Raw genomic sequence first — 54,847 nt, forward strand, 5'->3', positions numbered from 1 at the left:
CGTGCGCGAGGAAGTGGCACCGCTCGACGTGCTGTTCCCGGGCTGCGAGTACCTGCCCCTCGACGACGAGCGACGCGCGATCGTCGACCCGCTCAAGCAGCGGGTGCGCGACGAGGGCTTGTGGGCCCCGCATCTGGGCCCGGAGCTCGGCGGGCAGGGTTTCGGCGCGGTGAAGCTGACCCTGCTCAACGAGATCCTTGGCCGCACGGACTGGGGGCCGATCGTCTTCGGCACCCAGGCGCCCGACACCGGCAACGCCGAGATCATCGCCCGGTTCGGCACCCCGGAGCAGAAGGAGCGCTACCTGGCGCCCCTGCTGGCCGGTGAGATCTTCTCCTGTTTCTCCATGACGGAGCCGCAGGGGGGCGCCGACCCGCGGGTGTTCACCACCCGGGCGCGACGCGAGGGCGACGAGTGGGTGATCGACGGCCGCAAGTACTGGTCGTCCAACGCCGCGGTGGCCTCGTTCCTCATCATCGTCGCGATCACCAATCCCGACGTCCCCGTGCACCACGGTGCGTCGACGTTCCTCGTCCCGCGCGACACCCCGGGCGTGGTGATCGAGGACAGCCACCACGTGTTCGGCGCGCACCACCACGAGCCGGGCCACTCCCTCGTCCGCTACGAGGGGGTGCGGGTGCCGGCGGACGCGCTGCTCGGCCACGAGGGGCGCGGCTTCGAGGTGGCCCAGTCCCGGCTGGCCGGCGGCCGGCTGCACCACGCCATGCGCGCCATCGGCGTCGCCCAGCGGGCCATCGACATGATGGGACAGCGGGCCCGCAGCCGGTTCACCCAGGGCAGCTCGCTGGCCGACAAGCAGTTCGTGCAGGGGTTCATCGCCGACTCCTACACCGAGCTGATGCCGTTCCGGCTCGCCGTGCTGCACGCCGCCTGGCTCATCGACACCCAGGGGGAGCACGCCGCCCGTACCGACATCGCGGCCCTGAAGGTGCTCACCCCGAAGGTCATCCAGTCCATCGTGCTGCGGGCGATCCAGGTCCACGGCGGGCTCGGCATCACCGAGCAGCTCCCCCTCGTCGACATGTTCACCACGGGACTCGCCCTCGGCCTCGCCGACGGGCCCACCGAGGCGCACAAGGTCAACCTCGCCCGCCAGCTCCTGCGGCACTACGAGGCCGACGACCCGGCGTGGCCCGAGGAGTTCCTCGGCCGTCGCCTCGCTGCGGCCCGGGAGAAGTACGGCGATCTCGTCGCCACCGTCCCGTCGGTGCCCGCCGGGCCGCCGGTGGTGCAGCCAGGGGTGTGACGGCGCCCGCGGGGCTCAGGCCTCGAGCACCGCGGTGATGAACCCGCCGATGGTGGTGACGACGTCGGCGTCGTCGACCGGCAGGTGCTGGGCGTGGCAGTGGTACCAGGTGCGGTCCATCATCGACTGCACCGCCAGGCCCAGCGCCTCGGGTGCGTCGGTGGGGGTGCGCTGGCGACCCCGCAGGTGCACCCCGAGCAGCCAGGCCACCCGCATCTGCATCTTGTTGCTCGCCGCGCCGACGCTCTCGTCGGCCGGGCCGGACTGCGCCGAGAGAATGAACGCGCCGTGCTGGTCCATGAACGCGAAGTACTTCCACACCCAGGCCACGACGTCGGCCTGGGTGCAGGGCCGCGGGATGGTCTCCCACTCGGCGATGACCTGGAGGAGTTCCTGAAAGGTGGCCTGGCCCAGGGTGTCGAAGATTTCCCGCTTGTCGCGGAAGTAGGTGTAGAAGCCGGCGCGGGAGATGCCGCAGGCGTCGGTGATGTTGTTGATGCGGGTGCCGGCGTACCCGCGTTCCAGGAAGAGCTTCTTGGAGGCGTCGAGGATCGCGTTGCGGGTGCGCGCCGCGCGCCAGCCCAACCGGCCGGCCGCGGTCTCGACGCCGGCCGGCTCGACCTGCGGGATCCGGGGATCGCCGTCGGGGGCCGTGCCCTCGTCGACGATCTCCGCGGAGGTTGAGTCGCCCATGGTCGATCCAGTGTATGGAGTGCCGGCCGCGCAACTGTGACGGACGCGTCAGAGGTTGCTCACACACGCGGGTCGCCCCCACACGCGGGTCGCCCCCACACGCGGGTTGCTCACACACGCGGGTCGCCCCCACACGCGGGTCGCCCCCACACGCGGGCTGGTAAGGCACGCGCTCGGGCGCGCCTGGCCGGCGATCAGCGAGTCCGGTGCTCCCGTATCATCCACCCGGAGCGCCGCAGCGCCGCCGAACCGTCGGTGCCGTCGTGCGTTGGCCGACGCGGGCACCCGGTCGGGACGAGCGCGAAGGGGTGTGTCGGCGGGATGGGCCCCAGTGGCTGAGACGTCGCTGCGGCTTGCCGCCGACGACCCGGACCGCGCCGAGCGGGAGCGTCGGGCGATCATCCGCGCCGCGCACCGGCTGATCGGCCGGGAGGGGCGCGCGACGACGCCGCTGGAGGACATCCTGCGCGGCGCCGGGGTGAACAGGCGCACCTTCTACCGGCACTTCCCGTCCAAGGACGCGCTGATCCTGACCATGCAGCGGGAGGCCGCCGCCGGGGTGCGCGACAGCCTGCGCGCGGTGGTGCGCCAGGCCGGCGACGCCCGGGCCGCCGTCGTGGCATGGATCGAGGAGCTGCTCGCGATCGGCTGGGACGAACGCGCCAGCCGGGACGGGCGGACGTTCATGACCCCGGAGGTCGGTCTCGTCGTCGGCATCGCCGAGGCCCTGGAGGACATCTACGCCGAGCACCGGGGCATCCTCGCGGAGGTCCTCGCCGCCGGGCGCACCGACGGCAGCCTGCCCGCCGCGGAGCCGGAGTGGGACGCCCTCGCGATCCACGCCGTCGTCGTGCGCTACCTGGAGATGCGGGCGCGCGGGCGGCTGGACCGGCCCTTCGCCGCGGTGGTGGACGACGTCGTACGCAGGTTCCTCCCGGCGGCGCCCGGGACGCGGGGCTGACCGGCACGCAGGGCTGATCACCCCCAGGTCACGGGCCCGCCCCAAACGATGGTCACCTTGGACGGGTATCGTCACCATCCCGGTCGGTACCAGCCGGGAGTCGACCCGTGCCGAGCGCGGGCGTCGGCTGTAGGGGAAGGTAACGATGACACCGGGTCCTCTTCTCTACGCGCTCTACACCCGGCGGCTGCGCCGGCAGGTCATGGCCGGCCCGCTGCCGGCCCACGTCGGGCTGGTCATGGACGGCAACCGCCGCTGGGCCCGCGAGATGGGCCTGGCCAACCCCAGCCTGGGCCACCGCTACGGCGCCGAGCATGCCGAGGACGTGCTGTCCTGGTGCGAGGCCGTCGGCATCCGCCACGTCACCGTGTTCGTCTGCTCGACCGAGAACCTGCAGCGCCGCGGCGACGCCGAGGTCGCCTTCCTCATGCAGGTCATCGAGCAGGTGGTCAGTGACCGGCTCGCCCGGCCCGACGCCCGCTGGCAGGTCCACCTCGCGGGCATGCTCGACGCGCTGCCCGACAGCACCGCGCGAGTGCTCAAGGACGCGGTCGAGACGACCCGTGCCTGCACGACCGGCTTCCACGTCACCCTCGCCGTCGGCTACGGCGGGCGGCAGGAGGTCATCGAGGCGCTGCGTGAGCACCTGTACGAACGCGCCGAGGCCGGTGACTCCCTCGCCGACGCCGCCGCCTCGCTGACCATGGACGACATCGCCCGCCACCTCTACACCGCCGGGCAGCCCGACCCGGACCTGGTGATCCGGACCTCCGGCGAGCAGCGGATGTCGAACTTCCTGCTCTGGCAGAGCGCCTACTCGGAGCTGTACTTCTGCGAGGCCTACTGGCCCGCGTTCCGCGAGATCGACTTCCTGCGCGCCCTGCGCAGCTTCGCCGCCCGCGGGCGCCGGCACGGCGCCTGAGCCGACCGGCCGTGCCGGCGGTCGGCCGCGGCGAGCCGGGTATGGCAGAAACTGCCAGACGCTGCTAGCGTCACCATCCTTCGCGAACCGAAGGAGTGCAGCCATGAGTCCTGTACCCCGTCCGGATCCGGTCGTCATCGAGGCGGCAATCTCCCCGCTGCGCGACGGGCGACAGCTTCAGACCACCGAGGAACTCATCGCCCAGGCTCGGGAGTCCCTGGCCGCCGGGGCCGGCATCATCCACCATCACCACAACTTCCGCCTGGCCCGCGACGAGGCCGTCGCCCAGGTCCTGCGCATTCAGCGCGAGGTGCTCGACACCTACCCGGACGCCTTCCTCTACAACGACTACCTGCGCGGCGAGAAGGTCATGGCGGAGAAGAACGCCCATCTCCAGCCGCTGGCCGACGCCGGCCTGCTCACCATGGCGGCGCTGGACCCGGGGCTGACGCAGTTCGCCGTGCTCGACGACGACGGCCTGCCGTCGCGCCACCGGCAGGCCGGGGCCGACTACGCGTCCGCGCACGAGGTCGTCGCGTTCGCCCGCCGCACCGGCGCCGCGCTGAGCATCGGCATCTACGACCCGAGCAACCTGCGCTGGACCCTCGCCTACGCGGCCAGGGGCATGTTCCCGGCCGGCTCCGTCATCAAGCTGTACTTCGGCGGCCGGTACCTGATCAACGGCGCGCCCACCGCCGGGTTCGGACTGCCCCCCACCCGGCAGTCCCTCGACATGTACCTGTCGATGATGGACGGATGCGCACTGCCGTGGGTCGTCAGCATCCAGGGCGGCGTGCTGCTCGACTCCGAGCTGGCCCGCTACGCCCTGGAACGCGGCGGTCATCTCCGGGTCGGCATCGAGGACATGGCCGCCCTCAACGCCATGACCAACCGCGAGACTGTCGAGGCCGCGACCGCGCTCGCCGCCGACGTCGGTCGTCCCGTGGCGACCGGCGCCGCGGCGAAGGCCGTCCTGCGGGGCGAGCGGGCCGTGGCGGCCTGACCGCCCGGCCGCCCAGTGCTCTCAGCGCGGTCGCGGGTCGGGGGCGGTGAACAGGGTGGGCCCCAGCATCGCCAGGGCGGCGGCGAACAACTCGGCGGGCGCCTCGCCGCCGCCCGCCTCGCCGCCGCCCGCCTCGCCGCCGCCCGCCTCGCCATCGCCCGCCTCGCCATCGCCCGCCTCGCCGTACTCCACCGTCGACAGCCGCGCGGCGGCCGAGACCACCGCACCGGCCAGCGCGGCCTGGTGGGAGCGCGGGTCGATGCCCAGCCGCGCCGCGATGGCACCCGCCCACAACCGCTCGCTGTCGGCCATGATCTGAAACCACTGGGCCCGGAAGCCCTCCGACTCCCGCAGAATCCGGTACAGCTTCCGAAGCTGTTCCACGTGGGTGGCCGCCCAGGAACCGGCCCAGACGCGCACCAGCGAGGTCGGTAGCGGTTCGTCGGGCGGCCGCCCGGCCAGCTCGGCGGCGATCCGCTCGGCTCCCGCTGCCAGGAAGGGCCGCACGACGTCCTCCTTGCGCGGGAAGTAACGGTAGAAGGAACGCTCCGAGACGCCCGCGTGCGAGGCGAGCTCGCGGATGGTGAAGGCGTTCGTGCCGCGCTCGATGAAGAGCTCGACGATGGCCCGGGAGGCGGCCAGCATCGCCTGTTCCTTCGCCTCGACCACCTCACGGGCCGTTCGGGCCGGCATCCGCGCATCGGCGCTGGTGTGTTGCCGGCTCATCCGCCCACCTCATCGTCGTCGTCGTAGTTCGGGGTCGTCGTCGTTCGGGGTCGTCCTCGCCCGATGCGCGGCGACGCTGCCTGGTAGGCAGCGACGGTAACAAGCCGCGCCGCAGGCCAGGACGGGCCGCGGCCCGCGGCGGCGGACTGTGCGACGTTCGAGCCGTTGACAGGCCTCCGGGGCCCGTGGCTGTCTCTGCCAGGCTTCGCGGTGAGAGGGCTTCCGCCTTCAGCCGGGAGGTGAATCGCCGTGTATTCGGGTGGAATTACAGCCGTGCCCCGGTCGGTTCATGTCGCCCGTCTGTACCCGGATTCGGGTCAGGCAGGGAAACTGGACGGGCAGGGAAACTGGACGGGCAGGGTCATGCGGCGCGGGGGTGGTGGAATCTGCTGCACGCATGGCACACGACGTGCCGGGAGCATCGCCGTCCCATGCTCGCCATGGCCGAGGTCGATCGGCAGATGAGGGAAGCGCGGAGGAATCCACCGGAAGGCTTCGCGTGGCTTTCCGCGCTGCCCGTGCAGGCAGGCCAGCAGGTGTTGAAGCGGCATCAGACCGCGTGGAAACGCTGCTATGCGGGGTTGGCCCGTCCGCCGCGTTCAGGTCCCGGCGCCGTACACGTCGCAGCGCTGCCACGTCTGCGGGGTCGTCGACCGGGTGTCCCGCCCCGACCAGGAAACATTCCTGTGCACGTCGTGTGGCTGGTCGGGGAACGCGGATACCACCAACGCAAGTCCGAACATCAGGGCGGCTGGACTGTCGTCCATGGACGTGGAGATCTCCGGGTTGCCGGGGACGGTGAAGCGTCAACCACCCGGGAAGGTGGCATGACCGCCACCGGGAATCCCCCTCGTGCACGAGGAGGAGGAAGTCAAGAGCAGATTCTGCGCGACGTGGCGCACACCGTCGCCCCGGCCCTCGGCCGGCGCCCCGCGTCGCCCCCGCCGGCCTGACGGTCCCGTTGCCCTGACCGGCCCCCCACCTGCCCGACCGGCCCCAGCTACCCGACCTACCCGACCTACCCGACCTACCCGACCTGCCTGACCTGCCTGACCTGCCCGTTCCGCTCCGACATCTTCCCTTTGGCACTCGGTGCCATTACAGTCGTCTCCGCGGCGGGACCATGCGACACCGGTTCCGGACCCGGTCAGCTCTCACGATGAGGAGTGCTCATGGAGGAGTCAGTGCAGGTCGACCAGGCCGTCGAGGCGCCCGCGGAGCCGGTCGTGGCGGACCTGCTCGTCGAGGAGGTCTCCATCGACGGCATGTGCGGCGTCTACTGAGCGCCGACGTGACGGATGAGCGCGGCGCGGCCGGCCTCTCGCCGGCCGCCGCCGCGTTCGACCTGGACCGGGCCTGGCGCCTGCATCCCCAGGTGTCCGTGCGGCCGGAGTCGTTCGGGGCGCTGCTCTACCACTTCGGCACCCGCAAGCTGTCGTTCCTCAAGGAGCCGGGGCTGCTCGCGCTGGTGGAGGCCCTGCCGGCGCATACCAGCGCGCGGGCCGCGGCGGCCGCCGTCGGGCTGCCCACCGCGGATCTCGGCCGCTACCAGCGGGCGCTGGCGACCCTCGCCGCGTCCTCCATGATCGTCGAGGGGAGCACCCCGTGACCACCGCCGCCCCGGCGCGTCTCGTCGACCACTTCGCCCGCGGACTTGCCGCCCCCATCTGTCTGACGTGGGAGCTCACCTACGCCTGCAACCTGGCCTGCCGGCACTGCCTGTCCAGCTCCGGACGGCGCGACCCCCGCGAGCTGACGACCGCCGAGTGCCGCGCGGTCATCGACGAGCTGGAGCGCATGCAGGTCTTCTACGTCAACATCGGCGGCGGTGAACCGACCGTGCGCGCCGACTTCTGGGAGCTGGTCGACTACGCCACCGCCCACCACGTCGGCGTGAAGTTCTCCACCAACGGTGTGCGGATCACTCCCGAGGTCGCCACCCGGCTCGCCGCCAGCGACTACGTCGACGTGCAGATCTCCCTCGACGGCGCGACCGCCGAGGTCAACGACGCGGTGCGCGGCCCCGGCTCGTACGACACCGCGGTGCGCGCGATGGCGAACCTGGCCGAGGCGGGTTTCCGCGGGTTCAAGCTGTCCGTCGTCGTCACCCGCCAGAACGTCGGCCAGCTCGACGCCTTCGCCGCGCTGGCGGACCGCTACGGCGCCCAGCTCCGGCTGACCCGGCTGCGTCCGTCCGGGCGCGGCGCCGACGTGTGGGACGAGCTGCACCCGACCGCCGCCCAGCAGCGCGAGCTCTACGACTGGCTCGTCGCCGCCGGCGAGAACGTGCTGACCGGCGACTCCTTCTTCCACCTGTCCGCCTACGGCCAGGCGCTGCCGGGGCTGAACCTGTGCGGTGCCGGCCGGGTGGTCTGCCTGATCGACCCGGTCGGNGACGTCTACGCCTGCCCGTTCGCCATCCACGACGAGTTCCTCGCCGGCAACGTGCGCGACACCGGCGGCTTCACCGGGGTGTGGCGGACCTCGGAGCTGTTCGCGGCGCTGCGCGAGCCGCAGTCCGCCGGGGCGTGCGCGTCCTGCGGGCACTTCGACGCCTGCCAGGGCGGTTGCATGGCGGCGAAGTTCTTCACCGGCCTGCCGCTCGACGGCCCCGACCCGGAGTGCGTGGTCGGCCACGGCGTCGACGCGCTGCTCGCCCGCGGCGACACCGCCCCGCCGAAGCCGTCGGTCGACCACTCCCGCTCGATCGCCACGGCATCAAAGCGCCGCGGCAGCGGTCCGGTGCCGGTGACGATCGGCCGCGCACCGAGCGTGCTGTCCCCGGCCCTGCCCCCGGTCAGCGCCTGCCAGGAGGACCCGCTCGCCGGCTTCGACCCGGCTACCGCGGTCGCGCCGGCTGCCGCGGTCGCGCGTTGACGGGGATCAACCGAACGGGTGGTCGTCGGGGCCGGGCTCGTTAGCATGACCGCATGGTCCCGATGCCGCCGGACGGGGTGAGCTGCCAGGCGCTCACCCCCGTCTTCGCCCTGCTGGGCAAGCGGTGGAGCGGATTGATCATCGGCACGCTGCTGGCCGGCCCGGCCCGCTTTTCCGAGATCGCGAAGCTGGTGCCCGGGGTGAGCGAGCGGATGCTGTCCGGGCGCCTGGCCGAGCTGTCCCAGGCCGGGCTGGTCGAGCGGGAGGTCCTCGGCGGGCCGCCGCTGGCCACCCGCTACCGGCTGACCTCCTGCGGCGAGGCGCTGCGCCCGGCGCTGCACGCCCTGGAGCTGTGGGCGCAGGAGCATCTCGTCCCCGCCGACCCGCGGGCGGCGGCCTCCGGCTGCGACTGAACGCCACGACGCCTGGTCGCGGAATGCCTGCGCGCGGCAGACGGTGTGACGGGGGACGGTGTGACGGGGGACGGCGCGACACCGGCGCGCGAACGCCGGGGCGAGCCGGGACGTCCCGGCCTCCCCGGCGCCAGAGCGTGTATGCGGTGAGGTTGTGCGGAGGGTCAGGGGGCGATGAACTGCAGGTCGAGCTCGATCTTCACCTTGTCGGCCAGGGCGAGCTTGCCGGCGCCGAGCGGCATGTTGAAGTTGATGCCGTAGTCGCTGCGCTTGATCTCGCCGGTCGCCGAGAACCCGGAGCGGACGCGGCCGTCGGCCGGGTGGGTGTCGACGCCGTAGAACTCCACCGCGAACGTCACCGGCTTGGTCACGCCGTTGATGCTCAGGTCGCCGGTCAGCTCGTACTCCTCGCCGCTGCCGGAGATGGAGCTCGACACGAAGGTCATCGCCGGGTGCGCGGCCAGGTCGAAGAAGTCGGTGGAACGCAGGTGCGCGTCCCGGTCGGCCTGGTTGGTGTTGATCGAGGCCAGGTCGATCGAGGCCTCGACGGCGACCGACTGGAGCGTCTCGCCGACGGCGAGGGTCGCCGAGAACGTGTCGAAGCGGCCGCGGACGTTGGTGACGCCGAGGTGGCGGATCTGGAAGCTGATGGCGGAGTGCGCCGTGTCGAGCGTCCAGGTTCCGGGGACGAGCGGCAGCGGTGCGAGCTCGGACGAGGGGGCGGTCACGGGACCTCCAGGGGCGGTCAGGCCGGGACACCGTTGCGGCTGCAACGGTGGGCGTACGAAACGATAGTGGCTAACGAAATGCAAGTCACCGGGGGGCCGGGCCAGGACCGGCCTGGCGCCCGACGCCGACGCGCGAGAGGGTCGGCGGCATGAGCACCGAACCAGGGCCCCCGCCGTCGCCCGATCCCGGCGCCGGCGTCGACGGCCTCGCCCGGACCCGCCGCGCGCTGCACGCCGTCGCCGAGCACGTCCTCGCGGCGGCGCGCCACCGGGCGAGCGGCCACCTCGGTCTGGCCGTCACCCCCGGCGGGTTCGCCACGCCCCCGTTCGGCCCCGGCGGGCGCACCGTGGCCGTGGTCGGCACCGACCTGGTCGTGCGCGACGGGGACACCGAGACGGCGCGGGGTCCGCTGACGACGCTGCGCGAGGCGGCGCGCCTGGCCGGCATCGACCCGGGCGGCCCGGCGGCGGTCTACCGGCTGAGCACCCCCTGCCACCCCGACGAGCCGCTGGACATCGACCCCGCCGCCGCCCGCCGCCTCGCCGACTGGTACGCCCTGGGCGACGCGGCGCTGCGCCGCTGGTCGGCCGAGATCCCCGCCGACGCGCCGAGCCCGCCCACGCTGTGGCCGGAGCATTTCGACGTCGCGATCCGCGCCGGGCAGATCAACTACGGGGTGTCGCCGGGAGACGAGGCGGTCGCGGCGCCCTACGCCTACGTCGGCCCGCCGCTGCCGCCGCCGAACCTGCCCGCCGGCTTCTGGAACGCCTCGTTCGGCGCCGCCCGCACCTGGACCGAGGTCGGATCCGTCGACGCCGTCGTCGACCTGTTCCGCCAGGCCCGCCGCCACGCCTCCGCCTGACCGCCCTCGCGGCTCGCCGTCCACACGGTTCCGTGGAACACCTTGATCGTCGAGTCGAGTCGCGTCGGGGCTCGGGCGCGTGGCGCGGTCTCGTGCTCGCCACACTGATACGGGGCCCTCCAGACGCCTCCAGGCGAGTGGTTCCGCATCNCTCTCGTGACGCCAGGTGTCCGTCCGCTGTCCCTGTCTTCAGATGCGAAGGATCTGGTGGCCCGTGGCACATCGAGCGCCGAGGTGACCCCGCCCCGTCGCCCGATCGGACCCCGGCGACGGACCACTCAGGTCTCGGTCGCTCAGGTCTCGGTCGCTCAGGGCGCGGAGGGTGATGACGGTTTGGGCCGGGCGAACGGGGATCAACCTCCAGCATCTGCTGACCGCCACGCGGCCGGACTGCCGCGGACCGATCTTCACATCTGTGCGTGATCGGTTGGGCGCGGGAACGCTCGGCCCGAGTGCGACTCTCGATGATCATGGTGTTCCGCGGAACCGGGCGCCCTCGGCCGCCGGGTCCGCGGCGGTCAGCCGGCGGTGAGGCGGCGGGCACGCTCGGCCTCGTCCGGGCGGACCTCGCAGGGCCGGCTTGTCACGAGCCGCCACCGCGTGCGCGGTATCGCAGCGGCGGCGGGCTCGCCGGGCAGGTGGCCTGCGGGCAGGGCGGCGGATGCTCCCAGCGCCCGCACAGTGCCGCCGTGATCGCCGCGCCGGGCGCGCGCTCGTCGCCGCCGGGCGCCAGGACCAGGACGAACTCGTGGGCGAACGGCCGGCGCACACCTCGGATTATCCGCCCCGGCGACCGGTGCGTACCGTCACCGGCATCGCTATAGTGGCACTCGGTGCCAAATCGTGCCCGACCCTGCCGGCCGATGTTCTGTCACGTGCGGCCGGTGCCCGGCCGGGCGAGGCATCCGGGCCCGTCGATCGTCGGTCGGTGGCGGGCGGACACGACGAGGTGGGAGTGCGATGGCCAGCACAAGAACATGGTTCGAAACGGTCGCCGAGGCCCAGCGCAGGGCGCGTAAGCGGCTGCCGCGGGGGGTGTACCAGGCGCTCGTCGCCGGGACCGAGGCCGGCGTGACGATGAACGACAACGTCGACGCGTTCGGTGAGCTGAAGATCCGGCCCCGGGTCGCCGACCTGCCGGCGACCCGCGACCTGTCGACGACGGTGATGGGGCAGCAGATCAGCTTCCCGGTGCTCATCTCGCCGACCGGGGTGCAGGCGGTGCATCCCGACGGCGAGGTCGCCGTCGCCCGGGCCGCCGCCGGCGCGGGCACGGCGATGAGCCTGTCCTCGTTCGCCTCCAAGCCGGTGGAGGAGGTCGGCGCGGTCAACGACAAGCTGCTGTTCCAGACCTACTGGGTGGGGGCGCGCGAGGAGATCCTCGCCCGCGCCGAGCGGGCCCGGGCGGCGGGCGCCAAGGGCCTGATCGTGACGCTGGACTGGGTGTTCGACTCGCGGCGGGACTGGGGCAGCCCGTTCATCCCGGAGAAGCTGGACCTCAAGGCGATGGCCCGCTACGCCCCGCAGGTCGCCGTGCGCCCGGGGTACCTCGCCCGCTGGCTGCGCAGCCGGTCGCTGCCCGACCTCGGCGTGCCGAACCTCGGTCCGCGGGAGGCGACGCCGCCGACCTTCTTCGGCGCCTACGGCCAGTGGATCGGCACGCCCCCGCCGACCTGGTCGGACCTGGCCTGGCTGCGCGAGCAGTGGGGCGGCCCCTTCATGATCAAGGGGATCACCCGGCCGGACGACGCCCGCCACGCGGTGGACGTCGGCGCGAGCGCGATCTCGGTGTCCAACCACGGCGGCAACAACCTCGACTCCACCCCGGCGTCGATCCGCTGCCTGCCCGGCGTCGTCGACGCGGTGGGTGACCAGGTGGAGGTGCTGCTCGACGGTGGGATCCGCCGTGGCAGCGACGTCGTCAAGGCGCTCGCGCTCGGCGCCCGCGCGGTGCTGATCGGCCGGGCCGCCCTGTTCGGCATGGCCGCCGGCGGCGAGCGCGGGGTGACGAACGTGCTGGAGATCCTCCGGCAGGGCGTGAGCGAGACGCTGCTGGGACTCGGCCATGCGTCGGTTCACGAACTGTCGCCCGAGGACATCCTCATCCCGGCCGGCTTCGCGATCGACCAGAAAGTCTGACCGTCCACGGTCGACCGGACGGGTAGAGAAACCCTCCGGATACAAACTGGAAACTGATTACCGGTGACGCGGTTCGGGGTGCAACTTCTTGTTGCACCCCGAACCGCGTTTCTCTTGCATATTGCTTTGGGGGCCCGGTACCGTGCACCATCGTGCCATGCCGTGTCGTCATCGCAATGTGACCCCTGGTGCTGGATGGCTTAGTACTGTCGTTTCACCGACCGGAAACCGCATTCGGTTCCGGCCGGTGGCGGCCCGACCGAGACGTGCCGGGCAGTCTGGACAGGTCAACGCGTTCGGTGGGCGTCTTCTCCGGTCCGGATCGGACGGCCCCCCGGCGGCGGAGCGCACTGCCGATGATGCCGCGCCAATGCCGCCCGACCGCAGCGACCATTCTGGCTGAATGATTCCGAACCGTTTTGCGGAGCCGTTTGTGGTGGCGGTGCGCCGCGTCAGCATGGGGGTCACCTTCGAATGCGCCGCTGTGCCGTGAAACTGATCCTGCCGGCGAAACTGAGCCTGCCGGCGAAGCTGAGCCTGCCGGCGAAGCTGAGCCTGCCGGCGAAGCTGGGAATGTCGACGATCCTGCTGGGTCTGGTCGTCGGGACCGGATGCTCCGGGGCAACCTCCTCGGCGGCGTCCTGCACCGGGGGCAGGGCGGCGCCGGGGGTGACGCCCGACGAGGTTCGAGTCGGCCTGCTCTACCCCGACTCGGGCCTGCTCGCCGGCGCGTTTCCGGCGCTGCGGGCCGGCGTCGACGCCCGCCTCGGCGAGGTCAACGCCGCCGGCGGGATACAGGGACGGAAAGTCGTCTACGAATGGCGCGACGACGCCGGCACCGTCGAGGGGAACAGCAACGGCGCCCGGGAGCTGATCGACCAGCGCGGCGTGTTCGGCCTGCTGGAGTTCACCGTCGCCGCCACCGGCAGCGCGAAGTACCTCGCTGATCGGGGGATCCCCACGGTGGGCCTCGCCGCCGAGGACGTCTGGACGCGATACGGGAACATGTTCTCGTTCTCCAACACCCTCGGCGCGCCGATCGACACCTACGGCCGCTTCGTCCACGACCGCGGCGGCACGTCCGCCTTCCTGCTGTACAGCGCGATGTCCGCGGGGGTCTCCGGCGCGACCCTGCGGGTCGGGCAGAGCCTGCAGGCCCTCGGCGTGCAGGTCGTCGGCAGCCACGCCTACACCCCCGACGCGGACAGCGTGACCGACGTCGCCCGCCAGATCGTCGACTCCGGCGCGGACACCATCGTCACCATGCTCACCCCCCCGGCCCTGCCGCCGGTGCTGCGCGCGATCCGCGAGGCCGGGGGGAGCCCGAAGGTGGTGCTGTCGATGACCGGCTACGACCACAGCCTGCTGCGCCACCACGGCCCCGACCTGGCCGGGGTGCTGGTCCCGGTGTTCTACCGGCCGTTCGAGGCCGGGGGCGCCCCGATCACGCACTACCTCGACGTGATGGCGCGCTACTCGCCGCAGACCGACGACCCCGAGCAGGAGTTCGGCCTGATCGGCTACATCGACACCGACCTGCTCCTGCGCGGGTTGCAGGCCGCGGGACCCTGCCCCACCCGGCAGTCCTTCCTCGCCGGGATGCGCACCCTGACCCACTACGACGCCAGCGGCCTCATCCAACCGACCAACGTCGGCGCGACCCGAGGTCGCCAGCCGACCTGCTTCGCGCTGATGCAGGTCAACCCGTCGGGCAGCGCCTTCACCGTCGCGCAGGACAACCTGTGCGGCAAGGCGCTCGGCCCGACCCTCTGACGGCTCCGCGCGACGGCCCGGCCCCGGCCGTCGCGCGGGCCGCCTCGGTCCGGCGGGGGGCGCCGCCGCCCCCCGCCGGACAGTTCCGCCGTGCCGACCGCGCACGCCGACCGCATTGCGGTGCGGTGCGTACGTTTCACCGGCCCAGACCGTGCGCAACGCACCGCAGAACCGACCTCGCCAGCGGCCGGCCGCCGGGCAGTGGCACGGCGACGGCCAACCGGACCCCGACGAGACGTGAGGACATCCCCAGGAAACGGACGGGGGCAGTCCCCCGACGGGTTCGGCCGCTGGCCGGATGGGGGCGGGGCGCTGGGCTCTCTAGCGTGATCGACATGACCGTACGTCCTCATGACAGACGTTTCCGCGACGAAACGACCATCCCGCCAGGCCGCTTCCCGAGGCGGCGGGCGGCCGCCGCGCTCGCCGTCCTCGCGCTGACGGCCGCCGGCGCCCTCGGCAGCGCCGCAGCTCCCGCCACCGCAGCTCCCGCCACCGCAGCTCCCGCCACCGTGTCTGCCGGGTCCACCGTGTCTGCCGGGTCCATCGCGTCTGCCGCTGTCGTCGCCTCTACCGTCGTCGCGACATCGCCGCTCTCGACCGCGGGACATGTGGACCGCGGCGGGGTGATCTCGTCCGAGCGGTTGCGGGTCCTGTCCGCGGCGCAGGTGCGGGCGGTGCTGACCGCGAGCGGCTTCGACGCGGACCCGGCGGTCGTGCGCGCGGGCGTGGTCACCTACCGGCTGGTCTACCGCACGATCGACCCGCGCGGGCGGGCGACCACCGCCAGCGGCCTGCTGGCCCTGCCCGCCACCGGCGACCGCCGGCTGCGCGTCGTCTCCTACACCCACGGCACCGAGATCGCCCGCGCCGACGCCCCGTCGACGGCGACGGACCTGGCCGCCGACGGTTGGGGGCAGGCCCCGGCGCTCACCTACGCGGCGGCCGGCTTCGCCGCGGCCGCCCCCGACTACCTCGGCCTCGGCGTCGGGCCGGGCCCGCATCCGTGGATGGACGTGCCGTCCGAGGTGTCGGCGTCGCTCGACCTGCTGCGCGCCACCCGGACGTTCGTCGCCACCCAGGGGCGCACGGTCGACCCGCGGGTCCTGGTGACGGGGTTCTCGCAGGGCGCCTCGGCGGCGACCGGCCTCGGCGCGGCGCTGCAGGCCGGCGCCGACCCGTCGCTGCGCCTCGGCGCGCTCGCGCCGGTCAGCGGCGCCTACGACTTTCGCTCGGTGGAGCTGCCGGCGTTGCTGGACGGTCGGGTCGAATGGCCCTACGGCGTCGGCTACACCGTTTACCTGCTCGTCGCGTTCAACCGGCTGCACCACCTCTACGACACGCCCGCCGAAGTCTTCCGCGACCCGTCGGTCGAGGCGCTGTTCGATGGCGAGCACTCCGGCCAGCAGTTCGTCGCCGGCCTGCCGGCGAGCATCGACGCCCTGCTCACCCCGCGCGGCGCCGAGCTGGTCCACCATCCGCGGGGCCGGCTCGCGGCGGCGCTGGCGGTGGCCGACGCGACCTGCTCCACGCCACCGGGCCCCCGGTCGCTGCCCCGGTCGCTGCCCGCGCCGGTGCGGCTCTACGTCGGCGGCGCGGACACCCAGGTGCCCCGGGCGAACAGCGAGCACTGCCGCGCGGCGCTGCGCGGGCACGGCGTCGACGCCCCGATCGTCGACCTCGGCGCGGGCGTCGACCACCTTGGCTCCAACCGCGCCGGCACGGCGGCCGTCGTCCGCTGGTTGCTGACCCCCGGCGGCCCGCGCTGAGACCGCACCCCCGGCGGGCCGTGCGCCGGCCGCGCCCGCCGGGACCTCCGCCGGCCACGCCGGGGGCGTGATCGAGGCCTGCGGGGGTCGCGGATGTGCCAGGCTCGACCGATGACGTCTGCCGTAGCGGGGCTACGTGAGGGGAGGGCGCCGGCGGCGGTGCTGTTCGACATGGACGGCCTGCTCGTCGACACCGAGCGGCTGTGGACGCGGGCGCAGGAGGACCTCGCCGCCCACCTCGGCGGCGTGTTCACCCCCGAGATCAAGGCGGCGCTCATGGGCCGCGGCCCGGACACGGCGCTGCACCTCATGCTGTCGCTGCTCGGGGTGGACGGATCGCGCTTCGCCGAGGCGGCGCGGTTCGTCATGGGCCGCATCGTCGAGCTGTTCGCCGCGCCGGGGGCGATCGTGGCGCGGCCCGGCGCCGTCGAGCTGCTCGGCGCGCTCGCGGTGCACCGGGTGCCACTGGCGCTGGTGTCGTCGTCGGCCCGGGTGCTCATGGACCACGTGCTCGGCGCGGTCGGCGCCGCCCGCTTCCAGGTGTCGGTCGCCGGAGACGAGGTGGTGCGCGGCAAGCCGGATCCCGAGCCGTACCTGCGGGCCAGCCGCCTGCTCGCCGTGCCGCCGGCGCGCTGCGTCGTGCTGGAGGACAGCGCCTCGGGCGCGACGGCGGGCCTGGCCGCCGGTTGCGTGACCGTGCTCGTCCCCTCGACGCCGCAGCCCCCCGACGTCCCCGCCGACGCTGTCGTGCCGAGCCTCGCCCATGTCACCCCCGCGTGGCTCGCCGCCCTGGTCGACCGTCGGGCTCCCCGGGAAGGCTGACGTCGGCCTCTCGCCGGTAGTGATAGGAGATCGCGTCATAGCTGCGATGCACGAGGTCCGTGGGATCGTCGTCGATCATGCCGAGGAAGCTAACGTCCCACCGGCGCCGGGGCGACCCGTTTTCTGCGCTGTCGATGTCGACGGCGCAGTCCGGCCCGATGGCCGGCCTGGCCGGCCGCGTACCTCGGGACCCGGTTCCGCGGAATCTGAATGACCGTGTCACGTGCTCGTGGCGGTGGCGGCGATCGCGGAGCGTGGCGGCGACGGGTCGGTGTTCGGGGTGGATGCGTGGGAGAGAGACCACCAGCCGCGTAGGCGCGGGGACCGCGACACGGTTCCGCGGAACACCTTGATCAACGAGGCGGATATCGGGCAACAGCCGAGTCCGGAGCGGCAGGGGTCTTCGCGGAATCACCATGATCCCTGAGCTGAAGGCCAAACGCTGGCAGCGTGACGCGGTTCCGCGGCACCTGGATCGACGGAGTAGGTCCGGAGCCGTGGCCGGCCCCGCTGCTCGGCGGTGGGAGGCGCCGTGGGGCGGCGCCTTCTGCCCTGACCGCGTTGTCAGCCGGAGGCGACGAGATAGCGCTCCCCGGGCGCGAGGCTGGTCAGGCGGTGGGGTGGGGGAGGGCGTGGCCGGCGCGGTCGAGCAGGAGGCGGGCCAGTTCGGCGGGGTGGCTGATCATGGCGTTGTGGCCGGTGTCGAGGTCGACGATCTCGTCGACGCCGCCCAACGCCTCGATGGAGCGGCGCTGGGTGGCAGGCGTCTGGGCGCGGTCGCGCAGGGTCAGCAGCCAGGTGCGGGGGACGGAGCGGTCGAGGTCGGTGCGGTCGGTGGGCTCGATCGTCACCCCGGTGGACTCGCCGTAGAGCCGGGACAGGTTGAACGCCCGCTGCTCGCGGGTCATGCCGTTGCAGAACGAGTAGCGCGCCAGCAGCCGCGGCATCGGCGCGGCGGGACGGCCGGTCGCGGCCTTGCGGCGGGCGACCCAGCCCAGGATGCCGGGTACCGTGTCGACGATCGAGCGGCCCTGTGGCGGCACGGCCGCGCCCAGCAGGATCATCCGGCGCACGCGCGTGGGACCCAGCCGCGCGACGACGCCGGGCACGGTCAGGCCGGCCATCGAATGGCCGACGATGATGAACTCGCCGATGCCGGCGGCGTCGATCTGCGCGATCGTGCTCGTCATCCAGTCGTCGACGGTGACCGTGGCCAGGTCGGCGGGCGCCGAGCGCCGGCCGGGCAGGTCGACGGCGAGGACCGGCGTACCCGGCGCCTGTAAGCCGATCTCGGCGACGGTGGGTTCCCAGCAGTCCCCGGCGTGCTGACCGCCGTGCACGAGCACGATGCCGACGTCCGCCATCCCAGACCTCCCGTATCAGTCCATCCCGGTCAACGTGAGACGACCCTAGATGATCTGACGTTTGCGTCACAAGGGGTGGCGGGCGCCCGCCGTCGGCGCCGGTGGGTTTTACGGGTGCCGGCGGGCCGGTGACGGCATCCGGCGCGAACGGGTCGTAACGTGACGGCCGGGGCGTCCGCATCGCCGACCGGCCTGGCCGCGGCGCACGGCGCACACCATCTGCGGCGTACGCCGCACACCACGATGTCGGGGATGGAGACGGGAGCGCGCGATGCCGCTGTGGCAGCAGGCCGCGGTCGGGGCCGGGGCGCTGCTGGCGCTGGCCGTGGTGNCCCGGGTGGTGCACCGGTGGTGGCCGCGGCGCGGCATCGAGCTGATCGCCGCCGCGTCCCGGGAGGCCGGCATCATCCTCGGCCTGTTCACGCTCTGGCAGATCGCCCGCATCCTCGGGGTGACCAGGGTCGCCGGCGGGATCGAACACGCCGAATGGATCTGGCGGGCCGAGCAGTGGCTGCACCTGCCGAGCGAGGTCACGCTCGAACGGTTCATGCTGCGCCACGAGACCCTGCTGCGGGCGGCGAACGACTTCTACTCCTGGGTGCACTTCCCGGCGATGAACCTGTTCCTGGTGTGGCTGTTCGCCCGCCACCGCCGCGCCTACCCGCCGGTGCGCACGACGATCGTGCTGTTCACCGGCTCGTCGCTGCTGTTCCACATGTTCCTGCCGGTGGCGCCGCCGCGGATGCTGACCTCCGTCGGCTTCGTCGACGAGGCGGTGCTGCTCGGCCAGTCGGTGTACGGCGAGTTCGGCAGCGGCGTCGCCGCGCAGCTCTCGGCGCTGCCCTCGGTGCACGTGGGCTGGGCGTTCCTCATCGCCTACGAGGTCATCCGGATCAGCCCGAGCCGGTGGCGGTGGCTGATCGTCCTGCATCCGATCGTGACGACCCTCGTCGTCGTCGTCACCGCGAACCACTTCTGGGCCGACGGCATCGTCGCGGTCGTGCTGCTGGTGCTCGCCGAGGTGGTCGGTCGGGCCCTGACCCGCGCGCTGCGTCGGCTGCGCGGGCGGATCCGCGCCCGCCGCGGCGCCGAGGCCGGGCAGGGACGCCCGGAGGCGGTCCCCGCCCTCGTCACGGTCCCGCCACCCGCCGCCGGCCCGGGGCGCCGCGACGTGCCGGCCGCCGGCTCCGACCCGACGCCCCTGCCCCGCTAGCGCGGCCGGCCCGTCCGGTGGCGCGACCGTCCGGTGGCGCGACCGTCCGGTGGGTGCGGCCGTGCCGGTCAGCCGCCGACGATGCCGCGCTCGCGCAGGTCGGCGATGGCGGCCGCGCCGTAGCCGAGTTCGGTGAGGAGGGCGTCGGTGTGCGCACCGGCGTACGTGAAGCCCTTCGGGCTGGTGGTGGAGCGGGAGAAGCGGGTGGCGGGACCGGGGCGCAGGTGCTCGTCGAACACGTCGCTGTGCACCGTCACGCAGTACTCGTCCGCCGCGGCCGGTTCCACCTGGATGATCGTCTGCTGGGAGCGTCCGGCGACCTCGACGCAGCCGACACCGGCGGCGGTGAGGTCGCGTTCCCAGTCGGCGGCCGGCCGGGTGCCGAACGTCTTGGCCAGCACGTCGGCGAGGGCGGCGTCGTGCTCGGCCCGGCCCGGCGCGGTCGCGAACCTCGGGTCGGCGTCGAGGTCGGCGTGGGCGGCGAGCGCCGCGGCCAGGCGCGGCCACTCCTTGTCCGCGGGGGCGGCGAGGAACACCCAGCCGGGCGCGGCCGGGTAGATCCGGTAGAGGGCGGACAGCCCCCAGGCATCGTCGTCGACCTCCCGCGGCGCCGGCCTGCCGGGGTAGTCCACGACCTGGTCGAGGATGGCGTGCGTCGCGGTCGCGAGCATCGTCGTCGTCAGCGTGCCCGTGGCTCGGCCCCGGCTGCGGGCGACAAGGCCCAGCAGGATCGCCGAGGCGGCGCCAAGGGCGGCGATGCCGTCGGCCTGCACCGGCACGGCGGCCGTGGCGGCGAAGCAGCGCACCGCGCCGATCTTCTTCTGCGCCACGGTGGTCACCGCGCTCTGCACGCCGGGGGCGTCGGTCAGCGCCAGCCCGCTGGCCGCGCCGATCGCCGGGGCGTAGGCCGGGCGGCGGCCGTAGGGGCCGTCGGTGCCGTAGCCGGGGGCGTTGACGTAGACGAGGTCGGGGTTGAGGGCGCGCAGCGTCGCGGCGTCGACGCCGGCGCGTTCGGCGGCGCCCGCCCGGAACGCCTGCAGCACCACGTCGGCCCGCCTCGCGAGGTCGTGGACGATCGCGCGGCCCTCGTCGGTGGCCAGGTCGACGCACAGGCTCTCCTTGCCCTGCATGACCTTGGCGCCGCCGGACTCGGGGAAGCCGGCGACCTGGCGGATGGTGTCGCCGTCCAGTGTCTCGATCTTGATGACGCGGGCGCCGAGGTCGGCGAGCAGGGTCGCGGCGAACGGCCCGGCGAACATCAGCCCGAAGTCCAGCACGGTGATCCCGGCGAGCGGGTGCCCGGCCGCGCCGCCCGCCGGCGGCGCGGTCGGGGCGGCGGGCGCGGTCGGGGCGGCCGACTGGCCGAGGCGGGGTGCGGGCGCGAGCTCGCGCAGCGGGCGGCCGTCGGCCTGGACGAGGGTGGAGGGCTGCACGACCGGGCCGAGCTCGGGGTCGGTGACGGTGACGCGGCGGCCCTCGTGGACGAGCTGCGGGTGGGCCAGCGCGTCGGCGCCGCGGCGGAACGGTTCGGCGGAGATGTCGCCGTTGGCGGCGAAGACCTCCTCCCATTCGGCGAGGGTCCGCTGCCCGACCCGTTCGATCATCAGCTCCCACAGCTCGGTGCGCAGTTCCTGCGTCGGCAGGGCGGGGATGCCGGCCCACTTCGGGTCGGTGAACACGTCCCCCAGGCCTAACTCCCGCATCAGCGCGACGAACAGCCGCGGCTCGACCTGCGCGAACTGCAGCCAGGTGCCGTCCTTCGTCGGCGCGGTCAGCAGCGGGTACACCAGCGGCCCCTGGACCTCCCCGGCGGCGTTGAACGCGTTGACGACGGTGAACGCCTCGGGCCAGCGGATGCCGACGATCTCGGTGTAGAAGTTCCAGGTGTCCAGGGCGCCGACACCGCGGGCGAGGTCGGCGGCGACCTGCTGGCCCAGCCCGCTGGCGTCGCGTTCGAGCAGCGCGGCGAGGATGCCGTGCACGGCGGTGTGCGCCGCGCCCCAGGAGGCGAACGGCACCGACACGTACGCCGGCCCGCGCCGCGCCGTGATCGCCTCCTTGACGTGGAAGACGCCGAGCTTCGCCAGCACCAGGCCCTCGTAGCCGGGCAGGTCGCGCCACGGCCCGGCCGGCCCGAAGCCGGTGATCGACGCGCTGACCAGCCGCGGGTGGGCCGCCGCGAGGTCGGCGGCGGTCAGCCGCAGCGCCGCGAGCGTCTCCGGCCGGTACGTGGTGACCAGGACGTCGGCGTCGGCGAGCAGGGCGTCGAGCTCGTCGCGGCCGCCGTCGGCGCGCAGGTCCACCACGACGCTGCGTCGGCCGCGGCCGAGGACCGGCCAGTCGACCCGCCGGCGCAGCGCGCTGCCGCCGGGCGGCTCGACCAGCACGACGTCGGCCCCGGCGTCGGCGAGGAACAGCGTCGCCAGCGCCCCGGGCAGGCTGCCCGACAGGTCGACGACGCGCAGCCCCGCCAGGGGTCCCTGGTCGGCCGGCCCGGCCTGTCCGCCGTCGGAGGTGGTCTGTGTCACGCCGTTCTCCCTCGTCCACGATGAACCCGGCATCCGTGACGGGCATCATAGTGCACTAGGTCATCGAAGAGCACTATCTCATCGGGCGTGCGGGCCGGGCGGCGGGTCAGTGGGGCTGCTGCGAGGTCGCCGCCTCGGGGCGAAGGTCGGCGAGGGTGAGCGGGTGCGCCGGGGGATCGGGCAGGATGGTGACGGAGTGCACCTGCCCGCCGGCGTCGACGTGGACGAGCTCACCCGAGCGCAGCGAGCGCCAGCCGGGATGATCGTCCATGGGCTCGCTGGCGACGACGACGGCGGGCGCGTTGGCCAGCTCCGCCGCGTGGACCCGCGTCGCCCCTGTGGCGTCGCTGTGGTCCAGCGGCTGGCCGCCGCCGGGTCGCCGCAGCAGGTACAGGCGGTTGGTGTCCGGGTAGCGCAGCGCCCACAGGTCCCCGGGCGCGATCAGGATCAGATTGATGCTGTAGACCGGCAGGGTGGCGGCCACCCAACGCACCGCGGCGGTGATCCCGCCGGCGACGTCACCGCCGGCGATCTGGATCTCCCGGGTGATCAGGGCGAAGAGCCGTTCGGAGTCGGTGTCACCGGCGACCTGCGCCATGGCGGCACCGAGATGCTCCTGCAGCACGTCGAGGCCCTCGATCACCCCGTTGTGCGCGAACAGCCGGCCGTCCTGGCGGAACGGGTGGGTGTTGCGCGGCGCGAGCCCGCCGGTGGAGGCGTGCCGGACGTGGGCGACGAACGTCGTCGACTGTGCCTGGCGCGCCCGCGCGGCGAACTGGCGGTCCTCCCAGGCGGCGATCGGCTGGCGGAACAGCTCCGCCCGGCCGTCGGCGTCGAAGTAGCCCAGACCCGTGCCGTCCGGGTTGCGGTGGCTCTGCTCGTCGAGGCTGTCCGGGGCGTCGAGCAGCCAGAACGTGGCCCGGGTCCGTCGCGGGGCCCCGGTCAGCCCGAACAGTCGGCACATCGGCGCACGTCCTTCCTGACCCGTCCCGGCGTCGTCCGTCCCGGCGTGGTCCGTCCTCGCGTGGTCCGTCCTGGCGTCGTCCTACCCTGGGGGCGGCCCGGGAGGTGCGAGGGACGGGGGCGCCGGACCCGCGCTCAGGCGCATCCAGTCCTGGTGGACGACGCAGCGCCCGGCGCCGGCGCGCTTGGCGGCGTACATCGCGATGTCCGAGGCGTTGAGCAGGCGGTCGGGGTCGGTGAGGCCGGGCCCGGAGACCGCCACGCCGGCGCTGGCGGTGATGGTGATGGTGCTGGTGCTGGTGCTGCCGTCGATCGCCACCGGCTCGGCGAGGGAGGCCAGGACCCGCGCGGCGACCCGCTCCACGGTGTCGGCCGACTCGATCCGCGTGCAGAGCACGGCGAACTCGTCGCCGGCGAGGCGGGCGACGACGTCGCACGGTCGCACCGCGGCACGCAGCCGGCGGGCGACCGTGCGCAGGAGCGCGTCGCCGGCCAGATGCCCGTAGGTGTCGTTGACCGCCTTGAAGCTGTCCAGGTCGACGAACACGATGCCGGTGCGCCCCGCGCCCGCCCGGCCCTCGCCGTCCCCCGCCCGGTGGTCCTCCGCCAGGCTGCTGCGCAGCCGCTCCAGCAGCGATGCCCGGTTGGGCAGGCCGGTGAGCAGATCGTGCTGCGAGCGGTAGCGGATCTCCCGCTCGGCGGCGAAGCGGGCCGCGGCCGCACCGAGCACGCCGGCCACCGCCGCCACGAAGCTGCGTTCGGAGTCGTTGAAGGCCCCGACCCCCGCCGGCAGGACGGTCCCGGGGGAGGTGTACGGGGGCCCGGCGGCGCCCGGGGGCCGCTGGACGGCGAGGACCGCCGAAGGTTCGCCGCGCAGACCTATCGGCTCGGCGAGGACGAACCAGCCGTCCTGGCGCGGGTCCACCTCGCCGCCGGCGGTCGCCGACTCGCCGCCGGCGGTCGCCGACCGTGACCCCGCGGGTCCGCGCAGGGCCTGCTGGGCGATCGCGGCGGCCACGGTCCGCGACACCGACGGACCGTCGGTGGCCACCAGGCCCAGCGCGCCGGTATCCCCGTCGACCTCGTGCAGGGTCGCCGTCGCCCCCAGATGTTCGGCGAGCACCGCCGTCGCCCGGCGCCACAGCACGGCCGGCTCGAGGGTGACCAGGGCCTCGCGGGCGAGGTCGGCGAGGTGGGCCTGCGCGGCGCGGGCGCTTTCCCGCTCGGTGATGTCGATCGTGATGGCCGCGACCAGGCTGACCTGGCCCATGGGGTCGCGGATCGGCATCACGTGCAGATCGAGGTAGCGGCCGAACGCGCCGACGATCCGCGCGCCGGGCTCACCGGCGAGACCCCGGCGCAGCAGGGCCATCGGCTGCGGATGATCGGCGAACACGTCGAACACCGACGCCGACTCGGCGGCGGCGAGGCCCGCGGCCTCCTCGGCCGTGTGCGCGCCCAACCCGAACACCGAGCGACCCGACTGGTCGATCAGCAGCATCGACACCGGGCTGTGGTCCAGCACGAGCCGCAGATACCGGTTCGCCTGCTCCTGCTCGGTGACGTCCTGCACCCGGCTGACGACCTGCGGCCCGTCGTCCCCGGGCACCGCCGTGGCGACGATCAGCACCGGCACCAGCGAGCCGCCCGGGCGGACCAGGCGCACCGCCAGCGGCGGCTCCGGCGCCTCGCCCGCGGCCCGGCCGCGCACCGCAGAGTGGGCCGGGTCCGGTGGGAGGTGGGCGAGCTGCCGGTGGTGGTAGTCCCGCAGCCGGGCGGCGTCGCCGGGCAGCAGGTGGTCCCCCAGCCGGGAGCCGATCAGCGCGGCCCGGTCGCGGCCGAGGATCCGGCTCGCGGTGTCGTTGACGTCGCTGATCACGCCGTCGGACGCCGTGGTGGCCAACAGGCCGATGTCGAGACGTTCCAACAGACAGTCGGTCACGTCCAGGGCGGGTCCGGCGGTCCTCCCTCCGTCGAGCGACGCGGATCGCGGCACCCGTTGGGCGTACCCGGTACCGGTGGCCGGAATCGTCGTGAACGGACCGGTCACACCCCTGTCGTCACCCGGCCGGCGCTGAGGCGCGGCGCTGCCCGCCGTCGACGCGCCGACGCCCTGGTCGACCTCGCGTCGGGCGAGCGGGGGGCCGGCCGCCAGTCCGTTCCGCCGGCCGACCTACCACCGTGGGTGCGGTCGCCGTCCGTGCCTGACAATTGTCATAACCGGCTGATTTCTACCTACAGGATCCGCATACTGTGACGGTGCGAAAGCGTTGTCGCGTACCGGGTGCGCGCGGCCGGCCCCGGCGGGGGGACGCCCGCGGGAGGTGGACCGCTGGCGACGGCGCCGCGGTCGGTGCCCGGGCGGGGCGCAAGACGGCCCGGTGAGCGGACCGGCGCCCGCCGGGCAAGCGGATCAGGCTCGATCGGCCGGGCCCGAGCTGGTCTGGTATGCAAGCTACGGCTCGAACATGCGCAGGGCCCGGCTGACGTACTACCTCGCCGGCGGTTGCCCGCCGGGCAGCGACCACCGCCATCCCGGCTGTCGTGATCCCCGCCCGCCGCGGTTGGCGGTTCCGGTCATGCTGCCCGGCGCCCTGTACTTCGCGCTGGAGTCGCGGATCTGGACGGGCGGCATCGCCTTCTACGACCCGGCGGCCCCCGGGGAGGTCGCCGGCCGGGCCTACCTGCTCACCGCCGGCCAGTTCGCCGACGTCGCCGCCCAGGAGATGCACCGCGCCCCCGACGTCGACCTCGACCTGGCCGCCGTGCTGCGCACCGGCCGGGCCCGGGTGGGTCCAGGCCGCTACGAGACGCTGGTGCTCGTCGGCCACCGCGCCGGCGTCCCCGTTCTGACGTTCACCGCGCCGTGGTCGCTGGCCGACGTGCGTCCCACCGTGCCGTCGGCCGGCTACCTGGCCATGCTCGCCGCCGGCCTGCGCGAGGCGCACGGCTGGCCGCCCGGCCGGATCGCCGGGTATCTCGCCACCCGGCCCGGTGCCGTCGGGGCGTGGCAGCCGGCGGACATCGAACGCCTCGTCGCCGAGTAGGGCGCCGTGCCCGGGCGGCATGGTGCGGTTCCGCGGAACACCAGGCGTCGGACTCGGGGCTGGTGCTGGTACAAGATAATCAACACTGTTGACGGTGCAGTACGCCAAGATCTTGATCTTGAAGTCGAACACCTCGCGACACCACCACCACCAGCAGCACTCGTGGCCGGGTGTTTGCGCGCCGTCAGAAGAGTGATCTGGCTGACATGGATTACTGTTCATACTAGGTTCACGGCCTGGGGGTTCAGGCAGCGGGTGTGCAGCGAGGAGGAGCGGACGATGAGCAGACCGTTCGAGGGCGTGAGCGTCGTCGAGATCGCCGGTTGGACGTTCGTGCCCGCCGCGGGCGCGATCCTCGCCGACCTCGGCGCCGACGTCGTCAAGGTCGAGCCGCCCACCGGCGACCCGCAGCGCCTGCTGCGCAACCTGCTCAACCAGGACGACAGCGGTCCCAACCCGTTCCTGGAGATCCCCAACCACGGCAAGCGCAGCGTCACCCTCGACCTGACCACCTCGGCCGGCCGTGAGCTGCTGCTGCGCCTCGTCGCCGACGCCGACGTGTTCCTCACCAGCTACCTGCCGGCGTTACGCACCCGCCTCGGCATCGACGTCGACGACCTGCGGGCGGTGAACCCCCGCCTGGTCTACGTGCGCGGCAGTGGCTGGGGTAGCCGCGGCCCGATGGTCAACACCGGCGGGTACGACTCGGCGGCGGCCTGGTCGAGCTCGGGGACCCTGCACAAGCTCACCGGCGCCGCCGACGACGAGCCGGTCGCCCAGCCGGCGGCCTTCTACGACCTGCAGGGCAGCAACACCATCGCCGGCGCCGTCGCGATGGCCCTCTACCGCCGGGAGCGGACGGGCGAGACCGCCGTCGTCGACGTCTCGCTGCTCAACACCGGCATGTGGGCGCTGGGTGCGGACATCGCCGCCGCGCCGTTCACCGGCGAGGTGCCGCGGGCCGACCGCCGCGCCCCGGGAAACCCGATCGTCAACTACTACCGGACCAAGGACGGCCGCTGGATCAACCTGGTCTGCCTGCAGGCCGACCGGTTCTGGGACGAACTGTGCCTGGTCCTCGACCGTCCCGAGCTCGTCGCCGACCCGCGGTTCCTCGACGCCGCCGCCCGCTTCACCCACAACCGTGCCTGCGTCGAGGTGCTCGACGGCATCTTCGCCGAGCGCACCCTCGACGAGTGGCGCGAAACCCTGGCCGGGTTCTCCGGGGTGTGGGCGCCCGCACTGACCCCCGCCGAGGTCCACGATCATGTCCAGGTCCGGGAGAACGGGTACCTCTCCGAGCTGACCGCCGAGAACGGCACGCCGTTCCGGGTGGTCGTCCCGCCCTACCAGTTCGACGGCGAACCCGCCCGCGCCCGCACCCGCGCTCCCGAACTCGGCGCCGACACCGCCGAGGTGCTGCGCGGCCTCGGCCTCGACGCCGCCACCGTCGACGACTACCGCGCCCAGGGCGCCTTCGGCTGAGCCTCGCGACCCGGCCGAGTGGCCGTCCTCGGGTGGGTGGCCGTCCTCGGGTGGGTGGCCGTGCTCGGGTGGGTGGCCGTGCTCGGGTGGGACGGTCGCGGCGTCCGGCGGTCAGGCGAACAGGACGCGGGCCACGTGGTCGGTGTCGGTGTACTCCCGGACGGAGACGATGCGACCGTCGCGGACCTCGAAGATGCCGAGGCACTGGTTGTCGTACGGTGCGCCGCTGGCGGCGGTGCCCCGGGAGGTCCAGGTGGCGACGACCCGCGGGCCCTCGGCGAGGATGCCGGTCAGCTCGACGAGCAGCGGCGCGCCGCTCTGCAGCCGCCTGCCCATCCCGCCGAGGAAGTCGTCGACGATGCGGGCGCGTCCCCGCCACTCACCCGAGATCGGCAGACTGCCCGGATAGTGCCAGACGGCGTCGGCGGCGAAGCTGTCGCGGATCACCGCGGCGTCGCCGTCGCGGACGGCCTCCACGTAGCGGACCACCACCGCCCGCGCGTCGTCGCTCGCCGGTCCGGCGGATGCGGGGCCTCCGGTCGCGGGGCTGGCGGGATTCGTGGTCAACGTTCCTCCCGGGTGAGAACGGCGTTGTCGCGGACGTGCCAGCCAGCCTGCCGCCCGGTCGCCGTCGCCGGCCAACAGCCGTCCGTCCGCCTTGACAACCGAGGGTGGTCGGCCATGGTGGTGACCGTGGATCTCGACCTGGGCCAGGCGCGGGCCTTCGTGGCAGCGGCCGAGGAGCTGCACTTCGGCCGGGCCGCCCGGCGACTGTTCCTCACCCAGCAGGCGCTGTCCAAACGGATCGCCCGGCTGGAGGACGCTCTCGGCGTCGCGCTGTTCCACCGGTCCGGGCACGCGGTGGAGCTGACCGACGCGGGACGGCGGTTCCTGGAGCCGGCCCGGGCGGCGCTGCGGGCCGGGGACCGTGCTGTCGCCGCGGCCAGAACGGAACTCCGTCCGCTGCGCGTCGACGTGTGGGGCCACCTCTACGGCCCGATGCGCACCCTGCGGGCCGTCCTCGACGACGCCCCGACGCTCGCCATGGAACTCGGCGCCAGCCGCGACCTGCCCACGGCCGTCGACGCGCTGACCCGCGGATCGATCGACCTCGGCTTCGGTCGCGTGCACGCGATCACCGATCACGCCCTCACCGATCACACCCCCCGCGAGCACGCGGGTGCTGGCGGGGGCCTCGCACCGTCGTTCGCGCACCGGCTCGTCCGCCTGGAGCCACTCGACGTGGTCCTCCACCCCGCCCATCCGCTGGCCGGCGGCGGGCGGGTGCGTCCCGCGGACCTGCGCGGCAGCGTGCTGTGGTGCCCGGCGCCCCTCGACCGGCTGGATTTCCTGCGCCGCTTCGCCGGCAGGTTCGGGATTGCGGCCGAGACGGCCGCGGCCAACCTCGGCCTGGAACCGTTGCTGGAGCGTCCGCGCACGGACCCGCGCTACGTCTGCGTGCTGCCCGCCGAGATGGTGCTGCCCGCCGACGCCGGCCTGCGAGGGGTGCCGCTGGTGGACCCGACGCCGCTGTACGCGTGGTCGCTGCTGTGGCGGGGCGAACCGTGCGCCGCGGGCCGCGACCTGCAGCGCGCCTTCGCCGAGACCGCCGCCCGCCGTCGCTGGCTCGAGTACGCACCCGGCCGCGACTGGCTTCCCGACGCCGATCACGCGCGGCTGGCGGGGTCAGTCGTTCGACACGGATGGTGACATGAGGGGTGGACTCTCACTCTCCGTGCCGAGACCGGCGCCAGAATTAACGCGGAGGAAGCCTGAGTTAATTTTGAGTGAACCCTCGTGTGTGACTCTGAGGTATGCAGACAGGCGGTGTTCCCGAGGCCGAAATCGTGACGATAGTCGCGTCAATCAACGATATTCCCAGCATGGAGCAAACCGACGCGATGCTCGAAGAACTACGCCAGCTTCCTCGCAACGCCGACACGGTCAAGCTGATCGACGACCTGCTGGAGCTCAGATCGCTACTCGGCGCGCGCTGAGAACGCGCGCCGAGTAGCGAAGGAAAGCTGGGCGACGCACCGACTAACCAATGGCGCGCCGGGATTGGCCGGCCTGAGCTACGAGGCTACTGCTGGGCGCCGAACGGCTGGCCCTGCTGGCCCTGCTGGCCCTGGTTCCCCAGGTTCCCCTGGCCGCCCTGCTGGCCGCCGCCGAAACGCTCGCCGGAGCCGCCGAGCCCGCCCTGGCCGCCACCGACGCCCGCCAGCTCACGCAGGCGGTTCTCGACGTAGCGCTCGCTGTGGTGCGTCTTGTCCGCAATGCGCGCGACGAGGTCCTCGATGTCGGTCGCGGCATCGAGGTCCGCCGTGCTGACCTGACCGAACTGGTCAAGGATGCGGTAGCGGATCTGCCGCCAGTTCTGGCGCAGCTGCTGCTCCACCTGCTGGCGCTGCTGCTGCTGGTCCTGCTGGGCCATTTTATGATCCCTTCCGGTCATTATCCGAACGCGCTGAGGGCGCGGAAGGGACGCTACCCCAGCCCGTCCGGCCAGCGCCAAACCGACGTGGAATTAGAATGTCTGCGCCCAGCTCCGGGCATCTGACGCCACAATCGGAAGCGTCCCGGACGGGTGCCTGTGACGGAATTTAAAGGCGGAAGAACGAACAACAAGGACTCGCCGATCACCCTTTTACGGTCTTCCTGGCCGCGTCTCGCCGGTAACGCCCGGCCTCGGCTGCTACGCACGGTCGATGCTCTCGTGCCGTGTTCACCTGCTCCAGGCGGCGGGTACACGGGTCAGATGTCGTCAACATCCCGGCCTGTGCCGGCTGTCGGACGGGCCGCCACCGGTGGCGCCGGGCGGATCTTCCTCGTCGGGCTGATGGGCTCGGGCAAGTCGACGGTGGGCCGGGCGCTCGCGGATCGGCTCGGCCGGCCCTACCTCGACAACGACGCCCTGCTCCAGCAGCGAACCGGACTCGACGCGCCCGCCCTGGCCGACCTGGGCCGCGCAGCCCTGCACGACCAGGAGTCGCGGCAGCTTCACGCTCTGCTCGATACCCCGGCGCCGTATGTCGCCGGGATCGCGGCCAGCGTCGCCGACAACCCCGACGACCTCGGCCGCATCGCCGACGCCGGCCGCGTCGTCTACCTGCGGGCGACCCCGGCGACCCTGGCCCGGCGGGTCGGCCGCGGCCAGGGCCGGCCCTGGCTCGGCGAGGACCTGCTGACCACCCTGAACGAGATGTTCGCCGCCCGCGACGACGCCTACCGCCGCGTCGGGCAGGTCGTGGACACCGAGGGCCGCGACCCGCACGAGATCGCCGCCGAGCTCGCCCGCGTGGTCGGTACCGGCTGACCGCCGCCCCGTGGACGCGGCGCGGGGCGGGGGTGGGGTGGCCTGCCGGTCTCGGTCTCAGGCCCCGGGCGGATGCCCGGCGGCGGGCAGGCCGAAGGCGCGGATCACCGCGGCCGCGTCCGCCACGCCGGCGGCCTGTTCCGGGGTGAGTGCACCGAGCGGGGACCGGGCGACCCGCTCCCACACCACGGCCATCGCCTCGAACAGCTCCGGCGGCAGGCCCGCGGCGGCCTGGGTCGCGGCGATCTCGCGCATCTCGGCGACGTAGCGGTCCGCCTTGCTCGCCGACAACGCGAGCCACGATCCGAGCCCGTCGACCTGGGCGGGGAATGTCGGCCCCAGGTCGTCGAGCATCACGTCGAGCACCCCGGCCTGCTGCGCCGCCGCGGTCGCCTGCAGGAAGAGGGCGGCGAGCCCCTTGTAGACACTCGCCGTGCTCATCTTCAGCGCGCTCGCGGTGCCCACCGGACCCGCCAGGACGCGCGATTCGAGCCGGGAATGGGCCAGCGCGGCGATCTCACCGGCTCGCGGCCCGCTCAGGTACAGCCGGGTGCGGGCTCGCCCGGACGCCGCCTGGGGCGGCGGGCCGGAGATCGACCCGTCGACGAGGTCCAGGCCGCCCAGGGCCTGCCCCACCCGCGCGAGCGTGGCGGGGGAGACCGCGTTGAGGTCGGCGACCAGCGGGGTCGCTCCCGACGCGGCGGCCGACTGACGGATGGCGCCGGCCACCGCAACGGCCTCGCCCGGCGGCACCACCGACAGGACGATGTCCGCCGCCCCGACCGCCCCGTCGAGGGAGTCGACGAGGTCCAGGCCATCCGCGAGCGCGCGGGTCCGCTCCGAGCGGCCCGCCACACAGGCCACCACCCGGGCGCCGCCCTCGACGTAGCCGCGCCCCAGCGCCGAGCCCATCGCGCCGGGGCTCACGATCGCCACCATCACCACCCGGCATCTCCCTTCGCGGCGCGACCCGGACCGTGCTCCCGGCGCGATCCCGGCCGATGTCGGTGCCTGGCGCCCGGTGCCTGGCGCCCGGTGCCTGGCGCCCGGTGACGTCGGCGACGTCGGTGACCCACCGTGATCCAAGAACTGTGATCCAGGATAGGCGTTCGACCGGGTCGGCCCGCCCGTCACCGGCGCGGGTCCGTCGCGGTATGCCCGCATCCCTCCCCGACCGATTCGTACGGGGAGTCCGTGTCTGAGGCGTAGCTCCATCGGATGAACCACCATGGTGTGGTGGGCGTCGTCGGGCGCCGGCCGCCGGCAGGGGCGGTGACGCTCGTCACCGGCGGGGACGGGCCCCGACGGCGCCGGCGGTAGTCGGAGGGGATCGTGAGAACGGCGGTGCGGAGCAGATGATCAGCGGTCAACCCCACGTGCGCGTCCTTCGCCCGGTCGCCCGCCCGCCGGACCCGTCGGCGGCCGGCTCCCCGCCCGCCATCCACCCGTCCACCAGGATCCCGTCGGTCAGGGTGATCCCCTCGGCCACGCCCACGACCGCCCCGTCCCCCACGACCGCCCCGTCCCCTGCAACCGCCCCGTCCCCCACGACCTCCGACACCCGCGAGGAATCGGGAACGGAATCACCGAGCGCGGAATCACCGCCCGCAGCGGACCCGACCGGACGCCGGGTGGCGGCAGACCCCCCGGGTGCGCAGGGCGTCGCCGCTGCGGGGACCGCCGATCCTGCGGCCGGGGCGGACCTCGGCGAGGACGCGCAGACCGTGATTCTGCCGGCGGCGGCAGACAGTTCCAGGGATGCGGCGACCGGGACGGCACCGGCAGCCGCGGTGGCGGTGGCGGTGGCACCGGCGGTGGCGGACGGTGCGGGGGAGGCGGACGGTGCGGGGGAGGCGGACGGTGCGGGGGAGGCGGCGACCGAGCGGGCGCCGGCTGCGGCGGATCTCGCGGCGGGCGCGGAGAACATGGCGGATGGGGACACTGCGGGCGGGGACACTGCGGGCGGGGTGGACTCCGCGGCAGCGTCCGGGCCACCACCCGAGGACGACGACGGCATCGGGCCGTTGTGGGCCGCGCTGCGTGAGGACCGGTTCGTGCTGTCCCGGTGCCTGGACTGCCGAAGCTGGCTGCCACCGCGCCCGGAACGCTGCCGGCACTGCGCGGGGTCGACGGACTTCGCACCGTCGGCCGGCACCGGCGTCGTCGAGAGCTACCTCGTCATCCGCCATCCCAGCGTGCCCGCGTTCGCCGGCCGCCCGCCGTACGTCCTCGCGCTGGTCAGCCTGGACGAGGGGGTCCGGCTGCCCGGCCGGCTCGACGGGGTCGCGCCGGGGGAGGCGAGGATCGGCCAACCCGTCCGGGCGGCGTTCCACGTCCGCCCCGGCGCGGACACCCCCAGCGTCCTCTTCCGCCCGCGCCGACCGACGGGCGCCGGGGCCCGCTAGGGCGCGTCTGCAGTCGTGATCACGGGGGTTGGTGCGCGTTCCTCACATGCTGTGGGAGCAGCCGTCGGCCGGCCGTGGCGCCGGGCGGGATCGAGCCAGGCGAGGCGGGCCATCAGGGCGGTCATCACCACGACCAGGACAAGGCCGAGCCAGAACGCGGACTCGGCGGCGCGGATGTGCGCGCCGCGGTCGGGATGGATGCCCAGCCGGGAGAAGAACACCGCGCCGAGGACGGCGACACCGGTGACGCTGGCGAACTGCTGGGTGGTGGTCAGGACCCCGGCGGCGACCCCGGACCGCTCGCGGGGGACGCCGGCCAGCGGCGCGCCGACGAGCGAGGGCAGGATCAGCCCGTTGCCGGCCCCGATCCCGGCGATCCCGGCGACGAGCCAGGCGGGGGACAGGCCGCCGGGATGGGTGTGCAGGGCCACCGCCAGGGTCAGGAAGCTCAGGGCGGTCACGGCGCAGCCCGCCAGCAGCACCGCCGGGCCGAGGCGGGCGACCAGGCGGCGCCCCAGGAACGAGCTGCCGATCGCCAGCAGGCCCATCGGCGCGAACGCCAGCCCGGCCGCCAGCGGACCGAGCCCGAGTCCCGCCTGCAACAGCAGGCTCAGCACGAACAGGCAGCTGCTGAACGACGCCATGAACGCGGCGTTCACCGCGAGACCGGTGGCGAACGTCGCGGTGTGGAACAGGGCGGGATCGACGAGGGGCTGCCCGCCGCCGCGCGCCACGGACCGCTCCCAGCGCACTGCGGCCGCCATCGTGGGGACGGCGGCGGCCAGCAGCAGCCAGCCCCACACCGGCCAGCCGGTCTCGTGCCCGATCACCAGCGGCAGCAGCGCGAGCCCGAGCCCGCCGGAGATCCCTACCGCCCCGGGAACATCCAGCTCCAGCCCGGCGGCGGTCCGCCGCTCGGCGCGGGGCAGCACCCATCTCGCCACCGCGGCGACGGCGACGCCGACCGCCGCGGTGGCGAGGAAGACGGCCCGCCAACCCAGGCCGAACACGTCGGCGTCGAGCAGCAGCCCGCCGAGCACCTGCCCGCCGATCCCGCTGACCGCGCCGGCCACCCCGTACCAGGCCAACGCGCGGGAGCGCTCGGCGTCGGTGAACGACGCGGTCACCAGGGCCAGGATCTGGGGGACCATCGCCGCCGCGGTCAGGCCCTGCGCCATGCGGGCCGCCACCAGCTCGACGGGTCCCTGCGCGAGCCCGCACAGCAGTGAGGCCGCGGCGAAGCCGGTCACCCCGGCGAGGAACAGGCGGCGGTGGCCGAACAGGTCACCGAGCCGCCCGCCGGTGACGACTCCCGCCGCGTAGGTGAACACGTAGCCGCCGACGACGAGCTCGAGCGCCGCGGGTCCGGCGCCGAGCCGGCGTTGCAGGTCGGGGATGGCGACGTTCACCACGTTGGCGTCGAAGCCGTACAGGACGTAGGCGGCCAGCACCACCGGTAGCAGCAGCCGGCCGTCGGGATCTCTCTTGCAAGGCATACTGCTGGTTATACCAATCGCTGGCATCGCCAATGAATAGGGGTGCCAGCGGCCGACGGCTAGGATGGGGATCATGACGGTGTCCGACGCTCTGCTGCCCGCCGCGCTGCGTCACCGCACGAGTTTCGTACTCGCCCGGCTCGCCGCCCTGTCCCGGATGCACTGTGCCGAGCGGTTGGCGACCCTCGGCCTCAACCAGCACCAGCACGCGATCCTGTGCTGCCTGGACGAGTTCGGCCCGGCCATCCAGCGCGACGTCGCCGCCCGTCTCGACCTCGACAGCGGCGACCTGGTGTCCTTCCTCGACCGGCTGCAGACGGCCGAGCTCATCCGCCGCGACCGCGACCCGCGCGACCGGCGCCGCCAGATCCTCACCATCACCCAGGCCGGCCAGCGCCTGCTGAACCAGGCCGAGACGCTGCTCGACGAGGCGGAGCCCGAGCTGTTCGCCGGGTTGGCCGCCGCCGAGGTCGAGCAGTTGCGCGCCCTCGCGGCCGGCGTGTTGACGCGGCACACCGCGCAGGCATGGCGGCACCAGGGTGCCCCCGCCTGACGGCGACCAGTCCTGCGCGGTCACCAGGGATAGCGGTCACCAGGGATAGGTGCCGCCGTTCTCGCTCAGGAACACCCCTGAGCCGTCCTCGTGGCGGGTGAGTACCTGTGCCGCGATGCGAGCGCCGCCTTCCTCGGCGGTGTCGTGGCCGGTGTGGCCGTTGAGGTCGGTGGCGCAGAAGCCTGGTGACAGGGCGTTGACGGTGATGCCGTCGGCGCGCAGATGCCGCGCGTAGACAAGAGTGATCGCGTTCAGCGCGGCCTTGGAGGAGTTGTAGCCGAGCAGCTGGGCGTAGCTTTCCAGCGCCGGGTCGGGGCTGGCCAGGAACGCGACCGTGCCGAGCCCGCTGGAGACGTTGCCGACGAATCCGCTGCGGGACCTGCGCAGCAGCGGGATCATGGCGTTGGTGACGGCGACGACGCCGAAGACGTTCGTGTCGTAGATCTCCCGCAACGCAGTGACGGGAAGTTCCGACGGCGGACGCCTCCGGTCACGGGTGATACCGGCGTTGTTGACCAGGACGTCCAGGTGACCGTACTCAGCGTCGATGAACGCCGCGGCCTGCGCGATCGTCGACTCGTCGGTGACGTCGAGGTGGACGAAGGTGACGTCCAGTCCGCGCTGGGCGAGGGCCGCGGCGGCCGGTCCACCGAGGCGCGGGTTGCGGGCGCCCAGCAACACGGTGTGCCCGTCGCGGGCGAACGACGTCGCCGAGGCGAAGCCGATGCCCTTGTTCGCCCCAGTGATCAGAACGACCTTCTTGGTCGTGGTCGAGGTCATGCCTGTACCGTGCCGCCTGGGAGCGGGGCCGCGGGAGAGCCTCGTCGAGGGTGGTACCGGCCATCCCATGGTGCCGATGCCGGCGGTAGGACACGCTGAGTCCATGGAAAAAGTGGACCGCGGCGAGCTGGCCGCGTTCCTGCGCCATCGCCGAGCCCGGCTACAGCCCGACGACGTCGGCCTGGAAGCCGGCTACCGTCGCCGCACGCCCGGGCTGCGCCGGCAGGAGGTCGCCCAGCTCGCCGGGATGTCCGTCGAGTACTACATCCGCACCCGTCCGGGTGCCCGGCAACGTCACGACGCAACCAGCGCGGAGCAGTTCGCCCGCGAGTCCGTCGCGGATCTGCGCGCCGCCGCCGCACGCTATCCCCACGACGCGGGCATTCGCGATCTTGTGCGTCGGCTCCTCGACGCCAGCGATGACTTCGGCCGGCTGTGGAACGAACACGAGGTGCGGGTCCGGCGCTCGACGCGCAAGCGGCTGAACCATCCCGACGTCGGCTGGCTCGATCTCGACTGCGACGCGCTGCACGATCCCGAGCGAGACCAGTGGATCATCCTGTACAGCGCGGCACCCGGGACTCCCACCCACCGGGCGCTGCAACTTCTCAAGGTCATCGGAACGCAGCGGCTCGGCGCACCCGCCGAGCCACCACAGCTCAGAAGTTGATCATGTGGCCGGCGAGGCCGTGGATCGCCTCCTTGACGGACTCGCCCAGCGTCGGGTGGGCGTGCACGTTGCGGGCGAGCTCGGCGACGGAGAGATCCCAGCGCTGCGCGAGGGTCAGCTCCGGCAGCAGTTCGGTGACGTCGGGGCCGATCAGGTGCGCGCCGAGCAGCTCGCCGTACTTGGCGTCGCTGAGGATCTTCACGAAGCCGGCGGTCTCGCCGAGGCCGTGCGCCTTGCCGTTCGCCGAGAACGGGAACTTCGCGACCTGCACGTCGAAGCCCTTCTCCCGGGCCTGCGCCTCGGTGTAGCCGAAGCTGGCGACCTGCGGCTGGCAGTACGTCGCCCGCGGGATCATCACGTAGTCCAGCGGGTAGGTCTCGGCGTCGCCGATCGTCTCCGCGGCGATGATGCCCATGGCCTCGGCGGCGTGGGCGAGCATGAGCTTGGCCGTGACGTCGCCGATGGCGAAGATGTGCGGGACGTTGGTGCGGCAGTAGCCGTCGACGTCGATGGCGCCGCGCTCGGTCAGCGCCACGCCGGTGTTCTCCAGCCCGTAGCCGGTGATGTTCGGCCCGAAGCCGATCGCCTGGAGCACCTTCTCCGCCTCCAGCACCTGCGACACGCCGTCCTTGCCCGTCACGGTGACCTTGACGGTGTCACCGGAGTCGTCGATGGTGTCGACGCGGGTGGAGGTCAGCACCGTGATGCCGGCCTTCTTGTAGTGGCGGGCGAGCTCGACGGAGACCTCGGCGTCCTCCAGCGGCACCATGCGGTCGAGGAACTCGACGATCGTGACGTCGACGCCGTAGTTGCGCAGCACGTAGGCGAACTCGACGCCGATCGCCCCGGCGCCCGCGATGACGATGCTGCGCGGCAGTTCGGAGCTGAGGATCTGCTGCTCGTAGGTGACCACCCGCTCGGACAGCGAGGTGCCCGGCAGCAGCCGCGGCGTGGCACCGGCGGCGATGATGCAGTGGTCGAACGTCACCGTGCTGGTCGAGCCGTCCGCACCGGCGACGGACAGGGTGTGGTCGTCGACGAACGTGCCGCGCCCGGAGTACTCGGTGATGTTGTTCTTCTTCATCAGGAAGTGGACGCCCTTGACCCGGCCGTCCGCGACCTTCCGGCTGCGTTGGAACGCCACCCCGTAGTCGACCGTGATCGCCCCGTCGACGGAGATGCCGAACGTCTTGGCCTCGTGGGTGAGGGTGTGCACGAGCTCGGCGTTGCGCAGCAGCGCCTTCGACGGGATGCAGCCCACGTTCAGGCAGACCCCGCCCCAGTACCGCTCCTCCACCACTGCCGTGGTCAGACCGAGCTGGGCGGCACGGATCGCGGCCACGTACCCGCCCGGACCCGCACCCAGAACCACCACGTCGAAATGTTCGCTCACAAGGGCAGCGTAACGACCCCGGGCACACACCCCATTCCCGCCTCACCCGGCGTTCGGTCACACCCCTCAGCGGACCCGGGCGGATCAGACCCTGAGCAGCTTCTCGGTGATCTCGTGGAGCCGGGCCGCCTCGTCGCGGTCGAAGTACGGGGTGTCCACGTCGATGCGCCTGCCCTCCGTGAAGGCGCTCAGGCGCTCGGCCGGCGGCCGGTCCAGGCAGGGCAGGATCTGGCCGATGCTCTGTGCCACCGTCTTGCCGGTCACCTTCAGCCCGGCGACCTGCGCGGCGGTGGCCTGGTCGTACTCCCCGGAGAAGCTGGTCGACACGACGCCGGGGTGGAACAGGATGTACCTGATCCGGCTGTCCGGGTGCACGGCGGCGAACCCGGCGCCGAGCAGGTCGTTGAGCCGACCGCCGTGGCCCAGCGCCCCGGTCCCGACGTAGTGCCGGCGCAGTTGCAGGTCGTCCCACTGGATCGGGCTCGTTCCCCCCGGCCCCGCCACGTTGAGAACGATCGGTGTCGCGGCGCGTTCCAGCGACGGTGCCAGCCCGTGGCTGAGCAGGAAACGGCTCAGGTAGAACAGCGCGAAGTTGCTCTCCAGACCCTCGGGTGTCTCGGTGCGCACCGACCGGTGGTAGCGCGCACCCAGCACCAGGACGTCGACCGTGGGAAGGACCCTGGCGACCTCCTCGAACAGCCGGATGTTCTCGCCGATCAGACTCAGATCCGCCCGCACGAAGTGGGCCCGATCGCCGGCGCCGAGCTCGCGCGCGGAGTCGAGGAACCGTTCCCCCTTCTCGGCGCTCTGGCCCACGATGAGGACCGCGTCGCCACGGTGGAGGTGGACGTCCGCGAGCGCCCGGCCGATGCCGTCGGTTCCGCCCGTGATCACAATCGTCCTCATCGGGTCCTCTCTCCAGCCGCGCCCGCGGCTTTCTCAACAATTTTGGTGAATAAAAGCATATCCCGGCGACGCCCTGCAACCACGCCGGTCGCCTCGGACCCCGCAACGTCGGTGACGCGCAGGTCAGAGCCGGGACGACCCGCCAAGACCGTCGATCATGCCCTGGAGCATGTGGGTCTGGACCTGCAGCAGGACCCGCGCCGCCTGGCCCAGATCGACCGTCCCGATCTGGGCGAAGACCTCGGCCCCGCCGCGTTACCGGCACCTCTCGTCGACGCCGGGTCCGCACGGCGAGCGACCGGGCCGGCCGTGCCCCGACGATGGGCGCGCCGGGGAGCCGCACACCTCCACGAAGGCCAAATCCCTTGTCCCCGGGTGTCCCCCGATCGGCACTCCGGCAATTATCACGCGAATATCGAGGGAATTCGTGTAACCCCGGTCGCGGTAGCACCGTAGCCCATTCGTGTTGATGTCCCGGCCGGGCGTCGGTAGCGTGCCGGACCCGCCCTCACCTGCATTTCCCTTGCTGCTCGTGCCCTCCGGCGGGATCGTTCTCGCCCGTCCTGCCCATCCGTGTGGAGACGTACGACACAAGGCTGGATGGGCTGAACGGCCCGCGGATAAACAGGTACATGGGTACAGGTATCCACGACGCATCCGTGCGTCGATCTGCTAACATTATTGATCGCGTTGTCAAGGCCTGCACCCAATGCCCGGCGACGGGCTGGGGGCGCGCCTGATGACCCTCCTCGACACGGTCTCGAAGACCGGCTACAACCGGGCATTCGCCCGCCCGCTGACCGCGGGGGACCGCGCCTATCTCGCCTTCCACCGGCTCAATCCCGGTGAATACCAGGACGTCGGCGCGGTGCTGTTCCTCGACGGACCGGTGGAGCTGGCGGACCTGCGGGCGCACGTCGCCGAACGGCTGCGTGCGCCGCGGGCGCGGATGCTCACCGACCGGCTGGAGACGGTCACGGTCCGCCCGGCCGACCGCCGCTCCACGGTGCACGAGACCCACTGGGTCTGCGACCCGGAGATGAGGGTCGACGAGCGCGTCGTCGCCGTGGAGCTGCCGAGCGCGGCCGAGGTCGCCGGTCTGATCGGCGGCGACGCGATCGGTGACCGGCGCATCCGCGCCGCGATCGACGGGATCGCCAGGCGCCCCGTCGACACCAGCGCCCAGCCGTGGATGCTCTATCTGCTGTGCGAGCGCGGGAGCGCGGGCGCCGTGGTCGTCTACCGGACCAGCCACATCGCCCAGGACGGCGCGGCCCTCTACCGGTCGCTGCACCTGCTGTTCGGCGGCGAGGACGAGCCCGACCTGGGGCTGCCCGCGTCGATCCCCCGCCCGCAGGCCGGCGACTACCTGCGCTTCGTCAGCCGGGGGCTGAGCTGCCTGTCGCCGACGCGCGTTCTCGACGCCTGGGGCGGCCAGCCGGTGGGCCCGGCGCGGCATACCTGGATCACCACCGAGCTCGGGCCGATGCGGGACGTCGCCCGCCGCCACGACGCCTCGGTCAACGACGTCTACCTGGCCGCCCTGGCCGGCGCGGTGCGGGCGTGGTCGTTTCCGGAGTGGCGGGACGACTCCCGGCCCGTCCACGCGCTGATGCCCGTCAGCATCCGCATCGCCGCCGACCAGAACGTGCTGTCGAACTACACCTCGGGAGTGCGGGTCCCGCTGCCGTGTGGCGAACCGGACCCGGCCCGGCGGCTGGCCCGCATCGCCAAGGTGACCCGCCGGCTCAAGGACGGCGGGATGGGCGTGGTGGAGCATCACCACTTTCCCGCCGTGGCGGCGCGGGCCACCCCCCGCATGCTGTCCTACGCGGCGAGCTTCGGGGGGCGCACCCGGGAGCTGGCCATGGTGGCGACCAACGCCCGCACGATCCGCGGGCCGCTGGCCGTCGCGGGACGCGCCGTCACCGACCTGATCGGCACCGGGCCGCTGCTCGTCGGACGCCAGCACCTGTCCGTCGCGCTGTTCGGCCTCGGGGACCGCATCGGGATCACGTTCGCAGCCAGCGACAGTGTGCCGAACCACGAGCGTCTCGCCCAGTTGTGGCTGGCGGAGCTCACCGAGCTCCGCCGGGCGGCGCCGCCCGGCGGCGTGCGGGTACCGGTCCAGCGCGACGCGGGTCCGCGGGCCCGCTAGATCCGCCACCGGGCCGTCACGCGCCGTCCGGCCGGCGGCGCGCCTGCGAGCCCGTGGGTGAACATCGGGTAGCTGGTCAGGGGCAGCCGGATCGCGGCTGCCCCTGACCGTCAGCCGCCTTCGACGGCGGCGGCCGACCGGTCTGGGCCGGACGTGCGGGTCGGCTCGTCGGGATACGGCTCGTCGCCGTCCTCAGTAGCGGTGAGGGGGGCGGCGATGTCCTCCAGCGAACGGCCGGCCGCGTCCACGCCGAACAGCAGCTCGGCGACACCGCCGACGGCCATCACCGCCGCGCCGACGAGGAAGCCGACCATCACCGGCCCGGTGCGGCCGGTGTCGATGAGGTGGCCGAACAGCAGCGGGCCGGTGATACCGCCGACCGCGGTACCCACGGCGTAGAAGAACGCGATCGCCAGTGCCCGGGTCTCCATCGGGAAGATCTCACTGACCGTCAGGTACGCCGAGCTCGCCCCCGCCGAGGCGAAGAAGAACGTGGCCGCCACCAGCAGCAGGAACGTCCACGCGGTCAGCGCGCCGCCGTCGAACAGCACGGCGAGCAGCACGGCCAGCGCGGCGGCGGCCAGATAGGTGGACGCGATCATCGGCTTGCGCCCGACGGTGTCGAACAGCCGGCCGAGCAGCAGCGGGCCGGCGCAGTTACCCAGGGCGTAGACGACGAGGAACACCGGCACCGCCGACGAGCTGACCCCGTAGAACGTCGTCAGCATCGTGCCCAGGTCGAAGGTGAACGCGTTGTACAGAAAGGCCTGCCCGACGAACAGCGCCAGTCCCAGCACCGCGCGGCGGGGGTAGGTGCGAAACGCCGTCGAGGCGATCGTCCGCAGCGGGATGACCGTGCGCTGACGGACGGTGATCTTCTTGTTCGGGGCGGCCAGCCGCGTGCCCGTCTCGGCCTCGACGGTCTGTTCGATGTCGCCGACGATCCGTTCGGCGTCGTCGGCGTGGCCGTGGATGAACAGCCAGCGCGGGCTTTCCGGCACGTGCCGGCGCACGACGAGGATGACCAGCCCGAGCACCGCGCCGAGGCCGAAGCTGAGGCGCCAGCCGACATCGGTCGGGAAGATGCGCTCGGACAGGAGGAAAACGGTCAGTGCCGAGCCCGCCGCGGAGCCCAGCCAGTAGGAGCCGTTAATGAGCAGGTCGACCCGGCCCCGTACCCGTGCCGGGATCAGCTCGTCGACCGCCGAGTTGATGGCCGCGTATTCACCGCCGATTCCGGCGCCGGTGAAGAACCGGGTCAGGAAGAAGAACCACGGCGCCCACGAGAACGCCGTCGCCGTCGTCGCCACGATGTAGACGCCGAGGGTCAGTAGGAACAGTTTCTTCCGGCCGAAACGGTCGGTGAGCTGACCGAAGAACAATGCACCCAGGCAGCTTCCGAGCACGTAGATCGCGGCCGCGGTGCCGATGTCGGAGGCGGACAGCGAGATTCCGCTGCCCGATTCGGTGAGGCGTGAACCCACCGCGCCCACCATCGTCACCTCGAGGCCGTCGAGGATCCACACCGTCCCCAACCCGATGACGATCATCCAGTGGAACCGGGCCCAGGGAAGCCGGTCGAGTCGGGCCGGGATCGCCGTGCGGATCGTCCCCAACCCGCCGCTGTCGTTGCCGGGCATGCCACCCCCATACCTTCGCCGTTGCGGGCTCGCCGTCCGCCGCGACCGGTTCCCGCCGCGGCGGACGTCCCCACGGATGACGTTGACCTCCGGCTCTCTGCCCGCTTCCGCCGCCGATATCCCGCCCGCCGGCGGCGAAGCACCGCCGCCGTGCCGCGGCACGGCGCGGGCACGACCGCGGCACGCCGACACCGGTGACGGGGCAACCGGACGCCGGCCGGACCGGCGGGGCACGTGGGGATGAGGACAGTGGATGGTCCAGTGGATCCGATGATCGCGGGGCGGCGGGTGCCGTGGCGGGCCGGGGCGGCGGCGCGCGCGGCGCGTCCTGGCCGGAGCGGGACATGACGGGCGGGGGCCGCTCGACCGCCGCGATCGTGGTGCGGATCCTCGGCCGTGCCGTCATGGCCGCGGTCACCGCCAGAGTGGTCGTGAAGATCTTCGACGCCATCGGTGGGATCTTCGACGACACCGCCGGGCGGATCGCCGTCATCGCCCTCGCCGTGGCTGCCGGGATCACCGTGCTCGCCGGCGGCGACTACGCCCGCCATCCGCAGCCCGGCGACCGCGGGCCCGCGGCGGGCGGCGAGCGGGACAGGCCGCCCGACGCGGTGTGAAGGGACCCTGGCCGGGCCGCCGGGACGTGTGGGCTGCGACGATGAGGGCCGGAACTCCGGCGTCGTCGACGCGGGGCGCCCGGCGGGGCGGGCCGCGGCCGGCGGGGGAGGGTGAGGGAGGCGGGCGATGAGGGCACGGGGCTCTGCCGCAGGACGGCCGCGGGGGAGAGGTCATCGGCCGATGGGCGGAACGGGCGGTGCCAGCCGCACGGCCGTGATGGTCTGCCAGGGACGGGCTGTCGCCCACGGGCGGCTCGCCCCGGGCCGGTTCGACGATCCGACGGCGAGGGCGTTCCTGCTTCCCGCCGAGCGGGGCATCGTCGACGAGGTGCGATCCGAGGACGCGCCGGCGGGCTGGGGGCCGCGGCTGACCTTCGAGATGGTGCGCGCCTGCGCCGAGGTGATGGCGCCGCGCACCGTCGCGATCGACGAGGCCGTCCGCCAGGCGTTACCCGCCACCGGCGAAGCCCCCGCGGGCCCAGGCGTCGGCGTCGGCCCTGACCCTGACGCCGGCCCCGGCCCCGGCCCCGGCCCCGACGTCGAGGTCGAGGTCGGGGCCGGCGTGCCCGTTGCCGCGGCGCAGGTCGTCATCCTGGGGGCGGGGCTGGACGGGCGGGCGTGGCGGATGGCGGAACTCGCCGCCACGCCGGTGTTCGAGGTCGACCATCCGGCGTCGCAGCGCGACAAGCGGGACCGCGCCGGCGAGCTGGCGCCGGCGGGCGCGTCGCCGCATTTCGTGCCCGTGGACTTCAGCCGGGACGACCTCGCCGCGGCGCTGGCCGCCGCCGGCCACCGCCGGTCGGTCCCGACGATCTGGATCTGGGAGGGCGTCGTGCCCTACCTCACCCGCGGCGAGGTCACCCGGACGCTGCGGATCGTCGGCGACCGCTCCGCCGCGGGCAGCCGCCTGATCGTGCACTACCACACCCCGGCACCCTCGGCGCCGCTCGGCCGGGGGGCGGCGCGCCTGCTCAGCGCCCTGTCCCGGCAGGCGAATCCGATGACCCGCGAGCCGAACCGCTCGGTGTGGACGCCGGCCGCCCTGCGCCGCGCCGTCGGCGTCCACGGCTTCGCGGTCACCCGGGACGACTCCCTGCTCACCCTCGCGCAGGATCTCGGCACCCCGGTCCAGCACCGCCGCTCGCTGCGCAACGGCCGCATCCTCGTGGCCGACCGCGTCTCGGCACCCGCGTGAGGGCCGCAGGCCGCCCCGACCGATAATCAACAGTGTTGACGGCGTCCCGCTACCTGCGACGTGTCGATCAACGGGGGAGCACCGGGGCGAGGGCGGCCAGCGCCTCGTGGTGGGCGACCAGGAACTCGTCGAAGGTGCGGGGCGCGCGGCCGGTGAGGTCGCGCACCGCCGTGGTCGTCGGCGCCGCGGTGCCGCTGGCCAGCCCCTGCGTCAGGACGGCGACGTCCTCGGTGAACCGGGGCGGCAGCCCCTGGGCCCTCAGCGCGGCGGCCAGTTCCTCGACCGTCAGGTTCACGTAGCGCACGGTTCGCCCCAGCGCGGCGGAGAGTTTCTCGGCGATCTGCGCGTGGGTCAGGGCCTGCGGCCCGGACAGCAGGAAGGTCTCGCCGTCGCCGGGCCGGTCGGTCAGCAGCGCGGCGGCGCAGGCGGCGATGTCCGCGCAGTCGATGTAGGAGACCGCGGCGTCGCCGTACGCGCCGACCAGGTTTCCGTCGGCGGTGAAGGACCCCTGTCCGGTGATGAAGTTCTGCATGAAGCCGTTCGGCTGCAGGATCGACCAGCCCAGCCCCGACGCCTTCAGGTACTGCTCGATCTGCCAGTGGGCGCCCCCGGCGAGCCGTTCGCCCTCCTGGGCGTGCCAGACCGACACCTTCACCACCCGCTCGACGCCGGCGGCGACCGCCGCGTCGATGATCGTCTTCTGCTGGCGGACCATCGGCTGCTCCCCGTCGGCCGGCTGCGCCCCCGCGCCGTTGAGGAACAGGCGGTCGACCCCGGCCAGGGCGGCGACGATCGACGCGGGGTCGTCGAAGTCGCCGACGACGAACTCGCAGCCCAGCGCGCGGCCCTTCGCCTCGTCGCGGACCAGCGCCCGCACTGCTGCCCCGGCGCGCTGCAGCCGGCGCACGAGGGGTCGTCCGATGGAGCCGGTGGCACCGGTTACCAGGATCATCCGTGTCTCCCGAAGGTCTCGTCCGCTAATCTGAGGATGCCTCAGGAACAGTATTCCGAGGCAACCTCAGGTTTGTCGAGGACGGATGTTCGTCCGAGGATGGATGCCCATGGAGGGTGAATGACCGAGTCCGGGCGGCGGCCGCGCGCCGACGCGCGGCGCAACCGCGAGCGGCTGCTGGCCGAGGCCGACGCAGTGTTTCGCGCCCAGGGCACGAACGCCTCGCTGGAGGGCATCGCCCGCCGCGCCGGGGTCGCGATCGGCACGCTCTACGCACACTTTCCCAACCGCCGCGCGCTGCTCGGCGCGCTGCTGCACCAGCGCAACGACGCCCTGTTCGCACGCGGGGCGGATCTGCTCGACGAGCCCGGCGCCGCCGCGGCGCTCACCGCCTGGGTGCACGCCGTCATCGCGCACGCCGCTGCCTACCAGGGGCTCGCCGCCGTGCTTGCCGAGGGCGTCGACGACGAGGCCTCCGAGCTGCACCAGGCGTGCGTCGAGATGACCGACATCGGTGACCGGCTCATCGCGCGGGCGCGCGAGGCCGGCGCGCTGCGGCGCGAGGCGACGGGCGCCGACATCTTCGCCCTCATGAACGCCGCCGCCTGGGTCGCCGAGCAGATGTCCGCCGACCAGGCCGGCCGGCTCGTCGAGCTCGCCATGGCGGGACTGCTCGTCCCGTCGAGCTGACGGTGCCCGGTACCGGCCGGGGGAGTGGTCAGCAGGACATCCGAGGGGCTCTGGCGTCAATCCGCTGTCGAGCGCGATTGGTCTGCAGTCGGATCGTCACGGCGTGTCTGTGAGCGCGTGTCCGTGGTCGGCGGTCTCCCCGCGCGTGCCCGCCGACGGCAGTAGCACTCGACGAGGAACGACACCAGGAACAGCCCCGCGCCGAAGAGGCCATAGGGGAAGAGGCCCCAGAAGACTGCCGCCCACACGATGAACAGGCCGCTGACCACTGTGCCGGCGCGACGCTGGAAGGTCTGCGCTGCGGTGTCACCGAACCGTCGGCGGACGGCCGCGGACCCCACGGTTGCCACCACGAGGTTGACCGTCGAGAACCCGACGATCCACTTGTAGCCACCCGGGGGCACGGTGTCCATGCCTCAGGATAGGGCGACAAGCCCGCAATCACGGGTAATCGTCGTTGCCGCTCGCGAACGGCAGCACGAGCACGGCGCCTCAGCAGAGGAGTCCCCGCATCATGATGTGGCAGTGGATCGGCCTGGCCCTGTTCTCCCTCACGGTGCTGCCCGCGGGACTGGTCCTGGCCGCCAACCGGGTGCCCCGCCGCCTGCGTACATGGTTGGCGCCGATACGCACGCGCGGCTGGGTCCTGCTGTTGTTCTACTGCGCGGCGCCCCTCAACACGATTCCGCGCCTGGCCGGCGTCACTTCCGCCGAGACTCGCACCTGCACCGCGGCTGGCTGCATCCTGTGTCTCGCCGGCTTCCTCCTGCTGGGCATCGCCACCCGTCGGCACCGGAACCGCGCCGCCGACAGACCGCAGTCGGCCGCCCGACCCGCTGGCGCGGTGTGCGATTCTGCGGTCGAATTGAACAAGATAATCAACGATGTTGACGACATCGGTTGATCAAATTCGATCATGAAGCAATCACCAGAACCAAGCACCTGGCCACCACTGGAGAGTGGGCGCGAACACGCTAACCGAACTGCTGGGAGGATGTTCGTCCGAACGGTCCCTGGTGCAGGGGCGCGAAGCGGTCGCGGGATCGCGCAGGAAGGCGGTGGGAATGGGCGACGGGGGGCTGGAGGTCGACGCCGTGTCCAAGCGCTACGGCGACGTCGTGGCGCTGGACGCGATGTCGTTCGAGGTACGGGCCGGCGAGCTGTTCGGGTTCGTCGGCAGCAACGGCGCCGGCAAGACGACGGCGATGCGGATCATCCTCGGGGTGGTCACCGCCGACGCCGGCCAGGTCCGCTACGACGGTGCGCCGCTGACCCTGCGCACCCGTCGGCGGATCGGCTACATGCCCGAGGAGCGCGGGCTGTACCCGAAGATGAAGGTCGCCGAGCAGTTGCACTACCTCGCCCAGCTCCACGGCCTGGGGCCGGCGGCGGCGCGCCGGGCGGTGGCACGGTGGACCGAGCGGCTCGGCGTCGCCGCGCGGCGCGACGACGAGGTGCAGAAGCTCAGCCTCGGCAACCAGCAGCGGGTCCAGCTCGCCGCGGCGCTCGTGCACGATCCGGTCGCGCTGGTGCTCGACGAGCCGTTCTCCGGCTTGGACCCGGTCGCGGTCGACGTGATGAGCGAGGTGCTGCGGGAGCGGCGCGCCGCCGGGGTGCCGGTGGTGTTCTCCAGCCATCAGCTCGACCTCGTCGAGCGGCTGTGTGATCGAGTCGGGATCGTGCGGGCGGGCCGGCTGGTCGCCTGCGGGCCGGTCGACGAGCTGCGGGCCGGCGGTGGCGGGCGGCTCGTCGTGGACGCCCCGGACGCGCCGGCGGACTGGGCGGACGGTCTGGTCGGGGTGCGGGTGCGCGGGCGGGACGGGTCGCGCACGGTGCTCGAGCTCGAGCCGGGGGCCGACGACCAGGCGGTGCTGCGCGCGGCGCTGGCGAGCGGTCCGGTGCGCGAGTTCCATCCCCGCCGGCCGTCGCTGGCGGAGCTGTTCCGCGATGTGGTCGGCGCCGGCGATGGCGGCGGTCATGGCGGCGGTGGAGCCGGCGATGGATGAGGCGGACGGCGAGCTGGGGTCGTGGCGGGTGCTGCGCCTGGTCGCCGGCCGGGAGGTCGGCACGCGGGTGCGGTCGCGGGCGTTCCAGATCACCACGGCGCTGTTCGTCGTCGCGATCGCCGCGAGCGTCCTGGTGACCAGCGCCGTCGGCGGCGGTCCGTCCGTGCGGCGGGTCGCGGTGACGGCGGCGGACGGCACGCAGGCGGCGGCGATCGGGGCGGCGGCGCGTTCGCTCGGCGTCGACGTCGAGGTGCGCACCTATGCCGACGCCACGGCCGGGCGGCAGGCGGTGCTCGACGGGGACGTCGACGCCCTCGTGCTGGCGGCGCCGCCGGCGGGCGGGGCCGCGGGGACGGGCGGCGGCTACCGGGTGGTGGTGGACTCCGAGCTGGGGGATTCGCTGACGTCCGTGCTGACCGTCGCGGCCCGTCAGGCGGCGTTGGAGGGACAGATCTCCGCCCTCGGCGGTGATCCGGCGACGGTGGGCCAGGCGGTCGCGACGGCGGGGGTCGCCGTCACCGCGCTGCGCCCGCAGCCCGAGCGGGACTCCGCGCGGCTGGTGCTCGGGCTGCTCGCCGGTGGTCTGATCTACATCTCGCTGCTGATCTTCGGCCCGGTGGTGGCGCAGAGTGTGATCGAGGAGAAGACGAGCCGGGTGGTGGAGCTGCTGCTGGCCGTCATCCGCCCGTGGCAGCTCATGGCGGGCAAGGTGCTGGGGATCGGCGTGGTGGCCCTCGGCCAGCTCGCGCTGATCGGCGCGGTCGGGGTCGGGCTGGGGCTGGCCACCGGGGGACTCGACATCCCGGCGGGGGTCGCCGTGGGGTCGGTGGCGCTGGCGCTGCTGTGGTACCTGGTCGGGTTCGCGATGTACGCGCTGATGTTCGCCGCTGCCGGGGCGCTGGTGTCACGCCAGGAGGACGCCGGCGGGGTGACCGCCCCGATGATCGCCATGATCCTCATTCCGTACGTGCTGGGCATCTCGGTGCTGCCGTCGTCCCCGGACAGCGGCCTGATCCTGGCCCTGGCGATTGTCCCGCTGTTCGCGCCGATCCTGATGCCGATGGTGATCGGGATCGGCAGTGTGGCGGTCTGGCAGGTGCTGGTCGCGCTGGCGTTGACCCTGGCGTGGATCGCGGTGCTGGTCTGGCTGGCCGGGCGGGTGTACGGCAACGCGGTGAAGCGTTCGGGGACGCGGGTGGCGCTGCGCGACGCCCTGCGCGCCGCCTGAGCCCCCGCCCGAGCCCGCCGTCTGCGCGCCGCGGTCGGTAGCATCCGGAACGATCGACCGGGCGCCGGCCATGCCGGCGGCGCCAGGCCGGCGACGACCGACGCCGGCCGGCCAGGGAAAAGAGAACAGGGAGCGGTTCGTGCGAGACATCGCCGTCTTCAGCGGCAGTGCCCACCCCATCCTCGCCGAGGAGATCTGCGCGCACCTCGACGTGCCGCTGCACCGGGTGCGGGTCCAGCGGTTCGCGAACGACTGCCTGGAGGTGCAGCTGCCGGCGAACTGCCGGGAGCGCGACGTCTTCCTCATCCAGCCGCTGGTCGCCCCGGTGCAGGAGAACCTCGTCGAGCTGTTGCTGATGCTGGACGCGGCGCGCGGGGCGTCGGCGGCGCGCACGACGGTGGTCCTGCCGCACTACGCCTATGCCCGCTCCGACAAGAAGGACGCGCCGCGGATCTCGATCGGCGGGCGGCTCGTCGCGGACCTGCTCGTGGCCGCCGGGGCGAGCCGGGTGCTGGCGATGACGTTGCACTCGCCGCAGGTGCACGGCTTCTTCAGCGTCCCGGTGGACCATCTGCACGCGCTGCGGGAGCTCGCCAAGCACTTCCGCCGCCACGACCTGTCGAACACGACGGTGGTGTCGCCGGACCTCGGTAACGCCAAGGAGGCGGCGGCGTTCGCGCGGATGCTCGGGGTGCGGGTCGCGGCCGGGGCCAAGCAGCGTTTCGCCGACGACCGGGTGAGCATCTCGACGGTCATCGGGGATGTGGCCGGCCGTGACGTCATCGTCCTCGACGACGAGATCGCCAAGGGCAGCACGGTGCTGGAACTGCTCGAGCGGCTGCGGGAGCTCGACGTGCGCTCGGTGCGGGTGGCGTGCACGCACGGGCTGTTCTCCGCCGGGGCGCTCAAGCGGATCTCCGACCAGCCGGACGTCGTGGAGATCGTGTGCACGAACACGGTGCCGATCCCGCTGGACGACCGGGTGCCGAAGCTGGAGGTGCTCACGGTCGCGCCGCCGCTGGCCGAGGCGATCCGTCGCATCCACAACGGCGAGTCGGTCAGCGCCCTGTTCGACGCCTGACCCCGACGCCGGGCAGCCTCCCGCCGCCCTCGTCGTGCCACTTCCTTGCCTTTCCAGAGGGAACAAACCGGACGCGGAACCCTCCCGGAAGGGCGAGGAAGAAGGAAGGCGGAGTCAGACATCGCGAGTGTCTCGACTCAGGGTGCCCCCAACGCCGGCTGTAGCGTGCTGGTCGGGGTCGGTGCGCTCGTCGGGCTGCCGTTCGGCCGGCCCGGCGCCGGCGTCCTGCTGCGTTTGCCGGTGGAGATGATCAGGTCGGGCTGGATCTGCTCGACGGACTCGCCGAGCGCCCTGCGGCGGAGCACGGTGGTCGTCTGCGAGAGGCCCCCGCTGATCAAGGACTCGCCCGATCCTCGATCACTCCTCGGCGGTCAACCCTTGCAGTGGACCGGAAGCCAGGACTCTGGTGACGAAGTTCGCCAACTGTGCCCGCATACTTTCCCGCGGAATGCGCTCTTCGCCGGCCAGGTGCTCGACGAGGTCGGCTCGTATGGGGGCGAGCAGGGCGTGGGCGGTGAAGCCGCTGTCGGTCAGGCCGGGGATCTGCTCCAGACTGCGGCCCTCGTGGTTCATGCAGAACTTCACCGGCACGCACGCGCACGCTCGCAGCATCCGCGACGAGGGCATCATTCGGCCCGTCGTCCACCGCCGTCTGTCCTACAGACAGATGCGCGATCGCCTCACGGCGGAGGTCCCGGTGGAGTTCGCCGCAATGCTGGCCGACCTGGACCGTGCCATCGCCGGAGGGGCGGAGGACCGCGTCACCGACACCGTTCACCGTCTCACCGGTCGGCCCCCGCGCGCCTTCCGGGCCCTCCTTGAGAGGGAGATGCGGAGTTCGAGGTGAGTCAGCGCGGCCGTAGGGCTCGCGTAGGTCCACACCAGCAGGGGAGACGGCTCTGCGCCCGGCGTCGGTGAGGCACTTGGCCCACCGACGCCTCGACTCACCGTCACGCACCGCCGCCGGGCGACGCGGCAGCCGCACTGATGGTGTTGTGTAATGCTGTAATCAGCGTCGCCGATTATCCGAGCGGGAGGACCTGAGACTTGACAACGACCGAGGGTGACGCGGCTGCGGTGCCGTCGCTGCTGGAATGGGCCGGCGGACCGACCGCTCTCCGGCGGCTCATCGACGCCTTCTACGACCGGGTGGAGGCCGACGACCTGCTCAGTCCGTTCTTCCCGGGTGGCGTGAGCGAGAGCCACCGCGCCCATGTGAGCCGCTGGTGGATCGAGGTGTTCGGCGGTCCGGCGGACTACACCGACCAGCTCGGCGGGTACGAGGCCATGCTGGCCCACCACCGGGAGCTGGGGATCACCTCTGAGCAGCGGTTCCGGTTCGCGTCCACGATGAGCCGGGCCGCCGACGACGCCCACCTGCCGGACGACCCGGAGTTCAGGGCGGCGCTGGTCGGCTACCTCGAGTGGGGCACCCGGCTGGCTCAGCACAACTCCCAGCCGGGGGCAGTCGTGCTCGAGCACGCCCCGGTGCCGCACTGGGGCTGGGGCGTCGCGCCTCCGTACCAGCCCTGACTTGGACTCTCCGTTCGTTCCGCTGTTCCTCACGGGCCGAGGCGGACGGCCGGCGGGGGCGGGGGACCTGTGGCCCGCGGCACGGCGGGGAACAGGTCAGGATTGGCTGATGTCAGCGTCCGCTGTACCGTTGGGACATGGTTAAGCTCGCCTCACCCGCGGAGGTCCTCGCCCGGTTCGGTCACGCGCTGTCGGACCCGACGCGGGCGCGGCTGCTGCTGGTGCTGCGCTCCGGCGGGGCCTACCCGTCGGAGCTGGCCGAGATCCTCGGCGTGGGCCGCNCGAACCTGTCCAACCATCTCGCCTGCCTGCGCGCCTGCGGGCTGGTCGTCGCCACCCCCGAGGGTCGCCGCCAGCGCTACGAGCTCGCCGACGACAAGCTCCGCCACGCGCTGGGGGATCTGCTCGACGTCGTCCTCGCCGTCGACGTCGACACCGAGCACGTGCACCCCGACGCCGGTGGCGTCGCGACGTCGCGGGAGCCGGTCGGGGCCGGGGTGGGCGCACGCGCGGCCGCACCCCTGACCGACGGGCACGGATCATGAGCGTACCCGGCGGCCACGGCCACCACCGTGACGACCACGATGACCGTCCCGACCGCCATGACCGTCATGACCGTCATGACCGTCATGACCGTCATGACCGTCAAGAACACCGTGACGGCCATGACCAGCACGACGAGCACGAGCACGAGCACGATCATCGCGGCGGGCACGATCACCGTGACGGCGACGGCCACCATCCTCATGATGGCGATGGCCGTCAGGGCGATGGCGCCGGTCCTGCGCGCGACGCCGGCCCTACCTCCGGTGCAGGGCACGGTCACGCGCACGGCCATGGACACGGCCATGGGGTGCCGGCGGGGCGGGGGGGCGCGCGCCAGCGGCGCCGGCTGTGGCTGGCGGCCGGGCTGAACCTCGCGATCGTCGTCGGGCAGGCGGTGGCCGGCTTCGCCGCGGGGTCCGTCGGCCTGCTCGCCGATGCCGGACACAACCTGACCGACACGGCTGGGGTGCTGCTCGCGCTGGTGGCGTTGACGTTGTCGCAGCGTCCGCCGTCGGCGCGGCGCACGTTCGGCGGGGTGCGCTGGCCGGTGCTCGCCGCGCAGGCGAACGCCGCGGCGGTGCTGGTGGTGACGGCACTGCTGGCCGTCGAGTCGCTGCGCCGCCTCGGCGCGCACGGGACGGTCGACGGCCCGGTGGTCGTCGGCGTCGCGCTCGCCGCGGCGGTCGTCAACGCGGTGAGCGCCCTGGTCGTCCACGAGCGCGACGCCGATCTGAACACCCGCGCGGCCGTGCTGCATCTGGCCGGGGACGCGGCGGTGTCGGTGGCGGTCGCCGCGGCGGGTCTGGTGATCTGGCTGGTCGGCGGCTGGTACTGGCTGGACCCGCTGGTCTCGCTGCTGATCGCCGTGCTGATCGCCGGGCAGGGGGTGAAGCTGCTGGTCAGCGCGTCGCGGGTGCTGCTGGAGGCGACGCCGGAGAGCTTGGACGTCGCCGCGGTGCGCGCGGACATCCTGCGCGACACCCATGTCCTCGACGTGCACGACCTGCATGTGTGGAGCCTGTCCGACCGGGTGTTCGCCGCGTCGGTGCACCTGGAGCTCGGCCATCTCGACGGCGTGCAGGACGGCCATCCGAGCCTCGCGCAGGCGCGGGCGGTGTCCGACGGGATCAAGGCGATGCTCGCCGAGCGGTACGCCATCACCCACGTGACGATCGAGTCCGAGTGCGAGCCGTGCACCCCCCCGCACGACGACCCGTGCGGCATCGCCCGCGACCGGGCGGCGGCCGGCGAGCCGAGGACGTCCAGGGCCGGCCGCGGCCGATCGACTGCCGTCAGCAGCCACGCCCCCGACGGCGCCAACGCATGACTGATGCGGCGGGCCGGGTCGAGCCGTCCGGGGTGTGGGCCACAGCCGTGGGCGTGGCCCGGGTGAGGGCGATGGAGACGGCATGCGAGCAGCCGCTGTTCCGGGACCCGCTGGCGCTGGCCTTCGCCACGGCCGGCGGAAGAGGCCCCGAGACGCCGCCGCCCCCGCGCGCGGACGAGGCGGCGCGGCGCCGCTGGCTCGGTGTGGCCTTCTCGATCGTCATCCGGACGAAGTTCCTGGACGACCTGCTGGACCGGGCGGTCGCGTCCGGCGTCCGGCAGGTCGTGCTGCTCGGAGCCGGGATGGACAGCAGGGCCTTCCGGATGGACTGGCCTGCGGGGACCCGGCTGTTCGAGGTCGACACGGCTGAACCGCTGAGCTTCAAGGCCTCGGTGCTGCGTCAGGAGCGGGCCGTTGCGCGCTGCGCGCGGATCACCGTCCCGGTCGACCTGCGCGAGGACTGGCCCGGCGCACTGGCCGCGGCCGGGCACGATCCGGCGCAGCCGACGGTGTGGATCGCCGAGGGACTGCTGATCTATTTGCCCGAGGACGCGGTGCAGTCGCTGCTCGAACGGGTCGGCGCGCTGTCCGCCGCAGGCAGCAGGATGGGCCTGACACTGGGCCCGCGCGGTGTGGTCGAACGCTTCCGGGGGGACGCCGCTTCGGGGTCGGCAGCGTCGATGTGGGTCTCGGAGATGCCGCAGGACCCGGTCGGCTGGCTGGACGGCCTCGGCTGGGAGGCGGAGACCTTCACCCTGCGTGAGCGCGCCGAGGCCTACGGCCGTCCGGTGCTCACCCC

General features: G+C 73.1%; 56 protein-coding genes and 4 pseudogenes (2 of these 60 only partly in view). 39 read left to right on the plus strand and 21 right to left on the minus strand.

Annotated elements, in window-relative coordinates; all coding sequences use genetic code 11:
- A protein-coding gene (locus tag UK82_RS16825; RefSeq protein ID WP_044883247.1) for an acyl-CoA dehydrogenase family protein crosses the window boundary here: on the plus strand, nucleotides 1–1,267 show its 3' portion. The gene continues 62 nt to the left of window position 1, outside the view; the window shows 1,267 of its 1,329 coding nt (coding positions 63–1,329); its start codon lies beyond the left edge, outside the window; its stop codon occupies nucleotides 1,265–1,267.
- 15 nt (nucleotides 1,268–1,282) lie between these two features.
- Here the strand turns inward: UK82_RS16825 and UK82_RS16830 are convergent, their stop codons facing one another.
- On the minus strand, nucleotides 1,283–1,960 hold the full coding sequence (locus UK82_RS16830) for a TetR/AcrR family transcriptional regulator (RefSeq protein ID WP_082121609.1): 678 nt from the start codon (nucleotides 1,958–1,960) through the stop codon (nucleotides 1,283–1,285).
- Between the two features lie 331 nt (nucleotides 1,961–2,291).
- Here UK82_RS16830 and UK82_RS16835 point away from each other — a divergent pair, with 331 nt between their 5' ends.
- The 3 genes from UK82_RS16835 (at nucleotide 2,292) to UK82_RS16845 (ending at nucleotide 4,846) form a co-directional block, all read left to right on the plus strand.
- Nucleotides 2,292–2,921: a TetR/AcrR family transcriptional regulator gene (locus tag UK82_RS16835; RefSeq protein ID WP_044883246.1), complete on the plus strand. Its 630-nt coding sequence runs from the start codon at nucleotides 2,292–2,294 to the stop codon at nucleotides 2,919–2,921.
- 145 nt (nucleotides 2,922–3,066) lie between these two features.
- Nucleotides 3,067–3,843: a polyprenyl diphosphate synthase gene (gene uppS, locus UK82_RS16840; RefSeq protein WP_044883245.1), complete on the plus strand. Its 777-nt coding sequence runs from the start codon at nucleotides 3,067–3,069 to the stop codon at nucleotides 3,841–3,843.
- Nucleotides 3,844–3,946: 103 nt separating this feature from the next.
- Nucleotides 3,947–4,846, plus strand: a complete 900-nt coding sequence (locus UK82_RS16845) for a 3-keto-5-aminohexanoate cleavage protein (protein ID WP_044883244.1) — start codon at nucleotides 3,947–3,949, stop codon at nucleotides 4,844–4,846.
- 21 nt (nucleotides 4,847–4,867) lie between these two features.
- On the opposite strand, the gene UK82_RS16850 is transcribed toward UK82_RS16845, so the two are convergent.
- Nucleotides 4,868–5,572: a TetR/AcrR family transcriptional regulator gene (locus tag UK82_RS16850; RefSeq protein ID WP_052680909.1), complete on the minus strand. Its 705-nt coding sequence runs from the start codon at nucleotides 5,570–5,572 to the stop codon at nucleotides 4,868–4,870.
- A gap of 573 nt (nucleotides 5,573–6,145) precedes the next feature.
- Between UK82_RS16850 and UK82_RS42815 the strand changes: the two genes are divergently transcribed.
- The 6 genes and pseudogenes from UK82_RS42815 (at nucleotide 6,146) to UK82_RS16870 (ending at nucleotide 8,862) form a co-directional block, all read left to right on the plus strand.
- A complete protein-coding gene (locus UK82_RS42815; RefSeq protein WP_082121608.1) occupies nucleotides 6,146–6,403 on the plus strand; it encodes a zinc ribbon domain-containing protein in 258 nt (85 codons plus the stop codon).
- A 341-nt stretch (nucleotides 6,404–6,744) separates the two neighbouring features.
- Nucleotides 6,745–6,855, plus strand: coding sequence for a mycofactocin precursor MftA (mftA, locus tag UK82_RS16855; RefSeq protein WP_044883333.1), 111 nt, complete (start codon nucleotides 6,745–6,747; stop codon nucleotides 6,853–6,855).
- A gap of 8 nt (nucleotides 6,856–6,863) precedes the next feature.
- On the plus strand, nucleotides 6,864–7,181 hold the full coding sequence (gene mftB / locus UK82_RS16860) for a mycofactocin biosynthesis chaperone MftB (protein ID WP_044883243.1): 318 nt from the start codon (nucleotides 6,864–6,866) through the stop codon (nucleotides 7,179–7,181).
- A partial coding sequence (gene mftC, locus UK82_RS38300; RefSeq protein WP_236706028.1) for a mycofactocin radical SAM maturase occupies nucleotides 7,178–7,965 on the plus strand: 788 nt, incomplete at its 3' end. The genes mftB and mftC, both read left to right, overlap by 4 nt.
- Before the next feature lies 1 nt (nucleotide 7,966).
- Nucleotides 7,967–8,449 (plus strand): annotated as a pseudogene (locus UK82_RS38305) (SPASM domain-containing protein); the annotation flags it as partial.
- A 53-nt stretch (nucleotides 8,450–8,502) separates the two neighbouring features.
- Nucleotides 8,503–8,862, plus strand: a complete 360-nt coding sequence (locus UK82_RS16870; protein WP_044883241.1) for a helix-turn-helix domain-containing protein — start codon at nucleotides 8,503–8,505, stop codon at nucleotides 8,860–8,862.
- Between the two features lie 164 nt (nucleotides 8,863–9,026).
- Here the strand turns inward: UK82_RS16870 and UK82_RS16875 are convergent, their stop codons facing one another.
- On the minus strand, nucleotides 9,027–9,590 hold the full coding sequence (locus tag UK82_RS16875; protein WP_082121607.1) for a YceI family protein: 564 nt from the start codon (nucleotides 9,588–9,590) through the stop codon (nucleotides 9,027–9,029).
- A 149-nt stretch (nucleotides 9,591–9,739) separates the two neighbouring features.
- On the opposite strand from UK82_RS16875, the gene UK82_RS16880 reads away from it, so the two are divergent.
- On the plus strand, nucleotides 9,740–10,453 hold the full coding sequence (locus UK82_RS16880) for a hypothetical protein (protein WP_055408076.1): 714 nt from the start codon (nucleotides 9,740–9,742) through the stop codon (nucleotides 10,451–10,453).
- A gap of 583 nt (nucleotides 10,454–11,036) precedes the next feature.
- On the opposite strand, the gene UK82_RS38310 is transcribed toward UK82_RS16880, so the two are convergent.
- Complete coding sequence (locus UK82_RS38310; RefSeq protein ID WP_044883240.1) at nucleotides 11,037–11,222, minus strand: hypothetical protein; 186 nt, start codon at nucleotides 11,220–11,222, stop codon at nucleotides 11,037–11,039.
- 191 nt (nucleotides 11,223–11,413) lie between these two features.
- Here UK82_RS38310 and mftD point away from each other — a divergent pair, with 191 nt between their 5' ends.
- The 4 genes from mftD to UK82_RS16905 all read left to right on the plus strand — a co-directional run bounded on the left by mftD (nucleotide 11,414) and on the right by UK82_RS16905 (nucleotide 16,956).
- Nucleotides 11,414–12,592 carry a pre-mycofactocin synthase MftD gene (gene mftD / locus UK82_RS16890; protein ID WP_044883239.1) on the plus strand — a complete coding sequence of 393 codons (1,179 nt, stop codon included), beginning with the start codon at nucleotides 11,414–11,416 and terminating at the stop codon, nucleotides 12,590–12,592.
- A gap of 669 nt (nucleotides 12,593–13,261) precedes the next feature.
- The gene (locus UK82_RS16895) at nucleotides 13,262–14,365 is read left to right on the plus strand and encodes an ABC transporter substrate-binding protein (protein ID WP_083507230.1); all 1,104 of its coding nucleotides are present in this window, start codon (nucleotides 13,262–13,264) and stop codon (nucleotides 14,363–14,365) included.
- Between the two features lie 335 nt (nucleotides 14,366–14,700).
- Complete coding sequence (locus UK82_RS16900; RefSeq protein WP_236706029.1) at nucleotides 14,701–16,134, plus strand: lipase; 1,434 nt, start codon at nucleotides 14,701–14,703, stop codon at nucleotides 16,132–16,134.
- Nucleotides 16,135–16,245: 111 nt separating this feature from the next.
- Nucleotides 16,246–16,956: an HAD family phosphatase gene (locus tag UK82_RS16905; RefSeq protein WP_044883328.1), complete on the plus strand. Its 711-nt coding sequence runs from the start codon at nucleotides 16,246–16,248 to the stop codon at nucleotides 16,954–16,956.
- Between the two features lie 608 nt (nucleotides 16,957–17,564).
- Here the strand turns inward: UK82_RS16905 and UK82_RS16915 are convergent.
- On the minus strand, nucleotides 17,565–18,320 hold the full coding sequence (locus UK82_RS16915) for an alpha/beta fold hydrolase (RefSeq protein WP_055408078.1): 756 nt from the start codon (nucleotides 18,318–18,320) through the stop codon (nucleotides 17,565–17,567).
- A 451-nt stretch (nucleotides 18,321–18,771) separates the two neighbouring features.
- Here UK82_RS16915 and UK82_RS16920 point away from each other — a divergent pair, with 451 nt between their 5' ends.
- Nucleotides 18,772–19,533 carry a phosphatase PAP2 family protein gene (locus tag UK82_RS16920; RefSeq protein WP_255354311.1) on the plus strand — a complete coding sequence of 254 codons (762 nt, stop codon included), beginning with the start codon at nucleotides 18,772–18,774 and terminating at the stop codon, nucleotides 19,531–19,533.
- Between the two features lie 68 nt (nucleotides 19,534–19,601).
- On the opposite strand, the gene UK82_RS16925 is transcribed toward UK82_RS16920, so the two are convergent.
- From UK82_RS16925 to UK82_RS16935, 3 genes are all read right to left on the minus strand, one after another.
- On the minus strand, nucleotides 19,602–22,094 hold the full coding sequence (locus UK82_RS16925; protein WP_055408082.1) for a CaiB/BaiF CoA-transferase family protein: 2,493 nt from the start codon (nucleotides 22,092–22,094) through the stop codon (nucleotides 19,602–19,604).
- Nucleotides 22,095–22,167: 73 nt separating this feature from the next.
- Complete coding sequence (locus tag UK82_RS16930) at nucleotides 22,168–23,025, minus strand: class II glutamine amidotransferase (protein ID WP_044883234.1); 858 nt, start codon at nucleotides 23,023–23,025, stop codon at nucleotides 22,168–22,170.
- 81 nt (nucleotides 23,026–23,106) lie between these two features.
- Nucleotides 23,107–25,074, minus strand: coding sequence for a bifunctional diguanylate cyclase/phosphodiesterase (locus UK82_RS16935; RefSeq protein ID WP_236706030.1), 1,968 nt, complete (start codon nucleotides 25,072–25,074; stop codon nucleotides 23,107–23,109).
- Between the two features lie 331 nt (nucleotides 25,075–25,405).
- On the opposite strand from UK82_RS16935, the gene UK82_RS16940 reads away from it, so the two are divergent.
- Both UK82_RS16940 and UK82_RS16945 read left to right on the plus strand, forming a co-directional pair.
- The gene (locus UK82_RS16940; RefSeq protein WP_055408084.1) at nucleotides 25,406–26,071 is read left to right on the plus strand and encodes a hypothetical protein; all 666 of its coding nucleotides are present in this window, start codon (nucleotides 25,406–25,408) and stop codon (nucleotides 26,069–26,071) included.
- Nucleotides 26,072–26,350: 279 nt separating this feature from the next.
- Complete coding sequence (locus UK82_RS16945; RefSeq protein ID WP_055408151.1) at nucleotides 26,351–27,556, plus strand: CaiB/BaiF CoA-transferase family protein; 1,206 nt, start codon at nucleotides 26,351–26,353, stop codon at nucleotides 27,554–27,556.
- A gap of 111 nt (nucleotides 27,557–27,667) precedes the next feature.
- On the opposite strand, the gene UK82_RS16950 is transcribed toward UK82_RS16945, so the two are convergent.
- Complete coding sequence (locus tag UK82_RS16950; RefSeq protein WP_082121606.1) at nucleotides 27,668–28,123, minus strand: nuclear transport factor 2 family protein; 456 nt, start codon at nucleotides 28,121–28,123, stop codon at nucleotides 27,668–27,670.
- Nucleotides 28,124–28,237: 114 nt separating this feature from the next.
- Here UK82_RS16950 and UK82_RS16955 point away from each other — a divergent pair, with 114 nt between their 5' ends.
- Together UK82_RS16955 and UK82_RS16960 are read left to right on the plus strand one after the other, a co-directional pair.
- Nucleotides 28,238–29,266: a LysR family transcriptional regulator gene (locus UK82_RS16955; RefSeq protein WP_055408086.1), complete on the plus strand. Its 1,029-nt coding sequence runs from the start codon at nucleotides 28,238–28,240 to the stop codon at nucleotides 29,264–29,266.
- 104 nt (nucleotides 29,267–29,370) lie between these two features.
- Nucleotides 29,371–29,553, plus strand: coding sequence for a hypothetical protein (locus UK82_RS16960; RefSeq protein ID WP_044883231.1), 183 nt, complete (start codon nucleotides 29,371–29,373; stop codon nucleotides 29,551–29,553).
- Nucleotides 29,554–29,639: 86 nt separating this feature from the next.
- Here UK82_RS16960 and UK82_RS16965 read toward each other — a convergent pair whose 3' ends face one another.
- A complete protein-coding gene (locus tag UK82_RS16965) occupies nucleotides 29,640–29,990 on the minus strand; it encodes a hypothetical protein (protein WP_044883230.1) in 351 nt (116 codons plus the stop codon).
- Nucleotides 29,991–30,335: 345 nt separating this feature from the next.
- On the opposite strand from UK82_RS16965, the gene UK82_RS16970 reads away from it, so the two are divergent.
- Nucleotides 30,336–30,872 (plus strand): shikimate kinase, encoded by a 537-nt coding sequence (locus tag UK82_RS16970; RefSeq protein ID WP_236706031.1) that lies wholly within the window; start codon nucleotides 30,336–30,338, stop codon nucleotides 30,870–30,872.
- 57 nt (nucleotides 30,873–30,929) lie between these two features.
- Here the strand turns inward: UK82_RS16970 and UK82_RS16975 are convergent, their stop codons facing one another.
- Nucleotides 30,930–31,811, minus strand: coding sequence for an NAD(P)-dependent oxidoreductase (locus UK82_RS16975; protein WP_236706049.1), 882 nt, complete (start codon nucleotides 31,809–31,811; stop codon nucleotides 30,930–30,932).
- 427 nt (nucleotides 31,812–32,238) lie between these two features.
- A complete protein-coding gene (locus UK82_RS38315; RefSeq protein ID WP_236706032.1) occupies nucleotides 32,239–32,385 on the minus strand; it encodes a hypothetical protein in 147 nt (48 codons plus the stop codon).
- Between the two features lie 118 nt (nucleotides 32,386–32,503).
- On the opposite strand from UK82_RS38315, the gene UK82_RS31595 reads away from it, so the two are divergent.
- The gene (locus tag UK82_RS31595) at nucleotides 32,504–33,277 is read left to right on the plus strand and encodes a Zn-ribbon domain-containing OB-fold protein (protein WP_236706033.1); all 774 of its coding nucleotides are present in this window, start codon (nucleotides 32,504–32,506) and stop codon (nucleotides 33,275–33,277) included.
- On the opposite strand, the gene UK82_RS16990 is transcribed toward UK82_RS31595, so the two are convergent.
- Nucleotides 33,274–34,773: an MFS transporter gene (locus UK82_RS16990; RefSeq protein WP_236706034.1), complete on the minus strand. Its 1,500-nt coding sequence runs from the start codon at nucleotides 34,771–34,773 to the stop codon at nucleotides 33,274–33,276. The two genes, UK82_RS31595 and UK82_RS16990, sit on opposite strands and share 4 nt — an antisense overlap.
- 73 nt (nucleotides 34,774–34,846) lie before the next feature.
- Between UK82_RS16990 and UK82_RS16995 the strand changes: the two genes are divergently transcribed.
- Nucleotides 34,847–35,326: a MarR family winged helix-turn-helix transcriptional regulator gene (locus UK82_RS16995; RefSeq protein WP_044883321.1), complete on the plus strand. Its 480-nt coding sequence runs from the start codon at nucleotides 34,847–34,849 to the stop codon at nucleotides 35,324–35,326.
- A gap of 36 nt (nucleotides 35,327–35,362) precedes the next feature.
- Here UK82_RS16995 and UK82_RS17000 read toward each other — a convergent pair whose 3' ends face one another.
- Nucleotides 35,363–36,106, minus strand: a complete 744-nt coding sequence (locus UK82_RS17000; RefSeq protein WP_044883227.1) for an SDR family NAD(P)-dependent oxidoreductase — start codon at nucleotides 36,104–36,106, stop codon at nucleotides 35,363–35,365.
- Nucleotides 36,107–36,209: 103 nt separating this feature from the next.
- On the opposite strand from UK82_RS17000, the gene UK82_RS17005 reads away from it, so the two are divergent.
- On the plus strand, nucleotides 36,210–36,776 hold the full coding sequence (locus UK82_RS17005; protein ID WP_044883226.1) for a hypothetical protein: 567 nt from the start codon (nucleotides 36,210–36,212) through the stop codon (nucleotides 36,774–36,776).
- Here the strand turns inward: UK82_RS17005 and lpdA are convergent.
- Both lpdA and UK82_RS17015 read right to left on the minus strand, forming a co-directional pair.
- Complete coding sequence (gene lpdA, locus UK82_RS17010; RefSeq protein WP_055408090.1) at nucleotides 36,766–38,169, minus strand: dihydrolipoyl dehydrogenase; 1,404 nt, start codon at nucleotides 38,167–38,169, stop codon at nucleotides 36,766–36,768. The genes UK82_RS17005 and lpdA overlap by 11 nt on opposite strands.
- A gap of 84 nt (nucleotides 38,170–38,253) precedes the next feature.
- On the minus strand, nucleotides 38,254–39,075 hold the full coding sequence (locus UK82_RS17015; RefSeq protein ID WP_044883224.1) for an SDR family NAD(P)-dependent oxidoreductase: 822 nt from the start codon (nucleotides 39,073–39,075) through the stop codon (nucleotides 38,254–38,256).
- Nucleotides 39,076–39,784: 709 nt separating this feature from the next.
- Between UK82_RS17015 and UK82_RS17020 the strand changes: the two genes are divergently transcribed.
- Entirely contained in the window at nucleotides 39,785–41,233 is a 1,449-nt protein-coding gene (locus tag UK82_RS17020; protein ID WP_044883223.1) for a WS/DGAT domain-containing protein, read from the plus strand.
- 110 nt (nucleotides 41,234–41,343) lie between these two features.
- Here the strand turns inward: UK82_RS17020 and UK82_RS17025 are convergent, their stop codons facing one another.
- Nucleotides 41,344–42,873: an MFS transporter gene (locus UK82_RS17025; protein ID WP_055408092.1), complete on the minus strand. Its 1,530-nt coding sequence runs from the start codon at nucleotides 42,871–42,873 to the stop codon at nucleotides 41,344–41,346.
- A gap of 344 nt (nucleotides 42,874–43,217) precedes the next feature.
- On the opposite strand from UK82_RS17025, the gene UK82_RS17030 reads away from it, so the two are divergent.
- Both UK82_RS17030 and UK82_RS17035 read left to right on the plus strand, forming a co-directional pair.
- Entirely contained in the window at nucleotides 43,218–43,490 is a 273-nt protein-coding gene (locus tag UK82_RS17030) for a hypothetical protein (RefSeq protein ID WP_236706036.1), read from the plus strand.
- 181 nt (nucleotides 43,491–43,671) lie between these two features.
- On the plus strand, nucleotides 43,672–44,685 hold the full coding sequence (locus UK82_RS17035; protein ID WP_055408095.1) for a class I SAM-dependent methyltransferase: 1,014 nt from the start codon (nucleotides 43,672–43,674) through the stop codon (nucleotides 44,683–44,685).
- A gap of 67 nt (nucleotides 44,686–44,752) precedes the next feature.
- Here the strand turns inward: UK82_RS17035 and UK82_RS17040 are convergent, their stop codons facing one another.
- On the minus strand, nucleotides 44,753–45,637 hold the full coding sequence (locus tag UK82_RS17040; protein WP_044883220.1) for an SDR family oxidoreductase: 885 nt from the start codon (nucleotides 45,635–45,637) through the stop codon (nucleotides 44,753–44,755).
- A gap of 120 nt (nucleotides 45,638–45,757) precedes the next feature.
- Here UK82_RS17040 and UK82_RS17045 point away from each other — a divergent pair, with 120 nt between their 5' ends.
- Entirely contained in the window at nucleotides 45,758–46,327 is a 570-nt protein-coding gene (locus UK82_RS17045; RefSeq protein WP_044883219.1) for a TetR/AcrR family transcriptional regulator, read from the plus strand.
- Nucleotides 46,328–46,383: 56 nt separating this feature from the next.
- Here the strand turns inward: UK82_RS17045 and UK82_RS17050 are convergent, their stop codons facing one another.
- A complete protein-coding gene (locus UK82_RS17050) occupies nucleotides 46,384–46,740 on the minus strand; it encodes a hypothetical protein (protein WP_044883218.1) in 357 nt (118 codons plus the stop codon).
- A 101-nt stretch (nucleotides 46,741–46,841) separates the two neighbouring features.
- Between UK82_RS17050 and UK82_RS17055 the strand changes: the two genes are divergently transcribed.
- From UK82_RS17055 to UK82_RS17070, 4 genes are all read left to right on the plus strand, one after another.
- Entirely contained in the window at nucleotides 46,842–47,231 is a 390-nt protein-coding gene (locus tag UK82_RS17055; protein WP_201784202.1) for a hypothetical protein, read from the plus strand.
- Between the two features lie 160 nt (nucleotides 47,232–47,391).
- Entirely contained in the window at nucleotides 47,392–48,333 is a 942-nt protein-coding gene (locus tag UK82_RS17060) for an ABC transporter ATP-binding protein (RefSeq protein WP_044883319.1), read from the plus strand.
- On the plus strand, nucleotides 48,326–49,561 hold the full coding sequence (locus UK82_RS17065) for an ABC transporter permease (RefSeq protein ID WP_055408153.1): 1,236 nt from the start codon (nucleotides 48,326–48,328) through the stop codon (nucleotides 49,559–49,561). Before UK82_RS17060 ends, UK82_RS17065 begins: the two co-directional genes overlap by 8 nt.
- Before the next feature lie 139 nt (nucleotides 49,562–49,700).
- Complete coding sequence (locus UK82_RS17070; protein ID WP_044883217.1) at nucleotides 49,701–50,642, plus strand: ribose-phosphate pyrophosphokinase; 942 nt, start codon at nucleotides 49,701–49,703, stop codon at nucleotides 50,640–50,642.
- Between the two features lie 137 nt (nucleotides 50,643–50,779).
- Here the strand turns inward: UK82_RS17070 and UK82_RS34090 are convergent, their stop codons facing one another.
- Together UK82_RS34090 and UK82_RS17080 are read right to left on the minus strand one after the other, a co-directional pair.
- Nucleotides 50,780–50,980 carry a hypothetical protein gene (locus UK82_RS34090; protein ID WP_055408097.1) on the minus strand — a complete coding sequence of 67 codons (201 nt, stop codon included), beginning with the start codon at nucleotides 50,978–50,980 and terminating at the stop codon, nucleotides 50,780–50,782.
- 19 nt (nucleotides 50,981–50,999) lie between these two features.
- A pseudogene (locus UK82_RS17080) lies at nucleotides 51,000–51,194 on the minus strand (TetR/AcrR family transcriptional regulator); the annotation flags it as partial.
- Between UK82_RS17080 and UK82_RS17085 the strand changes: the two are divergent.
- From UK82_RS17085 to UK82_RS17110, 7 genes and pseudogenes are all read left to right on the plus strand, one after another.
- A pseudogene (locus UK82_RS17085) lies at nucleotides 51,103–51,489 on the plus strand (hypothetical protein); the annotation flags it as partial. The pseudogenes UK82_RS17080 and UK82_RS17085 overlap by 92 nt on opposite strands.
- A gap of 200 nt (nucleotides 51,490–51,689) precedes the next feature.
- Entirely contained in the window at nucleotides 51,690–52,175 is a 486-nt protein-coding gene (locus tag UK82_RS17090) for a group II truncated hemoglobin (RefSeq protein WP_201784203.1), read from the plus strand.
- Nucleotides 52,176–52,312: 137 nt separating this feature from the next.
- A partial coding sequence (locus tag UK82_RS38320) for an ArsR/SmtB family transcription factor (RefSeq protein WP_396230578.1) occupies nucleotides 52,313–52,456 on the plus strand: 144 nt, incomplete at its 3' end.
- A 1-nt stretch (nucleotide 52,457) separates the two neighbouring features.
- Nucleotides 52,458–52,720: pseudogene (locus UK82_RS38325) on the plus strand (ArsR/SmtB family transcription factor); the annotation flags it as partial.
- Between the two features lie 39 nt (nucleotides 52,721–52,759).
- Nucleotides 52,760–53,089 carry a hypothetical protein gene (locus tag UK82_RS17100; protein ID WP_152989922.1) on the plus strand — a complete coding sequence of 110 codons (330 nt, stop codon included), beginning with the start codon at nucleotides 52,760–52,762 and terminating at the stop codon, nucleotides 53,087–53,089.
- The gene (locus tag UK82_RS17105) at nucleotides 53,029–54,048 is read left to right on the plus strand and encodes a cation diffusion facilitator family transporter (protein WP_044883213.1); all 1,020 of its coding nucleotides are present in this window, start codon (nucleotides 53,029–53,031) and stop codon (nucleotides 54,046–54,048) included. The genes UK82_RS17100 and UK82_RS17105 overlap by 61 nt, the downstream gene beginning before the upstream one ends.
- On the plus strand, nucleotides 54,045–54,847 hold the 5' portion of the coding sequence (locus UK82_RS17110; RefSeq protein WP_044883212.1) for a class I SAM-dependent methyltransferase. The gene runs 58 nt beyond the window's last position; the window shows 803 of its 861 coding nt (coding positions 1–803); the start codon lies at nucleotides 54,045–54,047; its stop codon lies off the right edge, out of view. Before UK82_RS17105 ends, UK82_RS17110 begins: the two co-directional genes overlap by 4 nt.

Origin of the sequence: Frankia sp. ACN1ag, assembly GCF_001414035.1 — a bacterium.
Lineage (GTDB): Bacteria > Actinomycetota > Actinomycetes > Frankiales > Frankiaceae > Frankia > Frankia torreyi.

Bases quoted from the DNA above. Each gene is read 5' to 3' on its own strand.
- UK82_RS16830 (WP_082121609.1), bottom strand. From the start codon at position 1,960: ATGGGCGACTCAACCTCCGCGGAGATCGTCGACGAGGGCACGGCCCCC.
- uppS (WP_044883245.1), top strand. From the start codon at position 3,067: ATGACACCGGGTCCTCTTCTCTACGCGCTCTACACCCGGCGGCTGCGC.
- UK82_RS16845 (WP_044883244.1), top strand. From the start codon at position 3,947: ATGAGTCCTGTACCCCGTCCGGATCCGGTCGTCATCGAGGCGGCAATC.
- UK82_RS16850 (WP_052680909.1), bottom strand. From the start codon at position 5,572: ATGAGCCGGCAACACACCAGCGCCGATGCGCGGATGCCGGCCCGAACG.
- UK82_RS42815 (WP_082121608.1), top strand. From the start codon at position 6,146: ATGCGGGGTTGGCCCGTCCGCCGCGTTCAGGTCCCGGCGCCGTACACG.
- mftA (WP_044883333.1), top strand. From the start codon at position 6,745: ATGGAGGAGTCAGTGCAGGTCGACCAGGCCGTCGAGGCGCCCGCGGAG.
- UK82_RS16870 (WP_044883241.1), top strand. From the start codon at position 8,503: ATGGTCCCGATGCCGCCGGACGGGGTGAGCTGCCAGGCGCTCACCCCC.
- UK82_RS16880 (WP_055408076.1), top strand. From the start codon at position 9,740: ATGAGCACCGAACCAGGGCCCCCGCCGTCGCCCGATCCCGGCGCCGGC.
- mftD (WP_044883239.1), top strand. From the start codon at position 11,414: ATGGCCAGCACAAGAACATGGTTCGAAACGGTCGCCGAGGCCCAGCGC.
- UK82_RS16900 (WP_236706029.1), top strand. From the start codon at position 14,701: ATGACCGTACGTCCTCATGACAGACGTTTCCGCGACGAAACGACCATC.
- UK82_RS16905 (WP_044883328.1), top strand. From the start codon at position 16,246: ATGACGTCTGCCGTAGCGGGGCTACGTGAGGGGAGGGCGCCGGCGGCG.
- UK82_RS16915 (WP_055408078.1), bottom strand. From the start codon at position 18,320: ATGGCGGACGTCGGCATCGTGCTCGTGCACGGCGGTCAGCACGCCGGG.
- UK82_RS16925 (WP_055408082.1), bottom strand. From the start codon at position 22,094: ATGCCGGGTTCATCGTGGACGAGGGAGAACGGCGTGACACAGACCACC.
- UK82_RS16930 (WP_044883234.1), bottom strand. From the start codon at position 23,025: ATGTGCCGACTGTTCGGGCTGACCGGGGCCCCGCGACGGACCCGGGCC.
- UK82_RS16945 (WP_055408151.1), top strand. From the start codon at position 26,351: ATGAGCAGACCGTTCGAGGGCGTGAGCGTCGTCGAGATCGCCGGTTGG.
- UK82_RS16955 (WP_055408086.1), top strand. From the start codon at position 28,238: ATGGTGGTGACCGTGGATCTCGACCTGGGCCAGGCGCGGGCCTTCGTG.
- UK82_RS16960 (WP_044883231.1), top strand. From the start codon at position 29,371: ATGCAGACAGGCGGTGTTCCCGAGGCCGAAATCGTGACGATAGTCGCG.
- UK82_RS16965 (WP_044883230.1), bottom strand. From the start codon at position 29,990: ATGGCCCAGCAGGACCAGCAGCAGCAGCGCCAGCAGGTGGAGCAGCAG.
- UK82_RS16975 (WP_236706049.1), bottom strand. From the start codon at position 31,811: ATGGTGGCGATCGTGAGCCCCGGCGCGATGGGCTCGGCGCTGGGGCGC.
- UK82_RS16990 (WP_236706034.1), bottom strand. From the start codon at position 34,773: ATGCCTTGCAAGAGAGATCCCGACGGCCGGCTGCTGCTACCGGTGGTG.
- UK82_RS16995 (WP_044883321.1), top strand. From the start codon at position 34,847: ATGACGGTGTCCGACGCTCTGCTGCCCGCCGCGCTGCGTCACCGCACG.
- UK82_RS17000 (WP_044883227.1), bottom strand. From the start codon at position 36,106: ATGACCTCGACCACGACCAAGAAGGTCGTTCTGATCACTGGGGCGAAC.
- UK82_RS17005 (WP_044883226.1), top strand. From the start codon at position 36,210: ATGGAAAAAGTGGACCGCGGCGAGCTGGCCGCGTTCCTGCGCCATCGC.
- UK82_RS17015 (WP_044883224.1), bottom strand. From the start codon at position 39,075: ATGAGGACGATTGTGATCACGGGCGGAACCGACGGCATCGGCCGGGCG.
- UK82_RS17020 (WP_044883223.1), top strand. From the start codon at position 39,785: ATGCCCGGCGACGGGCTGGGGGCGCGCCTGATGACCCTCCTCGACACG.
- UK82_RS17025 (WP_055408092.1), bottom strand. From the start codon at position 42,873: ATGCCCGGCAACGACAGCGGCGGGTTGGGGACGATCCGCACGGCGATC.
- UK82_RS17030 (WP_236706036.1), top strand. From the start codon at position 43,218: ATGACGGGCGGGGGCCGCTCGACCGCCGCGATCGTGGTGCGGATCCTC.
- UK82_RS17035 (WP_055408095.1), top strand. From the start codon at position 43,672: ATGGGCGGAACGGGCGGTGCCAGCCGCACGGCCGTGATGGTCTGCCAG.
- UK82_RS17040 (WP_044883220.1), bottom strand. From the start codon at position 45,637: ATGATCCTGGTAACCGGTGCCACCGGCTCCATCGGACGACCCCTCGTG.
- UK82_RS17045 (WP_044883219.1), top strand. From the start codon at position 45,758: ATGACCGAGTCCGGGCGGCGGCCGCGCGCCGACGCGCGGCGCAACCGC.
- UK82_RS17050 (WP_044883218.1), bottom strand. From the start codon at position 46,740: ATGGACACCGTGCCCCCGGGTGGCTACAAGTGGATCGTCGGGTTCTCG.
- UK82_RS17055 (WP_201784202.1), top strand. From the start codon at position 46,842: ATGATGTGGCAGTGGATCGGCCTGGCCCTGTTCTCCCTCACGGTGCTG.
- UK82_RS17060 (WP_044883319.1), top strand. From the start codon at position 47,392: ATGGGCGACGGGGGGCTGGAGGTCGACGCCGTGTCCAAGCGCTACGGC.
- UK82_RS17065 (WP_055408153.1), top strand. From the start codon at position 48,326: ATGGATGAGGCGGACGGCGAGCTGGGGTCGTGGCGGGTGCTGCGCCTG.
- UK82_RS17100 (WP_152989922.1), top strand. From the start codon at position 52,760: ATGACCGTCCCGACCGCCATGACCGTCATGACCGTCATGACCGTCATG.